This is a genomic window from Serratia montpellierensis (assembly GCF_020858655.1).
GTDB lineage: Bacteria > Pseudomonadota > Gammaproteobacteria > Enterobacterales > Enterobacteriaceae > Serratia > Serratia montpellierensis.
This window is the reverse complement of sequence record NZ_VOSN01000015.1, coordinates 229,329-278,893: the sequence shown is the minus strand read 5'-3', so window position 1 is coordinate 278,893 and position 49,565 is coordinate 229,329. Positions and strand designations below refer to the sequence as shown.

At 59.5% G+C, this 49,565-nt stretch carries 43 protein-coding genes and 1 tRNA gene (1 of these 44 only partly in view); 12 read left to right on the top strand and 32 right to left on the bottom strand.

Going from position 1 to position 49,565, the window contains the following annotated elements; genetic code table 11:
- Positions 1-82 precede the first annotated feature (82 nt).
- Positions 83-159 (top strand) — tRNA-Met (locus FUU19_RS17990).
- A gap of 90 nt (positions 160-249) precedes the next feature.
- On the opposite strand, the gene amiC is transcribed toward FUU19_RS17990, so the two are convergent.
- A complete protein-coding gene (amiC, locus tag FUU19_RS17985) occupies positions 250-1,503 on the bottom strand; it encodes an N-acetylmuramoyl-L-alanine amidase AmiC (protein ID WP_099817548.1) in 1,254 nt (417 codons plus the stop codon).
- A gap of 240 nt (positions 1,504-1,743) precedes the next feature.
- Between amiC and argA the strand changes: the two genes are divergently transcribed.
- Positions 1,744-3,069, top strand: a complete 1,326-nt coding sequence (gene argA / locus FUU19_RS17980; RefSeq protein ID WP_049296158.1) for an amino-acid N-acetyltransferase — start codon at positions 1,744-1,746, stop codon at positions 3,067-3,069.
- A 43-nt stretch (positions 3,070-3,112) separates the two neighbouring features.
- On the opposite strand, the gene recD is transcribed toward argA, so the two are convergent.
- From recD to rppH, 12 genes are all read right to left on the bottom strand, one after another.
- Positions 3,113-4,963: an exodeoxyribonuclease V subunit alpha gene (gene recD, locus FUU19_RS17975; protein ID WP_230491000.1), complete on the bottom strand. Its 1,851-nt coding sequence runs from the start codon at positions 4,961-4,963 to the stop codon at positions 3,113-3,115.
- The gene (gene recB, locus FUU19_RS17970; protein ID WP_230490999.1) at positions 4,960-8,511 is read right to left on the bottom strand and encodes an exodeoxyribonuclease V subunit beta; all 3,552 of its coding nucleotides are present in this window, start codon (positions 8,509-8,511) and stop codon (positions 4,960-4,962) included. The genes recD and recB overlap by 4 nt, the downstream gene beginning before the upstream one ends.
- Positions 8,508-11,396 (bottom strand): pitrilysin, encoded by a 2,889-nt coding sequence (ptrA, locus tag FUU19_RS17965; protein ID WP_141966940.1) that lies wholly within the window; start codon positions 11,394-11,396, stop codon positions 8,508-8,510. Before ptrA ends, recB begins: the two co-directional genes overlap by 4 nt.
- A 231-nt stretch (positions 11,397-11,627) precedes the next feature.
- Positions 11,628-14,999, bottom strand: a complete 3,372-nt coding sequence (recC, locus tag FUU19_RS17960) for an exodeoxyribonuclease V subunit gamma (protein ID WP_230490998.1) — start codon at positions 14,997-14,999, stop codon at positions 11,628-11,630.
- Between the two features lie 32 nt (positions 15,000-15,031).
- Complete coding sequence (locus tag FUU19_RS17955; RefSeq protein WP_038629872.1) at positions 15,032-15,388, bottom strand: prepilin-type N-terminal cleavage/methylation domain-containing protein; 357 nt, start codon at positions 15,386-15,388, stop codon at positions 15,032-15,034.
- Positions 15,378-15,824, bottom strand: coding sequence for a YgdB family protein (locus tag FUU19_RS17950; RefSeq protein ID WP_197834288.1), 447 nt, complete (start codon positions 15,822-15,824; stop codon positions 15,378-15,380). The genes FUU19_RS17955 and FUU19_RS17950 overlap by 11 nt, the downstream gene beginning before the upstream one ends.
- Positions 15,821-16,399, bottom strand: coding sequence for a prepilin peptidase-dependent protein (locus tag FUU19_RS17945; protein ID WP_202670340.1), 579 nt, complete (start codon positions 16,397-16,399; stop codon positions 15,821-15,823). The genes FUU19_RS17950 and FUU19_RS17945 overlap by 4 nt, the downstream gene beginning before the upstream one ends.
- Positions 16,393-16,896: a prepilin peptidase-dependent protein gene (locus tag FUU19_RS17940; RefSeq protein ID WP_197834290.1), complete on the bottom strand. Its 504-nt coding sequence runs from the start codon at positions 16,894-16,896 to the stop codon at positions 16,393-16,395. The genes FUU19_RS17945 and FUU19_RS17940 overlap by 7 nt, the downstream gene beginning before the upstream one ends.
- 174 nt (positions 16,897-17,070) lie before the next feature.
- Entirely contained in the window at positions 17,071-17,865 is a 795-nt protein-coding gene (gene thyA / locus FUU19_RS17935; RefSeq protein WP_197834291.1) for a thymidylate synthase, read from the bottom strand.
- Between the two features lie 7 nt (positions 17,866-17,872).
- Complete coding sequence (gene lgt / locus FUU19_RS17930) at positions 17,873-18,745, bottom strand: prolipoprotein diacylglyceryl transferase (RefSeq protein WP_016929919.1); 873 nt, start codon at positions 18,743-18,745, stop codon at positions 17,873-17,875.
- 222 nt (positions 18,746-18,967) lie between these two features.
- The gene (ptsP, locus tag FUU19_RS17925) at positions 18,968-21,214 is read right to left on the bottom strand and encodes a phosphoenolpyruvate--protein phosphotransferase (protein ID WP_197834292.1); all 2,247 of its coding nucleotides are present in this window, start codon (positions 21,212-21,214) and stop codon (positions 18,968-18,970) included.
- 12 nt (positions 21,215-21,226) lie between these two features.
- On the bottom strand, positions 21,227-21,754 hold the full coding sequence (gene rppH, locus FUU19_RS17920) for an RNA pyrophosphohydrolase (RefSeq protein ID WP_004931849.1): 528 nt from the start codon (positions 21,752-21,754) through the stop codon (positions 21,227-21,229).
- Between the two features lie 696 nt (positions 21,755-22,450).
- Here rppH and mutH point away from each other — a divergent pair.
- From mutH to FUU19_RS17900, 4 genes are all read left to right on the top strand, one after another.
- Positions 22,451-23,137, top strand: coding sequence for a DNA mismatch repair endonuclease MutH (gene mutH, locus FUU19_RS17915; RefSeq protein WP_141966923.1), 687 nt, complete (start codon positions 22,451-22,453; stop codon positions 23,135-23,137).
- A gap of 100 nt (positions 23,138-23,237) precedes the next feature.
- The gene (locus FUU19_RS17910) at positions 23,238-23,954 is read left to right on the top strand and encodes a TerC family protein (protein ID WP_042785275.1); all 717 of its coding nucleotides are present in this window, start codon (positions 23,238-23,240) and stop codon (positions 23,952-23,954) included.
- A 155-nt stretch (positions 23,955-24,109) separates the two neighbouring features.
- Positions 24,110-24,328 (top strand): YgdI/YgdR family lipoprotein, encoded by a 219-nt coding sequence (locus tag FUU19_RS17905; protein ID WP_038878690.1) that lies wholly within the window; start codon positions 24,110-24,112, stop codon positions 24,326-24,328.
- A 206-nt stretch (positions 24,329-24,534) separates the two neighbouring features.
- Positions 24,535-25,575, top strand: coding sequence for an NADP(H)-dependent aldo-keto reductase (locus FUU19_RS17900; protein WP_141966921.1), 1,041 nt, complete (start codon positions 24,535-24,537; stop codon positions 25,573-25,575).
- A gap of 35 nt (positions 25,576-25,610) precedes the next feature.
- Here FUU19_RS17900 and lplT read toward each other — a convergent pair whose 3' ends face one another.
- The 3 genes from lplT to FUU19_RS17885 all read right to left on the bottom strand — a co-directional run bounded on the left by lplT (position 25,611) and on the right by FUU19_RS17885 (position 31,552).
- Positions 25,611-26,795 carry a lysophospholipid transporter LplT gene (gene lplT / locus FUU19_RS17895; protein ID WP_197791397.1) on the bottom strand — a complete coding sequence of 395 codons (1,185 nt, stop codon included), beginning with the start codon at positions 26,793-26,795 and terminating at the stop codon, positions 25,611-25,613.
- Positions 26,795-28,948, bottom strand: coding sequence for a bifunctional acyl-ACP--phospholipid O-acyltransferase/long-chain-fatty-acid--ACP ligase (gene aas, locus FUU19_RS17890; RefSeq protein ID WP_141966917.1), 2,154 nt, complete (start codon positions 28,946-28,948; stop codon positions 26,795-26,797). Before aas ends, lplT begins: the two co-directional genes overlap by 1 nt.
- Before the next feature lie 345 nt (positions 28,949-29,293).
- The gene (locus tag FUU19_RS17885) at positions 29,294-31,552 is read right to left on the bottom strand and encodes a molybdopterin guanine dinucleotide-containing S/N-oxide reductase (protein ID WP_230490997.1); all 2,259 of its coding nucleotides are present in this window, start codon (positions 31,550-31,552) and stop codon (positions 29,294-29,296) included.
- A 220-nt stretch (positions 31,553-31,772) separates the two neighbouring features.
- Here FUU19_RS17885 and galR point away from each other — a divergent pair, with 220 nt between their 5' ends.
- On the top strand, positions 31,773-32,786 hold the full coding sequence (gene galR, locus FUU19_RS17880) for an HTH-type transcriptional regulator GalR (RefSeq protein WP_141966907.1): 1,014 nt from the start codon (positions 31,773-31,775) through the stop codon (positions 32,784-32,786).
- 16 nt (positions 32,787-32,802) lie between these two features.
- Positions 32,803-33,543 carry a 4'-phosphopantetheinyl transferase family protein gene (locus FUU19_RS17875; protein ID WP_230491021.1) on the top strand — a complete coding sequence of 247 codons (741 nt, stop codon included), beginning with the start codon at positions 32,803-32,805 and terminating at the stop codon, positions 33,541-33,543.
- On the opposite strand, the gene FUU19_RS17870 is transcribed toward FUU19_RS17875, so the two are convergent.
- The 14 genes from FUU19_RS17870 to lysA form a co-directional block, all read right to left on the bottom strand.
- On the bottom strand, positions 33,528-33,968 hold the full coding sequence (locus tag FUU19_RS17870; RefSeq protein WP_141960075.1) for a MarR family winged helix-turn-helix transcriptional regulator: 441 nt from the start codon (positions 33,966-33,968) through the stop codon (positions 33,528-33,530). The two genes, FUU19_RS17875 and FUU19_RS17870, sit on opposite strands and share 16 nt — an antisense overlap.
- A gap of 39 nt (positions 33,969-34,007) precedes the next feature.
- A complete protein-coding gene (locus FUU19_RS17865; protein WP_230490996.1) occupies positions 34,008-34,454 on the bottom strand; it encodes an SRPBCC family protein in 447 nt (148 codons plus the stop codon).
- A 35-nt stretch (positions 34,455-34,489) separates the two neighbouring features.
- Positions 34,490-35,662 carry an MFS transporter gene (locus FUU19_RS17860; protein ID WP_230490995.1) on the bottom strand — a complete coding sequence of 391 codons (1,173 nt, stop codon included), beginning with the start codon at positions 35,660-35,662 and terminating at the stop codon, positions 34,490-34,492.
- 9 nt (positions 35,663-35,671) lie between these two features.
- Positions 35,672-36,049: a hypothetical protein gene (locus FUU19_RS17855; RefSeq protein ID WP_185742263.1), complete on the bottom strand. Its 378-nt coding sequence runs from the start codon at positions 36,047-36,049 to the stop codon at positions 35,672-35,674.
- Complete coding sequence (locus FUU19_RS17850) at positions 36,046-36,462, bottom strand: EVE domain-containing protein (protein WP_141960082.1); 417 nt, start codon at positions 36,460-36,462, stop codon at positions 36,046-36,048. Before FUU19_RS17850 ends, FUU19_RS17855 begins: the two co-directional genes overlap by 4 nt.
- Positions 36,459-36,926 (bottom strand): SRPBCC family protein, encoded by a 468-nt coding sequence (locus FUU19_RS17845; RefSeq protein ID WP_141960084.1) that lies wholly within the window; start codon positions 36,924-36,926, stop codon positions 36,459-36,461. Before FUU19_RS17845 ends, FUU19_RS17850 begins: the two co-directional genes overlap by 4 nt.
- A complete protein-coding gene (locus FUU19_RS17840) occupies positions 36,913-37,566 on the bottom strand; it encodes a hypothetical protein (protein ID WP_141966901.1) in 654 nt (217 codons plus the stop codon). The genes FUU19_RS17845 and FUU19_RS17840 overlap by 14 nt, the downstream gene beginning before the upstream one ends.
- Positions 37,559-38,707 carry a beta-ketoacyl-[acyl-carrier-protein] synthase family protein gene (locus tag FUU19_RS17835; RefSeq protein WP_230490993.1) on the bottom strand — a complete coding sequence of 383 codons (1,149 nt, stop codon included), beginning with the start codon at positions 38,705-38,707 and terminating at the stop codon, positions 37,559-37,561. Before FUU19_RS17835 ends, FUU19_RS17840 begins: the two co-directional genes overlap by 8 nt.
- On the bottom strand, positions 38,704-39,441 hold the full coding sequence (locus FUU19_RS17830) for a cyclase family protein (protein ID WP_141960090.1): 738 nt from the start codon (positions 39,439-39,441) through the stop codon (positions 38,704-38,706). The genes FUU19_RS17835 and FUU19_RS17830 overlap by 4 nt, the downstream gene beginning before the upstream one ends.
- Positions 39,438-40,319, bottom strand: coding sequence for a hypothetical protein (locus FUU19_RS17825; protein WP_230490992.1), 882 nt, complete (start codon positions 40,317-40,319; stop codon positions 39,438-39,440). Before FUU19_RS17825 ends, FUU19_RS17830 begins: the two co-directional genes overlap by 4 nt.
- A gap of 29 nt (positions 40,320-40,348) precedes the next feature.
- A complete protein-coding gene (locus tag FUU19_RS17820; RefSeq protein ID WP_141966895.1) occupies positions 40,349-40,789 on the bottom strand; it encodes a hypothetical protein in 441 nt (146 codons plus the stop codon).
- A complete protein-coding gene (locus FUU19_RS17815) occupies positions 40,782-41,507 on the bottom strand; it encodes an SRPBCC family protein (RefSeq protein WP_202670352.1) in 726 nt (241 codons plus the stop codon). The genes FUU19_RS17820 and FUU19_RS17815 overlap by 8 nt, the downstream gene beginning before the upstream one ends.
- Before the next feature lie 25 nt (positions 41,508-41,532).
- Complete coding sequence (locus tag FUU19_RS17810) at positions 41,533-42,933, bottom strand: coproporphyrinogen-III oxidase family protein (RefSeq protein WP_197834303.1); 1,401 nt, start codon at positions 42,931-42,933, stop codon at positions 41,533-41,535.
- Between the two features lie 432 nt (positions 42,934-43,365).
- A complete protein-coding gene (gene lysA / locus FUU19_RS17805; protein ID WP_230490991.1) occupies positions 43,366-44,628 on the bottom strand; it encodes a diaminopimelate decarboxylase in 1,263 nt (420 codons plus the stop codon).
- Positions 44,629-44,761: 133 nt separating this feature from the next.
- On the opposite strand from lysA, the gene FUU19_RS17800 reads away from it, so the two are divergent.
- On the top strand, positions 44,762-45,685 hold the full coding sequence (locus FUU19_RS17800) for a LysR family transcriptional regulator (RefSeq protein ID WP_202670354.1): 924 nt from the start codon (positions 44,762-44,764) through the stop codon (positions 45,683-45,685).
- A gap of 27 nt (positions 45,686-45,712) precedes the next feature.
- On the opposite strand, the gene FUU19_RS17795 is transcribed toward FUU19_RS17800, so the two are convergent.
- Positions 45,713-46,621 carry a LysR family transcriptional regulator gene (locus FUU19_RS17795; RefSeq protein WP_230490990.1) on the bottom strand — a complete coding sequence of 303 codons (909 nt, stop codon included), beginning with the start codon at positions 46,619-46,621 and terminating at the stop codon, positions 45,713-45,715.
- Positions 46,622-46,729: 108 nt separating this feature from the next.
- Between FUU19_RS17795 and FUU19_RS17790 the strand changes: the two genes are divergently transcribed.
- Both FUU19_RS17790 and FUU19_RS17785 read left to right on the top strand, forming a co-directional pair.
- Positions 46,730-47,614 (top strand): MBL fold metallo-hydrolase, encoded by an 885-nt coding sequence (locus tag FUU19_RS17790; protein WP_041036524.1) that lies wholly within the window; start codon positions 46,730-46,732, stop codon positions 47,612-47,614.
- A 68-nt stretch (positions 47,615-47,682) separates the two neighbouring features.
- On the top strand, positions 47,683-48,330 hold the full coding sequence (locus FUU19_RS17785) for a DsbA family protein (protein WP_063990723.1): 648 nt from the start codon (positions 47,683-47,685) through the stop codon (positions 48,328-48,330).
- A gap of 27 nt (positions 48,331-48,357) precedes the next feature.
- Here the strand turns inward: FUU19_RS17785 and FUU19_RS17780 are convergent, their stop codons facing one another.
- The gene (locus FUU19_RS17780) at positions 48,358-49,065 is read right to left on the bottom strand and encodes a tetratricopeptide repeat protein (RefSeq protein ID WP_230490989.1); all 708 of its coding nucleotides are present in this window, start codon (positions 49,063-49,065) and stop codon (positions 48,358-48,360) included.
- Positions 49,066-49,270: 205 nt separating this feature from the next.
- On the opposite strand from FUU19_RS17780, the gene FUU19_RS17775 reads away from it, so the two are divergent.
- A protein-coding gene (locus FUU19_RS17775) for an ABC transporter ATP-binding protein/permease (RefSeq protein WP_141966881.1) crosses the window boundary here: on the top strand, positions 49,271-49,565 show its start. The gene runs 1,433 nt beyond the window's last position; only the first 295 of its 1,728 coding nucleotides appear in the window; its start codon is at positions 49,271-49,273; its stop codon lies beyond the right edge, outside the window.

Genomic DNA, 49,565 nt, shown 5'->3' with positions numbered 1-49,565 from the left:
GGTTCAAATCCGGCCCCCGCAACCAACCGATGCCGCATTGGCGGTATTTGCGTTTGGCTTCGATAACAAAGTATTATACGGACGCGGGGTGGAGCAGCCTGGTAGCTCGTCGGGCTCATAACCCGAAGGTCGTCGGTTCAAATCCGGCCTCCGCAACCAACTCTTGATGACAACAGATAAGCACCCTGACGGGTGTTTTTTTGTATTTGCAATCCGCAAAAATAGCCGGACTCGCGCCCGGCCCTGCTTTTATCGGCTCGCCAGCGCACCACCGTTGGCGAAATAAGCCTTGATCCCCGCCAGAATCGACTCCGCCACCTGCTGCTGGAAATGGCTGGTGCGCAGCTTCCGCTCCTCTTCGATATTGCTGATAAATGCCGTCTCTACCAGGATCGACGGGATATCCGGCGCCTTCAACACCGCAAAACCGGCCTGATCGACGCGATTCTTGTGCAACCGGTTGATTTTCCCCATCCGATTCAACACCTCTTTGCCGAACTTCAGGCTGTCGTTGATGGTCGCGGTCTGAATCAGATCGAACATGGTATGGTCGAGATAGCGGTCGCCGCTCTTGCTGACGCCGCCGATTTGGTCCGACGCGTTCTGCGTCTGCGCCAGGAACTTGGCTGCCGAGCTGGTGGCGCCTTTAGTGGACAACGCGAACACCGATGAACCGCGCGCGGCACGGCTGGTAAAGGCGTCGGCGTGAATCGAAACGAACAGATCGGCGCGCTGCTTGCGGGCCTTGGCGACACGCACCTTGAGCGGGATAAACACGTCTTCGTTGCGCGTCATGAACACCTTCATGTTCGGCTCGCGCTTGATCATAGCGCTCAGCTTGCGGGCAATCTGCAGCACGATGTCTTTCTCGCGCGTCTTGTACTTGCCGATCGCGCCGGGATCTTCGCCGCCGTGGCCAGGATCCAGCATGATGACGATCGGCCGATCGCGCCCCGCTTTGCCGGCCTGCGGCGCTTCCGGTGGCAGCGTGCGCTCCAGATCGCCCTTGTTGTAATCTTCCAGTAACGCCAGTAGCGGATCATACTCCTCACCGCCGCTGCCGCCCTTGGTCGGGTAGAGATCCATCACCAGACGGTTGCGATACTCCGGCACCGGCGCCAGCGTGAAAATATGCGGGCTGACGCTCTGCTTGAGCTCCAGCACCAGCCGCACGGTATTCTGATCGAACTGGCCGACGCGCGCCTGCTTGAGATACGGATCGTCGGCACGCACCTGCCCGGCAATGCCTTTCAGCACGCTGTTGAGGTGTACGCCTTCGATATCCACCACCACGCGATCGGGATTGGTCAGGGCAAACTGCTTGTATTTCAGTTCGACGTTGGATTCGAGCGTGACGCGGGTATAAGTCGAGGATGGCCAGACGCGCACGGCGATCACGTGCGATGACGCGGCGAAGCCCGTGCGACTCACACTCAGCAACCAGCTGGCGGCAACGCCCTGTAATAAACGACGGCGGCCCAGATTGTGATTAGAGTTTGGCATGCGGCTCCGGCAGTAATAGCTGTTTACAACAGATGAAAAAAACACCAATGGAATGGGGATGCCGAAAACTTTAACCAATCATTCCAGCCCTGTCATCAGAAAATCTTTTTATGGTTTTTCAATTTATTAACGATTTAGCACCCTTAGCGCACTCTTCATGACGATTTCCCACTTGCCATTGGCGTCATAAAAGAATAAAAATACAAAAATATCGTATAAATATGCAAAAGAGGTTTAGCCGTGAAGGAACGTAGTACAGAGCTGGTGCAAGGATTCCGTCACTCAGTCCCCTATATCAACGCCCACCGCGGCAAAACGTTTGTCATCATGCTCGGCGGGGAAGCCATCGAACACGAGAATTTCTCCAATATCGTCAACGATATCGGGCTGCTGCATAGTCTGGGCATTCGCCTGGTGGTGGTTTACGGCGCACGGCCGCAGATCGACGCCAATCTGGCGCAACATAACCATGAGCCGATCTACCACAAGCACATCCGCGTGACCGACGCCCATACGCTCGAACTGGTCAAGCAGGCCGCCGGTTTATTGCAGCTCGACATCACCGCCCGGCTGTCGATGAGCCTCAACAACACGCCGCTGCAAGGCGCGCACATTAACGTGGTCAGCGGCAACTTCATCATCGCACAGCCGCTGGGCATCGATGACGGCATCGACTACTGCCACAGCGGCCGTATTCGCCGTATAGATGAAGAAGCGATCCACCGCCAGCTCGACAGCAACGCCATCGTGCTGATCGGCCCGGTCGCAGTTTCGGTCACCGGCGAGAGCTTCAACCTGACTTCGGAAGAAGTGGCTACCCAGCTGGCGATCAAACTGAAAGCGGAAAAAATGATCGGTTTCTGCTCCTCACAAGGCGTGACCGACGCGGAAGGCAACATCCTTTCCGAGCTGTTCCCCAACGACGCGCAAAAGCGCCTTGAAGAGCTGGAGGAAGGCGGCGACTACCATTCCGGCACCGTGCGCTTCCTGCGCGGCGCGGTGAAAGGCTGCCGCAGCGGCGTGCGCCGGAGCCACCTGATCAGCTACCAGGAGGACGGTGCGCTGGTGCAGGAGCTGTTCTCGCGCGACGGCATCGGCACCCAAATCGTGATGGAAAGCGCCGAGCAGGTGCGCCGGGCGACGATCAACGACATCGGCGGCATCCTGGAGCTGATTCGGCCACTCGAGCAGCAGGGTATTCTGGTGCGCCGTTCGCGTGAACAGCTGGAGATGGAGATCGACAAGTTCACCATTATCGAACGCGACAACCTGACCATCGCCTGCGCGGCGCTGTACCCGTTCTTAGAGGAAAAAATCGGTGAGATGGCCTGTGTCGCGGTGCATCCCGATTACCGCAGCTCATCGCGCGGCGAGATGCTGCTGCAACGGGTGGAAAATCAGGCGCGGCAGATGGGGCTGAAGAAGCTGTTCGTGCTGACCACCCGCAGCATCCACTGGTTCCAGGAGCGTGGATTCACCCCGGCGGAAGTCGACGTGCTGCCGATGCAAAAACAGGCGCTGTACAACTACCAGCGCCGTTCCAAAATCCTGCTGGCCGATCTGTAATCCCCGCGGCGCGGCCGTTGCCGCGCCCCTTCAACGCTAACGCTTATTCCGTCGCCTGCAGCCGTTCAGCCAATCCGCTACGACGCTGAGTCGGCATGCGAATGGCCCGCAGCAACACCGCCTCCGTGGCATACAGCGAGAGCTGCTTACGCGCGCGAGTGATCGCGGTATAGACCAGCTCACGCGTCAGCACCGGCAGGAAGTGATTCGGCAACACCAGGACCGTATGGTCAAACTCCGATCCCTGAGATTTGTGCACCGTCATGGCATAGGCGGTTTCATGCGCCGGCAAACGGCTCGGCTGCACCGACTTGATGCTGCCGTCCGGCAGCTGGAAATGCACGCGCAGATCGCCGTGCTCATCCGGCAGCGTAATGCCGATATCCCCATTGCACAGCCCCAGCGCGCTGTCGTTGCGGCCGATCATCACCGGCCGCCCCTGGTACCAGCGGCCGAGCACGCCCGGTTTGCGGTCGATCAGACCGGCGCGCTGTAGCCCAAGCTCAATACGATCATTCAGACCGGCGACGCCGAACGGCCCTTCACGCAGCGCGCACAGCACCTGAAAACGGCCAAAGGCCGCCAGCACCGCCGCCGCGTCCGCGCCTTCGGCGGTCAGCCGCAAATAGTCGCGATAGCCCGCCACGCAGGCATCCAACAGCGCCTGATACTCTTCACTCGTCGCCAGCGCAAAACCCGAAACATCGCCGAAACTGCCGTTTAATGCCGCCAGCGCGCGATCCCCCGCGCCGGCGTTGACCGCCAACGCCAGCTGGCCGATGCCGGAACGGGCATCGAAACGGTAGCTCTTGCGCAGCAGACACAGGCTGTCGCGCACCGCCGCTTCCGCGTCGGCCTGCCGCCCTTCGATCGAACAGCCGGTCAGGCGGCTCAGCTCTGCGGCACGCGCATCGCTGTATCCCTGCTCGGCAAAACGGCAAATATCTCCCAGCACCGCACCGGCCTCCACCGAGGCCAACTGATCGCGGTCGCCGAGGAAAATCACCCGCGCCCGATCGGGCAGCGCGGCAATCAGGCGCGCCATCATCGGCAGATCGACCATCGAGGCCTCATCCACCACCAGCACATCCAAATGCAGCCGGTTGCCACGGTGATAGCGCATGCGCTGACTGTTCGGTTGCGCTCCCAACAGACGGTGCAACGTCGCCGCCTCCGTCGGGAACAACGCCTGCTGCGCCGGGGTCAATGCCAGTTGACGGCTGGCGCTGCCAAGCGACTCCGTCAGGCGCGCCGCCGCCTTGCCGGTCGGCGCCGCCAGCTGGATGCGCAAGCGTTCGCCTTCATCCAGCTGCACCAGCGCCGCCAACAGCTTGGCAACGGTGGTGGTTTTACCGGTACCCGGTCCGCCGGAAATGACCGCGATGCGCCGCGTGGCGGCCACCGCAGCGGCGATCTTCTGCCAATCGGGTTCGTCGCTCGCCGCGCCGAACAAGCGGTCGAGAATGGTGCGAAGCTCAGCCTCCGGCACCGCCAGCGTCTCACCTTCGCCGCCGATAAACGCCGCCACTTCACCTTCGTTTTGCCACATGCGCTGCAGATACAGGCGCGGCCCGCGCAGTACCAGCGGCGTTGCGCCGCTGCCGTCCCCGACCGCCGCACTGGCCGCCAAACGCTGCTGCCAACGCGTGCTATCCGGCCGCCCGGCCGCCTCCCACACCGCCAGCGCCAGCGCCGGTTGGCGCCCTTCAAACAACGTGTCCGCCTGCAGCTGCTCCAGCATCAGGCAGACATGACCGGCCCCCGCCTCTGCGCTCAGGCAGGCGGCGGCCAGCAAAATATCAGGCTCGTCTTCGTTCGCCACCACGCGGGCGAACTGCACGTCCAGCGGGCGCAGCACGCCAAGCGCCACCGCCTGCTCCAGCAGTGCGATCATGATCCTTCCTCCGCCGCCGCAGCCTCACCGCTGAACAAGCGATCCATCCCCTCCACCAACTCAAACTCGGGGAGACAGGTGAAAATGCCATTGCCCGGGTGCGCCGCATCCACGCCGCGCAGGAACAGGTAAATCACCCCACCAAAATGGCGTCGGTAATCGTAATCCGGCAACCGATGACGCAGATAACGATGCAGCGCCAGCGTATACAGCTGGTATTGCAGATCGTAACGATGCTCCGCCATCGCCTGCTCCATCGCCGGCCGGGTATAGGCACCGCTGTCTTCCCCCAGCCAGTTGGACTTGTAGTCCAGCAGGTAGTACTTGCCCTGCCAGCAGAACACCAGGTCGATAAAGCCTTTCAGCATGCCCTGCACCTGATGAAAATCCAGCGCCGGACAGCGGGCGGAAAGCGGATCGTAACGCTTCACCAGGGCATCGAGCGCCTTCGCCTGCAACAGCCGGTTGATCGGCAAATAGAACTGTAGCTCGGCCTGCTTGTGCTGCGGCGTCAGCGCCGCCAGCGTCACGCCGCTGTCGTCGAGCGGCGTGTTGAGCAATACCCGCATCCACGCCAGCAAAATCGGCTGCCAATGTTCGGCGAACCCGTGCTGTTGCAATTGTGCCAGCAGCCACTGTTCGTCCAGCGGCTGGGTGAAGTCCAGCGTTTCAAACAGGCTGTGCAGGAAGGTGCCGGGCGTTGCGCCGCGCGGGAAGGTATGCGGTGTAAGCGCTGGCTCACTCTCATCCCCCCGCTCGCCCGCGGCGTCGACATCCAGACGCGGCAGCAGATCCTGCATCAGGCTCGCGCCGTGCTGCTGCAAGCCGGTATAGCTGGTCACCCGCCAAAAATCCTGGATCCGCCGGGTAAAACTTTTCGCCGCCAGCGCTTCGGCCAGCGCCGCCTGGGGCTGCCAGGGCGCCTCATCCGGCGGTTCCACCAGCGACAGCGCAATGCCGCCGCCCACCAATTGCTGCAGCCGCTCCTGCAGATACACGGCGTCTCCGGGCTGCCCACCCTGCACCAGATAACCCAATGCGCTGCGGTGCAGATCGGTATCGCCCTGCTTCTTGCGCGTGCCCTGGAACAACGGTGCGATGCCGATGCTGCAGTGGTACACCGAGCGGGTCAGCGCCACGTACAGCAGACGCAGGTCTTCCGCTAACCGCTCCTCCTCCGCCCAGGCCTGGCTCTCTTCATTGGCGTCGAGATCCAGCAACGCCTGGAAACTGTGGCGATCGTGATACAGCGCCTGTTGCTGCTGCCGGAAGTTGCCGACGAACGGCAGCCACACCAGATCGAACTCCAGTCCCTTGGACTTGTGAATCGTGATCACCTTCACCAAATGCCGGTCGCTCTCCAGCCTCAGCTGCTGGTTGTCGGACTGGCGATTAGGCTGAGCAATCTGTTGCGCCAGCCAGCGCACCAGCGCATGCTCGCTGTCGAGCTGCGCCGCCGCTTCTTGCAACAGCTCCCCCAGATGCAGCACGTCGGTCAAGCGACGCTCGCCGCCGGCACTGGCCAGCAGGTTCTCCGCCAGCTGGCGCGCTTTCATCACCTCGCTCAGCATCGGCAACACGCCGCGGCGCAGCCAGAGCGTGCGGTAATTGTCGAATTCATTAACCAACGCGTCCCAGGCGCGTTCATCACGGCTCAGGCCGTCCAGCGTCGGCGCGTCCAGCCCCATCAGCCCGGTAGCCATGGCGCTGCGCAGCGTGCGCTCTTGTTCTGGCGCCAACACCGCCTGCAACAACCACAGCAGGTCTTTGGCCTCCGGGGTGTCGAACACGCTATCGCGGTTGGACAGATACACCGACGGAATAGAAAGCGCACTCAGTGCATCACGCACCAACGCCGCCTCATTGCGGCTGCGCACCAGCACCGTGATATCGGAGGCTTGTACCGGCCTTGGCTTCTTGCCGCCCTGCAGCCACGCCTGGCCCTGCTGCCCGGCGCTGAGCCAGTCGCGAATTTGCGTGGCGCACAGGCGCGCCATCAGCTGTTGGTAATCACTTACACCGGCGCCTTCCCCCTGCTGCAGCCAGAACTGCATCGCCGGTTGCGGCTTGCCGTGCAGGTCAAACGCCAGCCCTTGGTTCTTTTCCGCTGCGCTGACCTCGATAAAGGGGATTTGGCCGAACAGGAAAGGCTTTTCTACCTGAGAAAACAGGTGATTAACGCTGGCGACCATCGACGGCGACGAGCGCCAGTTGGTCTCCAGCGTATAGTGGGCGCTCACCTCTGAGCGCGCCCGCATGTAGGTAAAGATGTCGGCGCCGCGGAAGGCGTAAATCGCCTGCTTGGGATCGCCGATCAACAGCAGGCCGCAATCGGGCCGGCCGACGTAAAGTTTTTGGAAAATGCGGTATTGCTGTGGATCGGTATCCTGGAATTCATCGATCATCGCCACCGGGTAACGCTGGCGGATCGCCTGTGCCAGCTGTTCGCCGCCACCGCTTTGCAAGGCGCCGTCCAGCCGGCTGAGCAGGTCGTCAAACCCCAGCTCGGCGCGCTGGCGCTTTTCTTGCTGAATGGAAGTGCGGATCTCGCTGAGCGCGCGCGCCATGATCAGGTCGCGCAGCGTCAAGGGTTCATCAAACAGCTCGTCGATCGCCGTGAACAGCGCATGCCGCGGCGGCTCGCCTTTCTTGGTCTTCTCCAGCAGCACCGACTGGCGAAATTTATCCAGTTCCTTCGGCAGCTGGTAGTCCTGAGTCTCCTGCCCGCTCCATTCGCCGACCTTGTTCAGCCAGTTCGGCAGGTGTTTACTGCTGTAACTGCGCTTATCGACGCCGGACTGGGCGATCAACGCCTCCAGATCGCCCGCCACCGCGCGCCATTGCGCCTTGATGGCATCGATGCGCGCGACGATCTGCTCGTGCCGCATCAGGACGGTTTCTTCGTCCTTTGGCGGCCGACGCAGCGCCGGCGCCTCACCGTGCAGATAGCCGGAAAGATCGGCCAGCAACGCTTCCGGGCCGCTCCACTCCTGGCTGACCGCACGCGCCACGCCCAGCGGCAACGGATAGCAGTGGCGACGCCAGAAATCGGCACAGGCCTGCCGCCGCAGCGGCAGCTCGTCCTGCACCAGCGTTTGTTCAAACAGCATGCCGGACTCAAAGGCGTTGTGCGTCAACATTCGTTGGCAAAAGCCGTGAATGGTGTAGATCGCCGCTTCGTCCATCTGCCGCTCCGCCGCCAGCAGCTGCGATGCGGCGTCGGTCAAATCGTCAATTTCAGCCATCAGCGCCGAAAAAAGCGGGTTGGCGCTGACGCCCCGCACGCAGGCGATACGCAGCCCGTGAATATTGTCGCGGATACGCCCGCGCAGCTCCTCGGTGGCGGCCTCGGTAAAGGTCACTACCAGGATTTCTTCGACCGTCAGCGGGCGGGGAAACGCTGCTTCACCGCCCAACCCCAGCAGCAAACGCAAATACAGCGCGCCGATGGTAAAGGTTTTACCGGTGCCCGCCGACGCCTCGATCAGGCGTTCGCCGAACAGCGGTAACGTCAGCGGCTCCAGCCTCTGCGGGGCAACTTCCGTCATGGCGTCGCCACTTTGCGCGGCAGGATCTGCTGCAATGCAGACGCGTTCGGATAGGTAACCCAATCCTTAGGCGCCGCGTAATCCGCCTTGTCTTGCCCGCTGCCGCTCACCTGCGACAGCACCGCCAGCCCCTGCGGTTGGATCACCGCCTGGTGGAAATAATCCGCCAGCTTGGCCGGCGTCAGCTGTTGCACCTGCGCAATCAGCTTCTGACGGGTATCGAAGGCGAAATTGCCGCGATCGAAATCGTTGGCGAACCGGCTGGCTTCTTCGCTCAGGGTTTGCGGCCGCTGCTTCAGCTCATTGATGAGCGCCTGTTTGTACTGCTCAAAATCGGCCTCGCTCATTTCACGCAGGCGCTTCTCGGTTTTCGGGTAGAAATCCTGATAGCGCTGGTACAGGTAGGCCGGCTGCTTGCTGTTGCTCTGCAGCAGGAAGCCCACGCCCCACTGGCGCCCCACCGACATCGGGAAGGCGAAGACCGCATACCCCAATTGCTCCTGAGTGCGCAGCTGGCTGTAGAACCACGGCTGAATGATCTGCCCCAGCAGCGAGCTGTAGGCCATGCCGGTCACTTCGTCGTAGCCGGTCGGCACATAGACCGCCGCCAGCGCCGAGTCGGTGCTGCTGCCCACCTGTTGCAGGTTGGCCAGCTGATTCTTGTCCACCACCACGTCTTCGCCGTGCCACCATTCGATGCCGGTACAGCCCAGACGATGTTTCAGCGTCGACGCCAACGTGTCGACCTGCTGCTTGCTCATGTTGCCCACCACCAACAGCTCCGGCGTGGCCTCCGCCAACAGGCTGTCGCGATAAGCCAGCACGTCTTTCAGCGTCAGCGTCTTCAGCACTTCACGGCGCTCGCTACGTTCGGAATACGGCACGCGGGAAACCATCTGCACCGGCTGAATGGCCAGTTCAAACGCCTTGCCCTTCTCGGCGGCGTCCAACTGCTCCAGGTACCAGGACTTGGCCTGCGCCAGCTGATCTTCCGTCGGCGTGAAGCTGGAATAGCCCTCGATCAGCGCCGTCAGCAACTGCGGCAGGCGCTGGGTAAAACCGTTGGCGTTAAACATCAGGCCGTTGTTCGGCGACGTCGAGAAGCTCAGCCCACCGACCGATGCCTGATAGCTCAGCTGATCCAGTGCGAGGCCGGCCAGATAATCCGTCAGCGAGAACAGCACCTGGTTGCGCGCGGAATCCATGGTCTTGGCGTTGCGGAAAGCGACGGTGACGTCGGCCTTCGGCTCGTCGGCGAAGTAACGGCTCGGCATGTACAGCACGCGCAGGCCGGGTTTATCCACCACCATTTCCGGCTTTTTGAACTCGTGCGACGGTTTGGTCAGGGTGAAGTCATCCGGAATGTACGGATTGAGCGCCGGCAACGACAGGGCAATGCCGCTGCCCAGCTGCTGCCACTGCGTAAAGCGCTGCGGCGTGATTTTGTCGACCTGGTAAGGCGCGTTGACGAAATAGGCCGTCTTGTTGTGCGGCTCATCGGGGCTGACGAACCAGATGCGCGCATTTTGCGGCGTCATGGCGTCCAGGCGTTCGGCAATCGCCTTAGGATCATAGCGATCGGCCAGGTAAGGCGCATCCAGCGCATGCTCAACCGGCACGCGCAGCATGGTGTCCACCAGCCATTCGATGTAGTCCATATCGCGCGTGATCGACGGATAACGGAAGTCCAGGTTCAGAACATGCGAGATTTCGTCGAAGTAGCTCTGCTTAATACCTTCGCTGCGCAGCATTTTCAGATAGTTGAAAATGGCGGCGACGACCTCGTCGCGTTTGGCCAGACCTTTGTCGGTCAGTGAAACGCTGATGGCGAAGACGCCGCCGTTGCGATCGACCATCGGATCCGCGCCGGCATTGATGGCGTCCGCCAGCCCTTGTTTCTGCAACCAGTCAGACAGGGTGTTTTTGCTGCGGTTGCCGATCAGGTAGCTGATGTAGGTATCGGTTTTGCTGCGAAACGCGGCGCTGTTGTTATCGATGCGGAACTCGACCTTCAGCTGCTTGCGCGGCTGTGCCGGCACATAGTGAATGATGATGCCCTGCTGTTCCGGCGTCACGGCCGGCACGGTGATCGGCGGCACGCTGGCGTCGTGATTCGGCACGCGGCCAAAGGTTTTCGCCGCAATATCAGCCAGCTGCGGCAGCGGCTGATTACCGTACAAAACGCCCATCATCAGGTTGGCGGAGTAGTAGCGTTTATAGAAGCCGGTCAGTTCATCATGCAACTTGCTGTCCGGCTTGTCTTTCAGCGTATCGAGATTACCGCCAGAGAAGCGCGCGCTCGGGTGCGCCGGGTTAAGGGTTTCCGCGCCGACCTGCGCCATGCGCATGCCGTCGCGCGAACGCGCCATCGTCAATTCGGCGTTCACCGCGTTGCGCTCACGATCGGCATTGCCCGGATCCAGCAGCGGCTCGGCAATGGCGTCGGCCATGCGATCGACCGCCGGCTCCAGCGCGTCATTTTCCACTTCCAGATAGAAGGCAGTGCGATAAGAGGCCGTGCTGGCGTTGTGGCTGCCGCCGTGCTTTTTCAGGAATTCGGAGAGGTTCTCCGGCTCTGGGTAACGTTTGGAGCCCATGAGCACCATATGCTCCAGATAGTGCGCCAAGCCCAGTTGGCTGTTCGGATCTTCGAGCGACCCGACCGGTAATGCCAGTGCCGCCAGCGATTTCGGTGCCTGGGCATCGGACACCAGCAACACCGTCATGCCGTTAGCCAACTTGATCGCCTCATACTGACGCGGATCGTGTTCGCTCTTGTTGATCTTCTCCGCCAGCGGTTGCCATCCTTGCGCGGCCCAACTCAACGGTGCCCAACACATAGCCAATAATACCAGCCCGGCGATACGGGCCAACTGTCTGCGCATATCCAAAATAAACCCCTATTCTGACGTCGCTACGCCCACTCCCTGACGTTGGCGACGTGCATCAAAACCACATAACCAAATCGGTACTCGCCGGGTTCTTCGCCAATGTGCGGCCCGAAACACGGCGGGTATATGCCTGTACGTTATGTAAGACCGGGAATTACCCCAATGGTTGAATATAACCTTTGTTATTTTTACCACCTCCCGCCGCACAGCACCACCGGGGGATTGTTACCCCAGGTTATGCCGCGCCACCGGCAACAGATAACGCTCTGTTTCGGCCAGAATTTGCGCCAAATATTCATTATCCAATTGGCGGAACACCCGCTGCACGTAGGGATCTTCCCCTTCTCCGGGAATGCGCTGATCGCCCTGCCAGGCCTGCAGCAATTTGGCGCGTGCCTTAATTTGCGCGTCTTCCTCCCAGTCGATTTGCTGCGTTTCCGGCAGATAACACTGACTCAACCATGCCCAGCCGCTCTTGTTCAGCAACAGCAACGGCTGACTCAGACCGCGCTGATAGCCCGCCAGCAGCTCCGCCAGCTGCGCCAGTGCTTCTTCTGGCGCCAGCGCGGCAAAGCGCCAGGCGGAGTTCTTGCGGCCATACATGCGGCTCTCGCCGGTGCCACCGGCACAGCAATACACCAGGTGCTCCAGCCACAGCAATATGCCGTCCACCGCCGACAGCGTAGCGGGCCGCCAGCGCAGCAGGCCGTCATCCTGCACCTGATGCAGCCAGCCGCTGAGACGTACGCCGGCGATATCGATATCCAGCTCAAGGCTATGGCTCTCTGCACGTTCCGCGCGCACCTGCTCGGCCAAATCGCTCATTTCTTCCTGCTGCTTTTGCCAATAGATTTCGCCGAAGGCGCCATAGGGCAAGCCGCCGGCGGCGCGTACCCGCTGGAACAACCGTTCGGGATCGTCGCCGTCGATTAGGGTATTCAGCAGTTGGCTATTGAACTGGTAGCGGCTGAGGTTATCCAGCGTGAAGGGCTCTTCGTCCGGCAGCTCGGTTTCTTCCAGGATAAAACTGACGCCCAAACGCAGCTGGAAGAAGGCGCGAACCGGATGGCGATAAAACCGCAGCAGCTCATCCAACGATATTTGCTGCAGCGCTTCGACGGGCAGCGGCTGGTTGAACGCCGGATGCGCCGCACCGCGACCATCGGCGGCAGGCAGCCACTCGGCGGCATAGCTTTGCTCCTCCGAGCCCGGCAAGAAATTCTCGGCAGCGAACGGCATGCGCGCATGCCACTTCAGCAAGTGCTCACCAACCCGCCGAGCGCTGTCGTCTGCGCTGAGTTCGTCATCTCCAGGCAGACAATAGCTTTGCTCCAGGTACTCCAGCAGCTCGGTGACCAGCACCGAAGGATAGCGCGGGCTGTTGTCCTGAATGGAACGGCCGATGAAGCTGATATACAGCCGCTGCTGAGCGGACAAAATCGCTTCCAGGAACAGATAGCGGTCGTCATCGCGACGGCTACGGTCGCCACGTTTGACCTGCTGCGCCATCAGATCGAACCCCAGCGGCGGCAGCGTGCGCGGATACACGCCGTCGTTCATGCCCAGCAGGCACACCACCTTGAACGGAATGGAACGCATCGGCATCAGCGTACAGAAGTTGATTTGCCCGGCGAGGAAGCGCTGACTGATGCGTTCCTGATCGAGGCGCGCCGCCAGATCGTCACGCAGAATGGTCAACGGCACCTCGTCGGGATAGCGCGCCGCCAGGCCAAAATTGATGGCCTGCTGCCACTGCTGTTCGATCAGCGCCAGCACGACTTCAGTGTCGCTATCCGCGGCGAAGAAGGCATCCAGCAGTTGCCGGCACAACGGCAGCCAAGCCTCAAGCGGGCGCGCTTCGCTCAAGATTTGCCGCCAGTGGCTGAGCTGCGCCAGCAGGTCTGCCAACTGCCCCGCCAACTCGGCGGCCAACCCGCTCGATTCGTCGTACGGTAAAATGCCCTGCCAATCGCCGGCATTGCTGTCCATCGCGTAGCCGAGCAACATGCGCGTAATGCCGAAGCGCCAGGTATGCTGGCCGGTAGCGGGCAGATCCAGTTCGCGCACGTTATCGTCGTCCAGGCCCCAGCGCACGCCGGATTCACCAACCCAGTGACGCAGCAGGCGCAGCCCCTCTTCGCCAATGGCGAAACGGGCGGCCAGGGCCGGCACTTCAAGCAGCGCCAGCACCTGTTCCGAGGTAAAGCGGCTTTGCGGCAGATCGAGCAGTGAAATGAACGCCTGCAGCGCCGGATGCGCCTGGCGCGCTTTACGGTCAGAAATGGCGAACGGCAGGTAGCGCTCGGCGGGGGCATTGCCGAACACCGCCTGAATGTAAGGCGTGTAGCTGTCGATATCCGCCACCATCACGATGATATCGCGCGGCGTCAACGACGGATCCTGCGCCAGCATGGTCAGCAGTTGATCGTGCAGCACCTCCACTTCCCGCTGCGGGCTGTGACAGGCGTGCAGGCTGAGGGAACGGTCATTCTCATCAAGCGGGCGTTTGCTGACGCTGCTTTCCAGCGTTTCTGCGGTAATACCGATCACCGCATGATCTTCCAACTCCAGCATGTCGCGCTGAACGGCGTGCAGCATGATATCGGCCGGAATATCGACAAAGGCGTCGACCTCTTGCGCCCCTTCCATCTGCGACAGCAGATAGAGGTGATCGCGCCCCAGCTTACCCCAAGAGGCCAGCAGCGGGTTGCTGAGCTGCTGCTGGCCTTCGGCGTCAAACAGGCGCGCCGCGTCATCCGGCTCGCGGAACAGCCCCTGCTCACGAGCCTGGTGGTAGTGACGGCGTTTGCGACTCTGCAAGCGGGCCAGGAAAGCGTAGTCCTGAATGTCGCCCCAGTAATAACGACAGGGGTTGGTGAACATAAGGTGGATATCGATATGCCGTCCCAGCGCCTGCAGCGCCTCCAAATAGACCGGCGGCAACGCCGAGATGCCGCAGATAAACACCCGCGGCGGCAAACCGGACGGGCACGTTTTTGCCTGCTCCAGCGCGTGGATAAAGCGGCTGTACAGATTAGCGCGGTGCCATTCCGGCTGCCCCAGTTCGCGCGTGTACTCTACCAGCCGCGCCCAGAGCGGCGCCTGCCATTGCTGAGCCTCCGCCAGACCGTCGATGCGCTCACCGCGCTGCCAGCTCTCCAGCCACTGCGGGCGATAAACCAAATACTGGTCGAACAGGTCGGCGACCCGGCCGGCCAACTGGTGGATCTTGCGCTTGTCGCCGTCATCGGTCAGATAGTGCTGCAGTGGCGCAAACGCCGGCTGGGTCAGCATCTCCGGCAACAACCACATCAGCTTCCAGGTCATGGCGTCCTTGCTGAAGGCGCTCTCTTTCGGGATATCCGGCAACACTCGGGTGAACATGTCCCAAATAAAGGTCGCCGGCAGCGGAAACGCGACATTGGCGGCGATGCCGAACTGTTCCGCCAGCTGCATCTGCAGCCATTGCGCCATGCCGGGGCTCTGCACCAGCACCACTTCCTGTTGAAAAGGATCGGCCAACGGATCTCTGGCTATCAGCGCGCTGGTCAGCGTTTTCAACAAATCCAGCTGATTGGAATGATAAACCGTGAACATCAAGGCTCCTTTAAAACAAAAGACATACCGGCTTAAAAGCGGGTGCAATACCAGCGGCTCAGCGTTGCCCACTGCCGCTGCGGCGTTTGTACTCTGACCGTCAATCGGCGGCAATCACTCTCCGCATCGTCAAGCGCCGTCTCGCGTCGCCAATCTTCCGGCAGCGGTTCGGCCTCGAGCCGCCCGGTGACGGCAAACGCCTCCAGCTGCTGATGCGCCAGCCCCCACGCTTGCCGGTAGTGCCACTGGCGCTGGAACGACTGCAACAGCACCTGATGATACTGTAACAAGCCAAGCAGCGACACCGAGAACAGCAAGGCCGCCACTAACACTTCCGGCAGGCTGAAGCCGTTGCGGGATAGCCGCCCTGCCCGAGCGTTAGCCGTCACAATCGGCCAGCCTTTTCTCGGGGCAAAAATCTAACCGACCGCCCGGCTGTGCTTGCACTTTGCCAGTAGCCTCCGTGCCGTTAAAGGTGCCCCATTGATACAGCCATAGCGGTTCACCGCCGCGCATCTCACCAAGGCCGCGGACCGTCACAACGCCCGCTCTGGCTGACAGCCGGGCACAGGCAGTCAGTTCCGCGCGTTGCCTGCATAACCAGGCCGCCGCACTCAGCTCGGCGCGCGGCCATCGCTGGCTCATGCCCCAGCTCAGCGCCGAAGCGGCCTGATTGTAAGCCTGAAGATAACGCTGCTGATCGGCGGCCAGTAACAGCGCGTTATCCAACTGCCGATGCTGAGCATTGAGCAACATCAGCCCCAGCGCCAACAGCAACATCACCGCCGCCAGGGTGCTACCACCTCGCTGGGTTCGCCGGTTCATGGCAGCGCCGCCATTTCGACGCTCCCGCTCAGGCTGCGCCTGATACGCGTATCACTGGCGGAGCGCCCCGCCAGCGTCAGGAGAGCCAAGGTCGCACCGTGCTCGCCCCGCTCTATCGCCACATGAAACCGCTCAATGCGTACTTCGTCATGATCGAGTAGCCGCTCCCAGCCACCGCCATCGCATTGGCCCACGCCGCGTTGCCCTTCCAAGCCGCCATTGCGCAGCCGATACCCGAAATAGCCCGCATCCTCACCCGACGTGAGCCATTGCCCGCTGCGAGCGATGTCGTAGGCGACGATAACGCAACTGCCCGCCGCTTCTCCCGATGCCTGGCCGATCAGCAGTGGACGGCCGGCGCACTGCCCGGCGCAAAAACCGGCGCGGCGTAGATCTTTCTCAATGCCGAACGCCAACTGCCGCAGCGTTGACTCCAGCCGAACGTGCTGACCGACGGCCACGCTTTGCTGGCGCAACAACGGGTAAGTCTTCGCCGCGCCGAGTGCGATCACGCTGCCGAACACCAACGCCAACATCACCTCCGGCAAGGTAAAACCGCGTTCTAAAGTCAACATAGCGCCATGCCCCTGAGCCGCTGCCCTTCGCTGCACAAACGCAGCCGCCCACGGGCGGACAGCACCAGCCGCAGGCTGCCTGCGTCGTTGCTGAGAAGAATGTGCCCCGCCTGCGCGGTATTGCGCAAACCGTAAAATCCGATCTCTTTATCGGTATAACCGCTCAGCGCAACGTCGCGATAAAACGGCGAAAAAACGGAGCTTTCGGCTGAACCGCAATCCGGCGGCGGCACGCCACCGCCCAGACACCAGGGCGTGCCGTTCTTGAACCACAGCAGCGTCGTGCGGTTACGCCAGTTGGCGTCCGCCTGCAATCGCAGCAAAAACGCCAGCAGCTGTTGGGCCGTGTGTTCCAACCGCAGCGCTTGCTGATGATAGCGCCATTGCCCGACGCCCCAGCCGGTCAGCATGGCGGCGATCAATATCGCCGCCAACAGCTCAATCAGCGTCATGCCACGCTGGCGGTCATCAATGTTCGAGAGAGTCTTGTCGTTCATGCCGCCAGTGTAAGGGCCGTAACAACGCGGTAAAGGCGCATGCGCAAGCGCTGCGGCAAGTTGCGCAATGTTTTCTTTACGACGACAGGCGACGACAAAAAAATGCGGCGCAGTGCGCAATGAGGATAAAAAAAGGGGCGCAATCGCTGCGCCCCTGGTGTGATGCGGTTAAGGTCAGATCGCGACCGGCGCCTTGATGGCCGGATGCGGATCGTAACCTTCGATCTCGAAGTCTTCGAAACGGTAATCGAACAGCGAAGCCGGCTTGCGTTTGATCACCAGTTTTGGCAACGGACGCGGTTCACGCGTCAGCTGCAGCTGCGTCTGTTCCATGTGGTTGCTGTACAGGTGGGTATCGCCGCCGGTCCAGACGAAATCACCCACTTCCAGATCGCACTGCTGCGCCATCATGTGCACCAACAGCGCATAGCTGGCGATGTTGAACGGCAGGCCGAGGAAGACGTCGCAGGAACGCTGGTACAGCTGGCAAGAGAGCTTGCCGTCCGCCACGTAAAACTGGAAGAACGCGTGGCACGGCGCCAGCGCCATCTGGTCCAGCTCACCGACATTCCAGGCGGAAACGATGATGCGGCGCGAATCCGGATCCTGCTTCAGCTGTTGGAGCACGTTGCTCAGCTGATCGATCTGACGACCGTCCGCCGCGCCCCAGGCACGCCACTGCTTGCCGTATACCGGGCCGAGATCGCCGTTTTCATCGGCCCACTCGTCCCAAATGGTGACCTTGTTGTCACGCAGGTAGGCGGTGTTGGTATCGCCGTTCAGGAACCACAACAGCTCATGAATGATCGAACGCAGGTGACATTTTTTGGTGGTCACCAACGGGAAGCCTTCCTGCAAATTGAAACGCATCTGGTGGCCGAAAATCGACAACGTGCCAGTGCCGGTACGGTCGGCTTTAGGGGTGCCCTCGGCGAGCACCTTGTTCATCAAATCCAGATACTGTTTCATTTGTCCCTCACGACAGTTGTTGCTGCGGGCGACGACGATACGCCCAAATCATCATAATAATACCGGCCACCACCATCGGGATGGACAGGATCTGCCCCATGCTGATCACGCCATCGAACAGGCCAAGCTGGGCATCCGGCTGGCGGAACGCTTCGACGATGATGCGGAATGCGCCATAACCGATCAGGAACAGGCCCGATACGGCCCCCATCGGCCGCGGCTTGCGGATGAACAGGTTCAGAATGATAAACAGCACCACGCCTTCCAGCAGCAGTTCATACAGCTGGGACGGGTGGCGCGGCAGTACACCGTACTGGTTCAGCAGCGGCAGCAGAGAAGGATCGGCGGCGGCGAGGGCCACGTCTTCGCTGCGCGAGCTTGGGAACAGCATCGCCCAAGGGGTGTCGGTGGTCACGCGGCCCCACAGTTCACCGTTGATGAAGTTGCCGAGGCGGCCGGCACCCAAACCAAACGGGATCAATGGCGCGATAAAATCAGAAACCTGGAAGAAGGTGCGTTTGGTGCGGCGAGCGAACCAGAACATCACCAGAATCACCCCCATCAAGCCGCCGTGGAACGACATGCCGCCATCCCAAACCTTGAACAGATAGAGCGGGTTATCCAGGAACAGCGGCAAGTTGTAGAACAGCACATAGCCTACGCGGCCACCGACGAATACGCCCAGGAAACCGGCGTAGAGCAGGTTTTCCACTTCGTCTTTGGTCCAGCCGCTGCCCGGCTTGTTGGCGCGGCGTACCGCCAGCCACATGGCAAAAACGAAGCCGACCAGATACATCAGGCCATACCAATGCAGAGAAACCGGGCCAATGGAGAAAATGACCGGATCAAATTTAGGAAACGCCAGATAGCTATTGCTCATCTATCACCACAACATGTCTGTTATTTTTCCCCATGCGGGGGCGGCAGGTGCCAAGCGGCGACGGACATTACCCCGCGCCTTGCAAACGGCAGCATTGGCCGCTGCGGTGTGCAAGGCGACGAGCATGCGCCGCGCTGAGGTTGCGCATCATAACATAGGCTTAGCGCGGTCCGGTCCGGCAGGGCGGGAAAAGTTCTGTAAAAAAATCACACCGCGCGGCGGCTATCGGCCCCCGCGGATCAGCCCACCCATGCCGCGTCGTTCCATAAACGCCGCCACCAGATGGCGCACTTCGGTGGTCATCTGGGTGTTCAACACCCGCTGCGCCAACGTTTCGGCGTCGGCAAGGTCGATATGCCGCAGCAGGTATTTGATACGTGCCACGCTACGGCCATTCATGCTCAGATTACGATAGCCCATGCCCACCAGCAACAGCGCGCCCATGGGATCGCCGGCCAGTTCACCGCAGAGGCTAAGCTGCAACCCGGCCGCTTTCCCCTGCTCGGCGATCAATCTCAGCACCTGCAACATCGCGGGATGCAAACTGTCATACAGCGAGGCAACCCGGGTGTTGTTGCGATCCACCGCCAGCAGGTACTGGGTCAAGTCGTTAGTGCCAACCGAGATGAAATCAACGCGCTCGGTCAGATGCGGGATCAGGAAAATCATCGACGGCACTTCCAGCATCACGCCGATTTTCGGTTTCGGGATCGCGTAGCCGAGCACCTCTTCCACCTCGCGCCCGGCCCGGTCAATCAGGCGTTTAGCCTCGTCGACCTCTTCGAGGCTGGTGACCATCGGCAGCAGAATGCCCAGGTTGCCGGTGCCGGCGTTGGCGCGCAGCATCGCGCGCACCTGAATCAAAAAGATCTCCGGCTGATCCAGGGTGATGCGGATACCGCGCCAGCCCAGGCAGGGGTTCTCTTCGCTGATCGGCATATAGGGCAGCTGCTTGTCAGCGCCGATGTCCAGGGTGCGCAGCGTGACCGGCTTGCTCGGGTAAAGCTGCAGCATGCCCTGGTACTGCGCGACCTGCTCTTCTTCGGAAGGGAAGCCGCTTTGCAACATGAACGGGATTTCGGTGCGGTATAGCCCCACGCCATCCACCCGGCCGCCCAACAGCTGTTCATGTTCCGGGCTGAGGCCGGCATTCAGCATCACCTGAATGCGCTCGCCGCTTTTCAACTGCGCCGGCTGCTCGACGTCGTCTTCCGCCAGCTTGCTCAGCTCCAGCTCTTCGCTGATCAGCCGTTGATATTCCTGCACCAGTACCGGCTCAGGATCGACCAGCAGTTCACCGCGATAACCGTCGACGATCAGCAGCCGCTGGCTAAGCAGAGAAGGCTGAATGTCGGCGCCCATCACCGTCGGCACCCCCATCGCCCGCACCAAAATCGCCGCATGTGAGTTGGCGGCACCGTCGCGCACCACCACGCCGACCAGGCGATCCTGCGGCACTTCGGCCAGCAATGTCGCGGTCAGCTCATCCGCCACCAGCACAAAACGCGCCGGCCACTGGGTGGCGCCCTGGGTGGTGTCGTCAAGGTGGAACAGCAGGCGCTGGCCCAGCGCGCGCAGGTCGCTGCCGCGCTCGCGCATGTAGGTGTCCTGCAGTTTGGCAAACTGCTCGGCAAAGGCTTCTATCACCTGTTTCACCGCCCATTCCGCCACCGAACCGTTGTCGATTTCGGCGAACAGTTCGCGCTTGAGGCGGGCATCGTTTAACAGGTGAGAATAAAGATCGAAGATCGCCGCGCTCTCTTTTTGCGAACTGGCGGCAAAACGCTTGCTGAAGCGGCGAAATTCAGCGCCGGCCTCTTCCAAGGCCAACGTCAGGCGTTCGCGCTCGCTGGCGGTGTCCAGCGTCGACGCGCGGTAAACCTGATCGAGCGAAGGCTGGCTGCTGTCCTGCCACCCTTCCGCCACCGCCACGCCGGGCGAGGCCGCCAGCGCGCGCACGCGCGTTTGGCGGTACTGGCCGAAAATGGCGTTGAGCTGCGACTGTGACAGGATCCCGGCCATCTGCGTGGCCAGAGTGACCATGAAAGACTCTTCGCTTTCGTCGAACTGGCGCAGCTCGCGCTGCTGCACCACCAGCACGCCCAGCAGCTGGCGCCGATGAATGATCGGCACCCCGAGGAAGGATCGAAAACGATCCTCTTTCACCTGCGGAACGTATTTGAAACTGGGGTGGCTTTGGGCATCGGCCAGGTTGATAGGCTCGGCCCGGCGGCCGACCAACCCGACGACGCCTTCGTCAAACGCCAATGCGATAGTGCGCCCGCGCGGCTTTTTCAGCCCGCGCGTGGCCATCAGGTAGTAACAGCGGCGATCGTTGTCCGCCAGGTAGATGGAACACACTTCGGTATCCATCGCCAGACAGGTTTCATTGACCAGCAGATCCAGCGCATCCGTCAGACTGGCCGCCGCGGCCACCTTCTCTACAATTTCTCGCAAGCGCGTGAGCATAGTCGGCTTAACTTAACCTCTCTTTCGGCGATAAGCGGGGGCCTGCCGAGGTGCCGCCTGCTCTTGCATCGGCATCACGGTCACGGCGAATTCTTTCATCACCCGGCGGTAGACGTCGCGTTTAAACGACACCACCTGGCGCACCGGATACCAGAAGCTCACCCAGCGCCAACCGTCGAACTCCGGCGTGCTGCTGCGCTGCATATTGATATCAGCGTCATTGCACAGTAGCTGCAACAAAAACCATTTTTGCTTTTGGCCGATACAAACCGGCTTTGTGTCCCAACGCACCAAACGTTTCGGCAATTTATAGCGCAACCAGTTGCGGGTCGAAGCCAGGATGCGCACATCCTTTTTACTCAGCCCCACTTCTTCGAACAGCTCACGGTACATCGCCTGCTCCGCAGTTTCGCCAGGGTTAATCCCACCTTGGGGAAACTGCCAGGAGTGCTGACCGTAACGGCGGGCCCATAAGACCTGCCCCTGACGATTACAGATTACGATACCAACATTCGGGCGGTAGCCATCATCATCGATCACCGGACTACCTCGATAAGCTTAAATTCGCATAGATGTCCTGATTGTTTCACACAAGCTACAGGCGGTAAACCACTGCTTTACGGCGCTGCGGGCCGGATAACATTGGGATAACTCACAGATATAGGCAAAGTTATAAACATACCCCAGCCTTTCAGGCCGGTTTTATTCACTTTTTCTGTGGATAGGTGTGTGCAGAACTCGAGGGATAAGCCGGTAAAACTCTTAAACCCCAAAATCCCCCTCCAACCCATAAAATCAACATTAACTTTAAAAACAAACAATTAATTAATACCTCGCCGTTATGTACAGGGTAAAAATGTGATCTATGCACGGTAAGGATCTTTCCCTGGCGAAAGATCCATCAATGCCGTTTTTATCCACAGATTATCCGAGCAAGTTACGCACAAAACGGACAAATTCGTAAAAAACCGCCCGAGTCAAGGCTGTAAATTGAACCAGTGATCGGTAAAAATTTGGGTTATCCCATAAATCTGTGGATAAATAGGTGTAAGATCCTGTTTATTGTCGGTGGCTTCAGGTGAACAAGCCCCGCCAGTGCATTGCCTACCACGCAAGGAAAGGAAAAAAGTCATGTAAAATCATGCTACTATTATTCTTTTCCCCAGGCGATGACGGTTATCGTTCGCCGTGCATAATTGCAGTACGTTTTTCAACCAAATTCGACAGGCTTGATTTATGGCGTTTTTATCCCCTTTGCCGCCACCGCCGGAAAATGAACGGCAGCTGTTCGAGCGCGCTCAGGCGCTGGCCGGCGCCAGCTTTGGCGAGCTGGCCGCCCGCGCGCAGTTGCCGATCCCCAAGGATCTGAAACGCGATAAGGGCTGGGTGGGCATGCTGCTGGAGCTCTACCTCGGCGCCATGGCCGGCAGCAAACCGGAGCAGGACTTTCCCGAACTGGGCATTGAGCTGAAAACCATTCCTGTCGACGCCGCCGGCAAACCGCTGGAAACCACTTTTGTCTGCGTTGCCCCGCTCACCGGCAACAGCGGCGTCACCTGGGTCAGCAGCCACGTTCGCCACAAGTTGGCGCGCGTCTTGTGGATACCGGTAGAAGGCGAGCGGCAGATCCCGCTGGCCGAACGCCGCGTCGGCTCGCCGCTGCTGTGGAGCCCGAGCGCCACAGAAGAAGAGAGTCTGCGCCGCGATTGGGAAGAGTTGATGGATCTGATCGTACTCGGCCACGTAGAACGCATCACCGCGCGCCACGGCGAAGTGCTGCAGCTGCGCCCCAAAGCAGCCAACAGCAAGGCGCTCACCGAAGCCATCGGCGAACAGGGGCAACCTATCATGACGCTGCCGCGCGGTTTCTATCTGAAAAAGGGTTTTACCGGCGCGCTGCTGGCAAGACATTTCTCAATCTAAGCGATTTCGTTTAACTCTGGTTTAGCTAGCCCTGTCAGCGCCGCGATAAACGCGTATAATTCACGCTTTGCATTTATTAAGTATTAAGGTGTACCGGGCAATGTTCGAATGGATTATGGATCCCAATGCCTGGTTAGCGTTAGGTACGCTAACCATTCTTGAGATCGTACTGGGTATTGATAACATCATTTTTCTGTCGCTGGTGGTGGCCAAGCTGCCCAAAGCGCAACAGAACAAAGCTCGCCGGCTCGGTCTGGCCGCCGCCATGATTATGCGTCTGGCGCTGTTGGCCTCCATCGCCTGGGTGATCCGCTTGACGCACCCGCTGTTTACCGTGCTGGATCACGCCATTTCCGCCCGCGATCTGATCCTGCTGCTGGGGGGGCTGTTCCTGATCTGGAAAGCCAGCAAAGAGATCCACGAAACCATCGAAGGCACGGAAGAAGAGCACCACACCAAGGTACACAGCTTCTTTGGCGCGATCGTACAGATCATGCTGCTGGATATTATCTTCAGTCTGGACTCGGTGATTACCGCCGTGGGTCTTTCCGACCATCTGTTCATCATGATGGCGGCAGTGGTGATCGCCGTCGGCGTGATGATGTTCGCCGCCCGGCCGATCGGCGAGTTCGTCAATCGCCATCCGTCGGTGAAAATGCTGGCGCTGGCGTTCCTGATCCTGGTGGGCTTCACGCTGATGTTGGAAAGTTTCCAGGTGCACGTGCCGAAAGGCTACATCTACTTCGCCATGTTCTTCTCCATGTCGGTAGAAGCGCTCAATCTGATGCGCAGCAAGAAAAACCGCTCGCCGGAATAACCCTACCTGGAAGCCGCCATCGGCGGCTTCCATCGCTTCGTTGACCTCTCATTTCCCTTTTTCTTATCAGATAAAGACTTATCTGAGCCCCCCCTCGCCGAGAGTTTGCTAATCTTGAAATAACAACGTTTTCTGCATAATCGAGGATCCGCAGGATGAAAAAGTGGGTAATGGCAGTGTCTGCGCTGGTGATGGTGGCCGGCCTGGCGGGATGTTCCAGCGACTACGTGATGGCGACCAAAGACGGCAACATGATCCTGACGCAAGGCAAACCGGAAATCGACAAAGACACCGGCCTCATCAGCTATAAAGACGAGAAAGGCAACCACCGCCAGATCAACGGCGATCAGGTTTCCCAGGTTATCGAACGCTAATCACCGCCCGCCGGCTATCGCCCGCTCGAGCGCGGTAGCCCTCATTCGTGTCCGCACGGAATCCGCTTCCCCCATCTTCACCGCTTGGTTATAGTCAGGAAAGGCGACATCGCCGCCCGACGGACTTTGCGCCGTCTTCTGACATTGGGCTCCTGTTTCACCGGGCCGCACGGCCCGTCAGCGCTAACAAGAAAGGAAGGCCGTTAATGCAATACCACCGTATTCCCCACAGTTCTTTAGAAGTGAGCGTGCTGGGACTGGGCACCATGACCTTTGGCGAACAGAACAGCGAAGCCGACGCCCATGCGCAACTGGACTATGCATTGGCCGCAGGCGTGAACCTGATAGACACCGCAGAACTGTACCCGGTGCCGCCCCGCCCGGAAACCCAGGGCCTGACCGAAAGCTATATCGGCAGCTGGATCAAGGCGCGCGGCAATCGCGAAAAAATCGTCCTGGCCAGCAAAGTCTCGGGCCCGGTGCGCGGTACCGACAGCAGTATCCGCCCGCAGCAGGCGCTCGATCGCAAAAACATCCGCGCCGCGCTGGACGCCAGCCTCAAGCGTCTGAACACCGATTACCTCGATCTTTACCAACTGCACTGGCCGCAGCGCGCCACCAACTGCTTTGGCAAACTCAACTATCAATACACCGATGACAAAGCCACGGTCACGCTGTTGGAAACGCTGGAGGCGCTGACCGAGCAGGTGCGCGCCGGCAAGATTCGCTATATCGGGGTTTCCAATGAAACGCCCTGGGGCGTGATGCGCTACCTGCAGCTGGCGGAGAAACACGAGCTGCCGCGCATCGTGTCGATTCAAAACCCGTACAGCCTGCTGAACCGCAGCTTTGAGATTGGCCTGGCCGAGATCAGCCAGCACGAAGGGGTGGAACTGCTGGCCTATTCCAGTCTGGCGTTCGGTACTCTGAGCGGTAAATACCTCAACGGCGCTAAACCGGCCGGTGCGCGCAATACGCTATTCACCCGCTTCAACCGTTATTCAGGGCAGCAAACCCAGCTGGCGATCGCCGAGTACGTGGCGCTGGCCAAAAAACACGGGCTGGATCCTTCGCAGATGGCGTTGGCCTTCGTGCGTCAACAGCCGTTCGTCGCCAGCACTCTGCTGGGCGCCACCACGGTGGAGCAGTTGAAAATCAACCTCGACAGCCTCAATGTGGTATTGGATGAGGACGTGCTGCAGGCGCTGGAAGAGATCCATACCCGGTTTACCATTCCGGCACCTTAATACAGGCGGGGCGCAGCCAGGCTGCGCCCCGTTTTTTACCGCCGCTGCGACCACCACAGCGCGCTAATCGCCAGCGCAAACACCACGCCAAACCCTACGCCGACACCCACTACCGGCACGCCCAGTTTCACCACCAGCGAATACAGCGCCAGCATCAGCAACATGGCGGCGTTTTCACCCAGGTTTTGCACCGCGATCGCATTGCCGGCGCCGACCGAATGCTTGCCCCGCTCCTGCAGCAACGCATTGAGCGGCACCACGAAGAAGCCCCCCAGCATGCCGATGATTGCCAACAAGACATAGGCATTGAGCATGGTGGTTTGCAGCGCGAACACCGCGACCGCGACGCCGATCAGGATCCCGGCCGGCATGCAGCGTTTTACCGTCTTCAGCGTGACGAAGCGCGCGGCGGCACCGGCCCCCACCACGATACCGACGGCCACCATGGCATTCAGCAGCGTCGGCGTGGCGTTATCGGCGATGCCGAGCGCCACCGGCACCCACAGCACCAGCAGAAAACGCAGCGTCACGCCGGCCCCCCAGAACAGGCTGGTGCCGATCAAGGAGAAACGCGTCTGCCCATCGCGCCATAACGTGACGCAGGCGGTAAAGAAGCTGTTCGTCATGGCCCGCGGGCGCCAGGAGGCCCCCGGGCGCGCCGCCGCCAAACGCGGTATATACAGGTTGGCGACCACCGCCCCCGCGTAAACCAAAGCGCAGGCCGCCAGCGCCGCCACTACATGCCAGTCTGCCAGAATACCGCCGGCCACCGAACCGGTCAGAATGGCGGCGATGGTCGAGGCCTCGATCAGGCCGTTAGCCTTGACCAGCTTCTCGCCGCTGGTGATCTCGCCCAGAATGCCGTATTTGGCCGGTGAATACGCGGCGGCCCCGACGCCGACCAGGCTGTAACCGAGAAACGGGTTGAACCCAAAGCAGATCACCAACGCCCCCGCCAGCTTCAGGACGTTGGCGAACATCATCACCCGCCCTTTGGCAAAGCTGTCGGCCACCTGGCCGACGAACGGTGCCAGAATGATGTAGGTGGCGACAAAGGCCATCTGCAGGATCGGCTGGCTCCAGTCCGGATACAGCTGCTGCTTGATCAACGCCAGCGTGGCGAACAGCAACGCATTGTCGCCGAACGCCGAGAGGAACTGCGCGCTGATGACGGCGATCATGCCGCGTGACAACAAAGGGGATTCGGTCGAAGGATTCATCAGGCACTCTCCGGCTGTTCGGCCATTTGACGCAGGGTGACGAAATCGGGTTTACCGCTGCCGAGCACCGGCAGCGTTTTCAACAGGCGAATATCGCGCGGCACCGCCAGCTCCGGGCTGCCCAGCTCACGCGCCACCCGCAGCAATGCTTCGCGGGTGATGGCAGGATCGGTGGTAAACAGCACCAGCGCCTCGCCTTTACTGCTGTCGCTTTTGGCGGTGGCGGCATGCAGTTTTTCCGGCGACAGCCGCTGCGCCAGCAATTCGACGCTCTCCAGCGACACCATCTCGCCCGCCAGCTTGGCGAAGCGCTTCACGCGCCCGCGAATGGTGCAGTAGCCCTGTTCATCCAGGCTGACGATATCGCCGGTGTCATACCAGCCCGGCTGCAGCACGCCGTTCGCATCTTCCGCCGCCGGCGGCTCCAGTTCGCCGGGGCGCTCAACCCGCAGATAGCCTTTCATGATATTCGGCCCCTTCAGCTGCAGGCGGCCGCCGTTATCGATGCCCGGCACCGCGATCAGGCGCGCCTCCATCTGCGGCATGATGCGGCCGACGGTGCCCACCTTGGTCGCCAGCGGCACATTAATGGAAACCACCGGCGCGCACTCGGTCACGCCATAGCCTTCCAGAATGCGGATGCCGTATTTATCCTGATAGATCTGTTTGGTGCTGTCCGCCAGTTTCTCTGCGCCCGCCACCACGTAGCGCAGGCGGGCAAAATCATATGGATGCGCGAAGCGCGCATAGTTGTTGAGGAAGGTCGCCGTGCCGAACAGCACCGTGCAGTTGCGGTCATACACCAGCTCCGGCACCACGCGATAGTGCAGTGGGCTGGGGTAGAGGAAAATGCGGCTACCGGTGATCAGCGGCGTAAGCAGCCCCACCGTCAGGCCGAACGAGTGGAACAGCGGCAGCGACGACATGAAGCGGTCGCGCGGCGTGAAATCGGCGATGGTACGAATTTGTTCTACGTTGGCCAGCAGGCTGGCGTGCGAATGCACCACGCCCTTGGGGTGGCCTTCAGAACCGGAAGTAAACAGGATCAGCGCCGCGTCCTCCGGGCGTTGCGGCAACGCCGCACGCTGCGGCTGCAGCAAGTGCCGTAAAATCCACAGCTTATCCGCCAGCGTGACGGTATCTTTCAAATCTTCCAGATACACCCAGTTGGCCTGCGTCACCTGCTCCGGCAGGTGGGTCAGCTTGCCCTTTTCCAGGAACTGGCGCGAAGTGACGATGGTCTTGATGCCGGCGGCAGTCATCGCGCTGTTCAGGCCATTGGCGCCGGCGGTGTAGTTGAGCATCGCCGGGATGCGGTTACGCAGCGAAGCGCCGAAGATCGCCGCCGCGGTGATGGTGGCGTTCGGCAACAGCAGCCCGACGTGTTCCCCTTCGGCGGTAAAGCGCTGCAGAATGCGGCTGACGCCCAGCGATTTCTTGATCAGCGTCTGGTAACTGTCTTCTTTGAAAGCGATGTCTTCGATACAGGGCTTGCGGCGCCCGTAGCGGTGCTGCGCCGCCAGCAAGGCATGGAACAGGGTCTGCGGTTCACGCGTATCCATCCGCGCCCGCATCATGATCTGCATCAGCCGATCGCCCGCCAACGCCCGACGATCGCGCGCGCGCGGCGCTTCCGGCATCGGCAGCGTGGTCGGCGGCAAGATGCGAATGCTGATTCGCGGGAACCAGCGGATTTTGAATATCCCGGCCATACGCCCGAACGGGCTGAATTCAGGCCCGTCGATCCGCACCGGTACCACGGTAGCGCCCGATTTGGCGGCGATAAACGCCGCGCCGTCGTAGATTTTCATCAGCGCGCCGGTCACGGTGATGCGCCCTTCAGGGAACACCACGATCGGCCGCCCCTGTTCGACCATCCGCACCAGCTGCTTGATGGCCATCGGCTTGGTAGGATCGAGCGAGACAAAATCGATGTAAGGCCGCAGCCAGCGCATAAACCAGCTCTCGCCGATGCTGGCGTAAACCGCAAACACCGGTTTTATCGGCAGGAACAGCGCCAACAGCACGCCGTCGAGGAAAGAGACGTGGTTCGGCGTAATAAGCAGTTTTTGCCGTTCGAAGTGCTGGACGTCCCCTTCGACCCGAACCCGAAACAGCAGGCGAAACAGCGTGCGCAGCAGTGAAAAGATCATGCCCTTCTCCCTTGGCCATGGAGGCGTAAATCGTTGTAGGGAAAAGAATACTATATGGCAGGCAAAAAAAAACCTACGCATCCGCGTAGGTTGGTGCAATTGAAAATGGCTTCAACATACAGAGTATGCTGATTTCTCACCAATCAATACCTCTGGGATCACCTACTCTAGAGAGATGCCGTGCAGGAAACTACCGACGAATCGCAAGAGTTCTGCTCCAAATGCAACCAGCTGTAAATTTCCCGCGATCTGCTGTAATAACTCAATGAAACTTAAACCTTCCCGCAGCGGCGAAAAAATAAATATAACAACGGAGAGACAGTCACCCAGACGTGAAATCTTCACTCATCGCGCGCTGACCTCGACCAGGCAACTCATGGCGTTCGGCCCCTGCGTCAGCGGCGAGGTGCCGATATCCAACGTCAGCACATTCGGGTTGCCCGCCTGCTCGACCGGCCGGCGCTGCGCGTCGTAACCCGGCTCGAACCAGGCGCCGGTCGCCATCAGCACCACGCCGCGCGTCACGCCGTCGGTGAGGGACGCCCCCGCCAGGCAGCTGCCGCGCGCATTGCTGACCAGCACTTCGGCGCCGTCCGCCACGCCGCGCTGCGCCGCGTCTTCCGGATGCATATACAGGGTTTCGCGGCCGGCAGTCTTATTGCCCTGCGCCAGCGGCGCCGGATCCATCTGGCTGTGCAGGCGATCGCTCGGTTGGATGGAGATCAGATGCAGCGGCCAGGTTTTGGCCTGCGGCGCGCCCAGCCACTCCACCGGCGGCCGCCACTGCGGATGCGGCGCGAAATCCTCGTAGCGATAACCGGCGATCCGCTCGCTGAACAGCTCGATCTTGCCGCTGGGCGTCTGCAGCGGATTAGCCTGCGGATCGGCGCGGAACGCGTCAAAAAAGACGAACGCCTTGGCCGGCGCGGGCAGCTCGACATAGCCCCGGCGCCAAAAATCCTCAAACTCGGGCCAGGCGACGCCGGCGCGCTGCTGCGCTGCGCCGCATTGCCGATAGATCTCTTCGATCCAGGCTCGCTCGTCGCGGTTTTCGGTAAAGCGTTCGCGATAGCCCAGGCGTTCCGCCAGATCGGCGAAGATATCGAAATCGTTGCGCGCCTGATGCTGCGGCGCAATCGCCTGATGCATCGCCAGCACATAGCGATCGCGCGAGGAGCCGCCGATGTCGTTGCGCTCCAGCGAACTGGTGACCGGCAACACGATATCCGCCATTTTGGCCGCCGCCGTCCACCAGATATCTTGGACGATCACCGTATCCGGCTTCTGCCAGCCTTCTACCAGCCGGTTCAGCTGCTGATGGTGATGGAATGGGTTGCCGCCGGCCCAGTGCACCAGATGGATATCCGGGTATTGCCGCGTCTCGCCGCAAAACTGATAGGCTTCGCCGGGGTGCAGCAGCATGTCGCAGATGCGCGCCACCGGAATAGCCAGCCCGGCCGGGTTTTCCCCTACCGGCATGGTCGGCGCGGGGGTGTCCACGCGCGGGTTGCCGACGCCGTTCATCGAGCCGTGGCCGAACGAGAAGCCGCCGCCCGGCAGCCCCACCTGGCCCAGCATCGCCGACAGCGCGATCATCATCCAATACGGTTGTTCCCCCCGATGTGCGCGCTGCACGGAGTAAGAACAGGTGATGAAACTGCGCACGCCGATCAGTTGCCGCGCCAGCAGCGCAATGCGCGCCGCTGGAATACCGGTAATGGCGCTGGCCCAGCCGGGGGTTTTCGCCACGCCGTCGCTCACGCCGTTCAGGTAATCCGCCAGCGGTTGATAGCCCACGCAGTGGCTGTGCAGGAAGGCTTCATCCTGCGCGCCAAGCCGCTGGATTTCGTAAGCCAACGCCAGCATCAGCGCCACGTCGGTATTCGGCCGGATCGGGATCCATTCCGCGTTGACGAACTCGGGGCAGTCGTCGCGCATCGGGCTGATGTTGACAACCGGCGTGCCCTTGCGCGCCAACTTTTGCAGCCAGGGCTTGAGCGCATGTTCCGCCGCGCCGCCGGAAGAGACCTGGGCGTTTTTCAGCGCCAGCCCGCCAAACGCCACAAACAGCTCGCAATGCTCCACCACGCTCGGCCAGCTGGTAACGCGCCCGGTCAACGGCGAGAAAGTGCCGATCACATACGGCAGGAAAAACTGCGCCGCGCCCCAGCTGTAGTTGCCCTGCTGGTCGACCCCGCCGCCGCCGCTGAAATAGAACCGCCGCACCAGCGAGCGCGCATGATGCAAACGCCCGGCCGACGACCAGCCATAAGAGCCGGTAAACAGCCCGGAGGGACCGTAGCGATCGCGCACCCGGCGATTCTCTTGCGCCACCAAATCGAGCGCCAGCTCCCAGTCCACCTCGACGAAATCTTCCCTGCCGCGCAGCGTACGGTCGCTGCCCTCGCGCTTTTGCAGCCACGAGCGGCGCACCGCCGGCTTGCGGATGCGTTTGTCGGAGTAAACCATCGGGACGATGGAATCGAGCAGCGGCGAAGGATCGGGATCGTCGGCGAAGGGTTCACAGCGGATAAGCCGGCCGTCTTCAACCACGGCGGTATAAGCGCCCCAATGGGCGAGCTGCGGATAGCGTTTAATGGACATGGCATTCTCGGCGCAAATCGGAGTGCACAGACGTTACCTCAGCCCGTCGCCAGTGCCAACGTACAAATTGCGCTATCGTTCGGCAGCCGGTGGTTATGCGCGCAGACTCGAAGAGATTCTGCAACGGCCACCACAAGTTGCGCACGAGACCGCTTGCAGCCCCGGTGGTTTTCCGCAAAACTGGGGGATGTAAGCGATTACCCAGGATGTGTTGACTGATATGGCTACGATAAAGGATGTTGCCAGGCTGGCGGGTGTTTCCGTGGCCACGGTATCCCGCGTGATAAACCATTCCCCCAAGGCCAGCGAAGGGTCGCGCACCGCGGTGCTGGCCGCCATGGAACAACTGCAGTATCACCCTAACGCCAACGCTCGGGCGCTGGCGCAGCAATCCACCGAGACGCTGGGCCTGATCGTCTCCGACGTTTCCGATCCCTTCTTCGGCGCGATGGTCAAAGCGGTCGAGCAGGTAGCCTACGCCACCCACAATTTTCTGCTGATTGGCAACGGTTACCACGACGCGGAAAAAGAGCGCCAGGCGATTGAACAACTGGTGCGGCATCGCTGCGAAGCGCTGGTGGTGCACGCCAAAAGGCTGAGCGATCAGGAGCTTTGCGGCTGGATGCAACAGATCCCGGGCATGGTGCTGATCAACCGCACGCTGCCGGGTTTTGAAACGCGCTGCGTGGCGCTCGACGATCGCTACGGCGCCTGGCTGGCGACCCGTCATCTGATCCAGCAAGGGCATCAGCGCATCGCCATCATCTGCTCCACCCACCAGATTTCCGACGCCACCGACCGGCTGCAAGGCTATCTCGACGCGCTGCAGGAGCACGGCATTGCGGTGGATGAAAAGCTGATCGCCTACGGCGAACCGGACGAGATCGGCGGCGAACAGGCGATGACCGAATTGCTCGGCCGCGGCCGTTCGTTCTCCGCCATTACCTGCTACAACGATCCAATGGCCGCCGGCGCGCTGTCGGTGCTGAGCGACAACAGCGTCGATGTGCCGGGGGAAATTTCGCTGATCGGTTTCGACGATGTGCTGATTTCGCGCTACCTGCGGCCGCGCCTGACCACTATTCGCTACCCTATTGTAGCGATGGCAACCCAGGCGGCAGAGCTGGCCCTGGCGCTGGCCAACCGGCAGCCGCTGCCGGAAATCACCAACATGTTCAGCCCGACGCTGGTGCGCCGCCACTCGGTCGCCACCCTCAACAACGCGCACGACTAGCAGGCGATTAAACGTGATGGAAACCGACGGCCGTTCCTCCGCAGAAACGCTGTTTTGGTTCGAAACACCGCTTCAGGACGGTTCGATCCTCCGCACGGTTCGATACGCCGAACCGGCACCTGAGCTCGTCATGTGGCATGCGCGGTATGATCCGCGACGCTTTTCCTTTCGCCCGGCTCAAACGCAAGAGGCGTTGCGTCTCGCCGGATTAGAAAAGAGGCCGATCAAGCGCCAGGCAGAATATTGGGCTGGGCGAAACCTGATGATGCTGGCATTCGGCCTACAGACACCGCCAGGCCGAATGCCATCCGGCGCACCGCACTTGCCGAGCGGCGTCAGCGGCTCACTCTCGCATTCGTCAGACAATATTTTACTGCTGGCGGGGCCGGAAGGGGCATACACGGGGGTGGATATCGAACGCCGGTTAACACCGATCGCTCTGCAATCGGTCATCAACCGGGTGGCGACACAGGCAGAGCAACGCTGGCTGCATGACCTGGCGGCTTCGCAGCAACAGCTCGGCGCAACCGTGCTGTTCTCCGCGAAGGAAACGCTGTTCAAAGCCCTTTGCAGTAAAATGAACGTCAACCCAGGCTATGCTGCCGCAGAAGCCCCGGCCCCACCGCAGCACGGCGTTCTGTCTCTCAAGCTGACCCGAAATTTAGGCCCCGGTTTGGACAGCGGCCAATGTTTCGAACTCAGCTATGCTCAGATGAACGATTTCATGCTGACCTGGTTATGTCAGTCTTCAATATGAACTTTGGCTAAAAACCGCTTGTCTTCCTTTTCCACCAACGGCACAGCCTCTTTCAACGTTCGCAATCCGTGCGGCGTCAAGGTTATCAACCGCTCTCGCCGATCCAGTAAAAAAGGCTGCACCGTGATCAGCTGCCCCTGTTCCAACTTGCGTAATAACAGAGAGATCTGCATCTTCTGCACACCGGATTTTTCAACGATCATTTTTTGCCTGACCGTGCCATCCTGCGTCGCCTGATAATTCTGCTTTGACAACCAGCCAATCACCGCCAGAATGCTGAAGCTCTGCTGCGTCAGATGATAGGGAGCCAGGGCAATATCAATCTGCCTTTGCCACTGCAAGAACGTTTGCCAGAATCTGAAACCAGGGCTTTCCATCGGCGAACGGTGTGAGAATGTCGGCCTTGCATCATCTTCGGTCATCATGTCTTATCTCCCTTTAAATCTTAAAATTAGAGGGAGAGTTTACCTCAATGTCTTATCCTCGGTTAACGCCCGCTGACTCAGTTCCTGCATCGCCTGCCGCAAATGGGTTTTTATCTTCCCGCCAATCAGACGCCCAAACACGGGAGCCAACAGGCCCGACATGGTCACCGAGTGGCAGATTTGCGCTGTCTCGTCCTTCCCCTGAGGGGAAATATACTCATGATCGAACGCCAGGCGCGTCAGGGGTAACTGCGCCACATCAGAGAAAGATCGCAGAGGCACAATATCGCTGAGGAGGAATTTCACCTCCGGGCCGCTGGTGGGTTTCATCCGGCCAACGGTGCCAACAATGAACTCTCCTTCCAACCTCACCCACTCCAACTCACTGTCCCAACAGGGCCAAGAGGCGGCGTCTTGCCACATCGCCCAGATCTGCTCCGGCGTTGCCCGGGTTGCCACTTTTTCGCTGTAAGTCCATGTGAACATATCCATACTCCTTGCTGTTAAACGTTAAAAAAGCCTCATTTCGCCGGCACGCCGCGCGTACGGAGAAAACAGAATGGCAGCGCCAATGCAACCATCAGCGCAGCCGTCACCGGTAGATATGCCATGCCGTTCAGCGCCACCTGGCGTGTGGCGATAAAAGAACTGAGAGCGAGCCCAAGATTAAACGCCGAAACATTAAAGCTAGCCGATAAACGCGCATTGGCTTGCTCCGCCTCGACAATCGCCCAGGTCTGCACCATTGGTGCCGTCGCGAACGCGCCAAAACTCCAGGGCAATAAGAAAACGATGGGGTTGAATGAGCCGGCGCTCCAAAAGAGCCCGGCCAACCCGACACACTGCAGCAACACGGCGATAATCAGCGCCCTCTGCAAACCGAGCTGACCCGGCAGTATGCCCCCAAGGATGTTGCCCACTAAAGAGCCGCCTCCGACCATCGCCAGAACGAGCGCGACCGAGCCGACATCCAATGCGGCCACATGAGCAAGCCAAGGTTCGACATACGAGAAAAAGACAAAACCGCCGCCAAATGCCAATACGGTGAAACAGTACGGTCGGATTAACGCCGGATTGAACAGCGTGCTTCGCAGCAGCGCGCTACCTCGGGGTACCGGCAGCGCCGGCCCAAAACTTTCCGGCAAAACGAACTGCAACAAACCGCCGCTTACACATGCCACCACCGCTATCGCCTGGAACGGCGCCTGCCAACCATAATCCGCCGTCGCCAGCATCCCTAAGGGGACGCCCAGCACCATCGCCAGCGTCAGACCGGAAAACATCAAAGCGATGGCTATCGGCGCACGCCGCTCGTCGAAGATCATCGATAAACTGGCGGAGGCGATGCTGAAATAGACCCCATGTATCGCACCGGCGACAATACGTAACGCCAACAAAGAAGCCAGGCTGGACGCCATCGCCGAAGCGGCGCTCACGACGGCAAAAAGCAACATCAAGCCAACGGCCAGAGAACGCGCGTGTAAAGATAGCGTCATTCGCGTCAGCAACGGTGCGCCAAGCGCAATTCCTGCCGCATAGGCGGTGACCAGCAATCCCATCTGCGACAGTGGCGCATCCAGCTCACCGGCCATTTGTCCCAACAGACCAATGACGATAAATTCGGACAGGCCTGCAGAAAATGCCGTGGCGGCAAGCACCGTCATCATCACGGCTGAAATGGCGTTTTTTGACATCGGACGTTCTCACTTCATAAAGGTTGCACACACAAAATCAGCCAGGCGCTCCCGCAAGACCGTGACCAGTTCAGGCCGATAAACGCGGCGATAGCACACGCACAACCCGCTTTCGCGCTCATATTCCCAAACGCCGGATTGCAGCAGCACGCCCTTACTGTCGCGCGCACCGATGAAAATGCGATCGCCACGCCGCCGACGGGTAATCGTCAGGCGATCAATGCCGTCCAGTCCGGCCAACTCCAGCAGCACTTTGTGAGCGGAGAGGGGATGCCAGGCGATGGTTTTTGACCAAGCACGCACTAAAGCCGGCCACTCCAGACGGCGAAAAAAATCCTCCCGAGTGAGCTGATCGAACACCACAACGATGGATGAAGAAGCCGTCATTTGTCCCCCTGCATCGCCTTTCTCAGCAAGGCGGCATCATGAGGGCCGATCTCGAAAAATCCGCGACGCGCCAACATTCCCCAGTGAGAATCTGCGGTGAATTCCAGTCCCGCGACCTCTTTCAGCACCACTGGCTGAAAGTGTCTATTGAAAACAACGTCTTTACGGTGTGGGGTGAAACCGGGAAACTGTTCCACCTGATACACGTCGTCGTTTTGGAAAACACAGTGAAACTCGACGGTTTTCAACACGTCCCCGCCCCCCATCTCGCTGCGGGGGCAATAAATAAACACCTCGTCGCCGGAGCGGGTTTTCCGCAGCGGCCCGGCCTTGCCATGGCAGACTTGCAGAAATCCCGACTCAGCGGCAATACGAGCGTGAGCCTGCGATATAACGGCAATCCAATGTTTCATGCCAGCGGCTCCTCCTGGACGGCGAAAGCAGCGAGACGCTGCACGCTGTCAATGACATCGGCGCGCAATTTTTGCAACAGGGGTGGCGGCAATGCGCTCCCGTTCTCCCCCGGAATAGCGCAGATTGAATGGAGCAACTGAACGCTTTGCCGATCCTCACTCAGGGTCAGCGTATGGCCGAAAGAGAGCAATCCCATCGGGCTATTGGCCGTCGTAGTGAAATGCGAACCCTCAACCAATGCGGTCACATTAACCGCGATCGCGCCAGGGCCCCCGTTCGGTAGCACCGCGAAGCGTTTTCCTAAAACCAGGCCATTCTCCGCCGCATCAGTCCCCCGCAATGAAGCATCCCAGCGGTGCCAATTCGCCAATTCGTTCCAGGCGGCCCACACATGGGGGGCTGCGGTTACGGGAATTTCGACGGAGTGGTTGAAAATGAATGCGTTGCCGTTAGCGGTTGTCATGATGATAAAGCTCCTGATGAGTGGTTAAGGCCGCGACAATCGCGGTTTCACTGTCTTGGGAAGAGAAAATGCTGAACGCGCCGAAAACGGCCGGTTTGCCCTGGACAATGTCATGACGACCGACTTTTTCAGGTATCGCTTCAAAAGTCCCCACCACGACCGCTCCGATCTTGTTGTTCTGCAAGTCACGCAGGAACAGACCATCAATCGCGGCGGCCTGCATATCGATGTCTTTAGTCGCCAACGTGAGTGCTTCGGCGCGATTGCCATGTTCTATCGTCAGATACCCCTGCAGGCTCGCGGGGAACCACGCGGTGGCGACATAGCTGTTAACGCTTTCCAGCGTGACGGCTACGTCGTCGCACATCATGTCGGCCACATAGTCCCAATTGGCGTAGCGGTTGAGGATCAACAGCGGCGTCTCTTTCGGATCGGCATCCAACCTAGCCAAACGCTGGTCAAGGCGATAGTGTTGCCAAACCCCGCCGGCCATGCGCGTCGCGGCGGGCAGCTTACCCCGCTGCCGCCGAGGGATCAGGGCCTCGAAATCCTTTCGCGCAACATGCGTTACCGTTCCAGTGGCGCTCTCGCTCAGTTCGACAACATCGTGATGCAGCACACAGCTAAAAGTCTCAGACATTGCCGTTCTCCATAATCATTGCGGCGTGAATACCCGAAAAGCCGCTGGCCGTTTTCAGCAGCGAGGCCATCGTGGCGGAAACCGCCTGCTCACGCGGAGGAACGGCTTCGTAGGCATCAACCGGCAGCGATTCCGCCGTGGGAGGCAATAGGCCGGTGGTCATCATCTTCCAGGCCAAAGCGATCTCGATCATATTGGCGCCACCTAACGCATGGCCATGATTCCCTTTAAAAGCGGTGATCGGCGGCAGATTTGGGCCAATGACATCGACAAGGGCTTGGTATTCAGCCTGATCGTTTTGCTGGGTTCCTGAAGCGTGCAGATTCACATGGTCGAGCGCCGCGCCCGTGATGTCGGCGTCCCATATCGCCCGTTCAATGCTCTGACGAATGGAACTGCCGTCGGTTGCAATATCGGTCATATGGTATGCGCTTGATACGCAGCCATAGCCGGCAATATGCGGTACAGACGGCGTCGGTTCCTCTGTCGTCACCAAGATCGCGCCGCCGCCATCGGCAAATAAAAAACCGTCCCTGTCATGGCAGAATGGGCGTGACGGGCTACCCGACATGGCGGAGTCATAAGTGCGCGTCGCATTGATTTTGTTGAACGCCTCCAGTGCCAGTGGCGTCAAGCCGAAATCCAGTGACATGATGAGGGCCCGCTTCAGACCAAGACGAGGCATGGTGGTTTTCGCCAAGCCGATCGCCTGCAATCCCGCGCAGCATCCGGTAGGAACGCAGACGAACTTTGTCCCGGCACCATAGGCTGCCGTTTCCGCAAATACCGTCTCCATCGAGGAAAAATCCAACTGCTCAAGAGAAACCGGCCGGTCGGCGTAAATATCGTTTTCCACCTCAGCCAGATTGCCAACTGCGCTGGCGAAGAAGATGGCATCAACAGGCGCGTCAATTTCCAGTTGCTCGACGAGGCGGCGGATCGCCTCTTTAAACAACGAAGCGTAGGCGACGATGTCAGAACCACTGCCTGGCACCGTTTCGGCGACAAAAAAATCGCGCCGGCCGGGTAAGCGCGCATGGCCGTAGGCGACGGTACCTTGCAAGATCTGCCGCCAAATCTCATTTAAACTGCCGCCGAGCGGGCTTAGCGCGGCCGCATTGGTGATGTACAGCTTGCTCATTCTATAATCCTTGCAACGGCGCGCGCCCAAGCGGCGCCGCAGTGCAGTTTGATGGGTAATGCGATAAATTCGACCAACCGGGCCGCCTCAAAATCCTTGAGGTTTGCCAGCCGCTCAATCTGGAAATACGGGCGTTGGCGGCCCAGCACATGCGCAGGCCATAAGACCGAACGATCCCGAGTCGCGACAAATTCGCGCGACATCACCGCGAAAGGGGGATCGAGACTGAACGCATCGGTGCCAATCAGGGTGTATCCCCGATCCAATGCCGCCTCGACATAGGGGGCCGGCACACCTTTGAACTCGGTGAAATAACTTGATTCGCCATAGCGTTCGTAAGCGCCGGTAATGAAAAAGACCGCACGCGCCTGCCCTGCGTACCGGTCGAGACGCGCCAGATACTCTCGCCAGTCGAGCTCAACTTCATGCCCCGAAGAGATGCGATCGGTGAAAATAACGGCCTGGCCCATAAAGTTATCAATATCTGCCGCCGCGATGTCGAAGCCATCTGGCGAGTAATGCAGTGGCGCATCAATATGCGTGCCCTGATGGGTCGAAAGCGTGACGATCTCATTAGAAATACCGTAGCCATCCGGCCAATCTTCCGGTGTGATGTCGAAGCCACGGCACAGATGAGCTACGCCGGCAACGTGATCCAACGTATCAACCTGAATCGAGATAGGTTCACCGTTACCGGGATAGAGCGCCGTGGAAATACAGGTGAAAGGTTTCATGAAAACAGCTCCTGCGGTAAATGCGGATCGACTTCTTCATTCGGGGTACGGCGCAGCGCAGCCTCCGGCAGCGACTCGCCGCCGGCCAAAGCCATAATCTGCGAAAACGCTTTCAACACGCCATATTCAGTCAACGGACACGGGGTTGCGCCGGCGTCGCCCAACGGGGTGACATGCGGAATGCGGCAATGCATGACGAGTGGTTGTGGAACAGCAGCGCCGCTAAACAGCACGGCCTCAGGTGACACCCTTGCGCCTTCTTGCTGTTCTAACGCCGCATGCAGTTCGTCATCGGACAGCAAGTCATCCGGGAAACAAGAGCACCCCAACGATACACGCCCTTTACCCACCGGCACCCGAAAGAAAGTGCGCCTGTTGCCACCAGGCGCCGTTTCCGCCCAAAACCTCATGACGCCGTCATGATCTTTAGGTGAGACAGAAACGACGAGATAACGGCAAGCCGTGCGCGCGGGATGAACCACCTGATGCTGATAAGCTGGATCGTTTTTCACCGCTCTGGCTCCGCGACAATCGAAGACCCGGTCAAACCCCTGCAATTCGGCGATCTCACCGACCTCTCCGGTTATCCGGCGCGCCACCGATGCGCCATCAAGCAGTAACCTCGCCAATCGCGTTTTGTCGTAAACCAAGAAATCCTCGGTAGAGGCCAACCGAACTGTGCGCACGCGGGCTCCCTTACGCCAACTCACCTCGGTGAGAGACGGTGCCATTGCGGCAACCCATTCATCTTCCCCGCGTTCCCCCAGCGCGCTGAAAAATGGCCGACGCGGCACAATTTCAGGCATGCCGCTCGCGTGAGGGGTTCCCGGCTGAATCAACGTCGTTTCGCCCAAAGGGGCGAGCAAGCGCGCGGCCATGCCGGCAGTCACTCCGCCCCCTACAATTGCTATTCGCTGTCGCATGACGGGCGCTCCATCAATTTGCCGACATTTTCCCGCAGCAAACCAAACATCTTGCGCGCCATCGTGGGGGTATACGCCGCTTCATCTATCAGCATGCGCCGGCAGACGAACAAAATCCCCGGGTGCTCCGCTTCCGTCCACCAATCGGCCGACAGCGCCTGAATACCCGGTGGTGGAATGAGGTGAATCACGGATATCCGAGAATCCGTACGTGTTCGTTCCACCTCGACCCGGTCCGCCTCAGGTCTGTCAGCATCGAAATGCAGGATAAAGCGCTGCCTGACAGCGCTTTCTTCAATCCGTTGAATGCCGCAAACCCGCTCCAGGCTGCCGAGCCAATGATCCAGCGACCAGATGAGCGCCAGCGGTTCAACGCCGTGCCGCACCCGCTGTTTGGTCAGCAGATTGAGACAAAGCTCAGACATTGCACTCACCGTTGCCAAGGCGCGCCCACGTGCTCAGCGCGGCATGAATGTGCTTTCTAATCAAAATAATGGCTTCATCCGCCTGAGTATCGTCATGCAGTGAGAAACCGTGATAACTGATTAAACGGGTACGTCCATCGGCAAGTGGTTGGAAGCGCCAGCCGCCCTTGTGGCTGCGGAATCCTTTGGGCGGCAACGGTTGGGAAAAATCGATGATCCGATGCTCGTCATTGACATAACGCCAGGACTTAACAAAGTAATCTTGTTTGGTGCCCAGCTCCTCAATATGCATAATGAAACTTTGCAGCCGCCCATCATCCATATCTTCTTCAATTTTAGTGACGTGCGCCAACATCTCCGGCCACTTCCGATAATCCCGAATATAAGAAAAAACCGTCTCTATATCCTGGGATATAATCGTGCTGCCTTGCAATACGAATGGAACATCGGTATGCAGCCAGCGATCCCGATGTGCGGCAAGATAGTTAACCAAGTCGGCAAGCGTTGTGACATTATCCTCATCCAACGGAGCCGCGGAAAGCCCTAACGAAGAAACAATCTCCACCAGGGTCATTAACTCTTGGCTATCCAAACCAAGCCCCTGACGAATATCCTGTTCCATTTCCACACTGTCATTATTAGAGTCTATAACGCCTAATTCAAATAATGTATTAGTAACGTCCAAAGCGGCACGCCGAACACCACAATCATGCAACATGATAAGTTAATCCCTGAGCAGTTAATTATATTTTGTCTAACCAGAAACTTTTCTTTGCAGCACTAATATCGATCATGTGATTATTCATAGCCCAAGAGCTTTGCTGTTGCCTCAAGGCCTGAGAATTTTCCCACATGCTATCGTCGAAGAATTCCAACATGATATTTTGCAACCATGACTTCCCTTTTAGCGTAAGCAAGAGCTCCGCCCCATTATCCTGCATGAAGCCATCCAGAATAAGGCCGTTAATAATCGCGTTGAAATCCTCCCGGCATTCCGTTCCCCACGCCTTGCGGTAATGCGCCTTATCAATTCGATAGTACAGCAGATTGAAAATCATATAACGCTGACGACTTAGCTGTGGCGTAAGCTGAATGCTGGCAGTAGTGAAGGTGCTGTCCCCATTCTGCACGGCGTCGATATAGCGATCCACGCTCTTCGAAATCCCAGTACGCCGCTGGTTTATAAAGCTGTATGCCCCTGGGCCGATTCCCAACGCGTCGACACACTCCTTCATCGTCCAGTGATTGTATTTGGATTCAAAACCCGGCAGCGCGTAGTGTTCGTGCATATAGTTGCGCATACCCGCCTCCGCGGCGAACTGGCCGATCATCGCTTGCATATCCTTGACCAACACGCTTTCCGCATCGGCGACAGGCGCCACCTTGCCGGATTTAATCAACGCTTCTTGCCGCGTGCCCGGAGTAATGCGATACAAATAGGTCGTCAGATGTTTAATACCCAATTCATGGAGTACTTTAAAATCTTTTTCCCAATGCGCTAGCGTATGCCCCGGCATGTTATACATCATATCGAGTTGGATATGTTCTAATCCGGCATCTTGCAACATGCGGATGGAGTCAATCGTCTGCTGCGCTTTATGCGGTGAACCGACGGTGCGTAATACTTCAGGTTGGAAAGATTGAGCCCCCAGAGAAATCCGATTAATAATCGAATCAGCAATATAAACCGCTTTCTCTTTGGTGAAATCCTTAGCATTCCCTTCCAGGGTAATTTCACAGTCCTTCGCCAAATTAAAGTATCGAGTTAACGTTGTGAGAATTTTATCGAGATGGGTAATTTCCAACAGAGAACCAGTTCCGCCTCCGATGTATACCCCTCTCAACCGCGCATTGCCCCAGCGACGTGTTGCGGCATGGCGCTTCAAATCCAGAACCAAAGCGTCAACATAGCGGTCCAATAAATCTTGCGACTTTCCTTTATTCATCGGCAGCAGGTCAACAAAGTATGGGCACGCTTTACAACACACTCGGCAATAAGGGACTGAAAGATACATAACAAAATCAGTCCCATCGCTTTCAAGCGACAGCGATTTAATAAGATTATTCTCAGACTCGCCATCTGAGACATCATACATATCGGGTGGGTACAGAATGAATGGCATATAGCAGCGATTTTTGTACATTGCTCTTACTCCATATTGTTTTAGGCTAACTTTTTTGTGGTATGAAGAATATATCCGCCAAAACAAAAATCAAGTAAATTCTTTTACCATTTCGATACCAATTTAACGTTTTATTAATCTCATCACTCAACAAAAACCAAGGAGTTCGAAAAACAAACAGATTGATTGCATTTGTTAATGATAAAAAAACATAAAGAAAGCCAAAGTTTAATCGGTATGAAATAATTAACCAATGCTTAACGAAGCATTGGTTAATATATAGATAGCGAAATATATTTATCTATGCCAAGAAGGCGTCGATGAAGAGAGATAACTCTATGATGAAACCTGGCAATCCCGTAGGCGACACGCTGTCGCTAAAGGTGCAATTACCTAACCGACCAGCACCGCCGCATGACGTTGTAAAGCGGGCGCAGCACGCCCGCCCGATTCTCAGATAAGCTCCAGCGCGATCAGTTCTTCGATGGTTTGGCGGCGGCGGATCAGGCGAGGTTCGCCGTTTTCGAACAGCACCTCCGGCAACAGCGGACGGCTGTTGTAGTTGGAGGACATCGACGCGCCGTAGGCGCCGGTGTCGTGGAACACCAGATAATCGCCGATCTGGACCGGCGGCAGTTCGCGGGTTTCCACGCCGCCGCCCGCCTGCTGGGTGAACACGTCGCCGGATTCACACAGCGGCCCGGCGATCACCGTTTCGCGCAGCGCTTGCCCCGAAGTATCTCGCCCATCGGCCGGCAACAGCGAAATATGATGATAGCTGCCATACATTGCCGGACGCATCAGATCGTTAAAACCGGCATCCACCAGCACAAAGTGGCGGCTGCCCATGTCTTTTACCGCTCGCACCTCGGCCACCAAGACGCCCGCTTCCGCCATCAGGAAACGCCCGGGTTCGATCTCCAGCGGTACCGGATGCCCCAGATGCGCGGCGATGCGTTCACGCGCCCGGTTCCACAAACCGAAATAGTGTTCGGTATCGATCGCCTCTTCGCCGTACTGATAGGGAATAGACAGGCCACCGCCGGCGGAAATGGCGCTGATGTCATGACCGAGATCGATCACCTGCTGCACCATCGCATCGCAGACCCGCTCCAGATGCTGATAATCGACGCCGGAACCGATATGCATGTGTACGCCGATCAGTTTTAGGCCGTAGCGGCGGATCTTCTCCACCGCCTGCGGCAGGTCGGCATACCAGATGCCGTGCTTGCTGTTCTCGCCGCCGGTGTTGGTTTTCTGGCTGTGGCCGTGGCCAAACCCCGGGTTAATGCGCAGCCACACCGGATGCCCTGCGGAAACCTGGCCGAGCTGATCCAGCATGTCGATGGAACCGGCGTTGACCGGGATCTTCAATTCGCTGACGCGCGCCAGCGTGGCATGATCCAACACGTCTGCGGTAAACACGATCTCACTCGGCTCGCCGCCCGGTTGAAAACCGGCCTGCAGCGCCCGCTCGATCTCACCCAGCGACACCGAATCCACCTTTACGCCCTGCTCGCGCATCAAACGCAAAATATGAATATTCGAACAGGCCTTCTGTGCGAAACGGATAGTGTCGAAGTGGCGCAGTTGAGCGATGCGCTGGCTGATGATGTTCGCATCATAGGCCCAGACCGGGCAACCGAAACGCTGCGGCAAGGCCAGCAGGTTAGCGGCATTCAACGCGGTGGAGGTGTCGTGCAACGAGCGAGGCATGGCGATATTCCCAATTCGAAAATGACGGCAGATAGAGCCATAGTGCCGTACGCTAAATCGGGTGAAAAATATCTATTTAGCCGTAGTCTATTCATTTATGATATGGCTTTCTTTCCAGTCGAGCAGCCTTGCCATGCACAGCATCTCTTTGCGGCAGATCGAAATCTTTCGGGCGGTGATGACCACCGGCAACCTGACCGAGGCGGCAGCCCTGCTGCAAACCTCGCAACCGACCGTCAGCCGTGAGCTGGCGCGCTTCGAGAAGCTGATCCGGCTGCAGCTGTTCGACCGGGTGCGCGGTCGCTTGTCCCCCACGGTGCAAGGCCTGCGGTTGTTCGAAGAGGTGCAGCGTTCCTATTACGGCCTCGATCGCATCGTCAACGCCGCCGCCGGTATCCGCCAGTTTCAGCAGGCGCAGCTGTCGATCGTGTGCCTGCCGGTATTTTCCCAATCGCTGCTGCCGGCGGTGTGCCGGCCCTTTATCGAACGTTACCCGGAAGTCAGCTTCAGCGTCATCCCGCAAGAGTCGCCGCTGCTGGAAGAGTGGCTGTCTGCCCAGCGCCACGATCTCGGGCTGACGGAAACCACCCTGACGCCGGCGGGCACCGAGCGGGTGACGCTGATGACGTTGAACGAAGTGTGCGTGCTGCCGACGGGCCACCCGCTGCTGGTGAAAGATCGGCTGACGCCGCAGGACTTCGCCGGGCAGAACTTTATCAGCCTGTCGAGCACCGACAGCTATCGCCACCTGCTGGATGCGCTGTTCGGCGAACAGGGCGTCGAGCGCCGCATGGTGATGGAAACGCACAGCGCGGCGTCGGTGTGCGCCATGGTGAGAGCCGGCGTGGGGGTGTCGATCGTTAACCCGCTGACCGCGCTCGACTATGCCGGCAGCGGCGTACAGGTGCGGCCATTCAGCATCGACGTGCCGTTCACCGTCAGCCTTATCCGGCCGCTGCACCGCCCTTCGTCGGCGCTGGTGACGGCCTTTATCGACCATTTGCATCAACAAGCTGCACTCTTCTCCGCTCGCCTGGCCGCCGCCGTCAAGCGGTGAAAACGGCGTGGGAATGTTGCCGAAGCCTCAGCGCAGCGTCGCCTGCCACAGCGGATCGCTGGCGAACCACTCCACCAGAAAGTCCAGCATGGTGCGCAAGGTGGCGGGCATCTGGCGACGCGAGGTATAGATGCCGTAGATGCCCATCGACTGCGGCCGATAACCCGGCAGCAACTCAACCAGTTCGCCGCTGGCCAGCAGCGGCGCCGCCGAATAATAGGGTTGCATGGAAATGCCCGCCCCCTGCACCGTGCCGGCCATCAGCACCACCGACTCGTTGGCGCTCAGGTTGCCGCTGACCGCCACCGCCGATTTCACCCCCTGAGCGTCAAAGTGCCACAGGCTTTTGCCGAAATAGGAATAAGTCAGGCAGTTGTGCAACGCCAGATCCTGCGGCTGGCGCGGCGTGCCGTGCGCCGCCAGATACGCCGGCGCGGCACACACCACCGATGCGCAGGTGGACAGCGGCCGGGCGATCAGGTTGGGATCCAGCTCGTTGGTGATGCGCAGCGCCAGATCGATGCGCTCTTCCACCAGATTCACCGCCCGGTTGTTCATCTGCAGATCGACCGCCACCTGCGGGTGACGCTTCAGATACTGAGCGACGGCCCCCACCAGCGCCGTTTGCCCGAGCGACTGCGAACAGGTGATGCGCAGCAGGCCGCGCAGCTCGTCGCTCTGCCCTTCCTCCACCAGATCGATCTCCCCCGCCAGCGCCAGCATTTGTCGGCAGCGCTCCAAAGTACGCTCACCGGCGTCGGTCAGACTAAGCTTACGGGTAGTGCGATGCAGTAAACGTGCCCCGGCCCATTGCTCCATCTGCGCCAGATAGCGCGTCACCATCGCACGCGACATCTCCAGCGTTTCCGCGGCGGCGATCATGCTGCCGCGATCGACGATGGTGACAAAAACCTCAGCGGCGGTAATGCGATCCATGATTAGTCCGATTTATGCAACGAATAATTGCTTATTATCCGGTTTTTCTATCGCTTTATGCAACCTAACATCATTACAACATTAACTGATACCTAAGGACCTCTGCCCATGTTTAAAAAATCACTGTTAACTCTGGCCTTCACCGGCGTCGCCACTCTGAGCACCTACGCCACCGCAGCCGACACTCTGACCATGGAGGTGTATAACCCGGGCGAGAAAAGCGTGTTCCCGGTGTCTTCCGAAATCATCAGCGGCAAACACGAAGTGGCACTGATCGACGCTCAGTTCCAGCGTAACGATGCTGAAGAGTTGGTGAAAAAGATCAAGGCGACCGGCAAGAAGCTGACCACCGTTTATATCAGCCACTCAGACCCGGATTTCTATTTCGGTCTGGACGTGATCAAGGCGGCCTTCCCGGAGGCGAAAATCATCGCTTCGCCTGGCACCATCAAAGACATCAATGCGACCAAAGACGGTAAAGTTGCCTACTGGGGCCCGATCCTGAAAGACAACGCGCCGAAAACCGTGATCGTGCCGCAGCCGCTGCAGGGCGACAGCTTCACCATCGACGGCCAGAAAGTGGAAGTGAAAGGCCTGAACGGCCCGACCCCGGATCGCACCTTCGTATGGATCCCGGCGCTGAAAGCGGTCGTGGGCGGTGTCGCGGTCGCCGGTGACAACATCCATCCGTGGATCGCCGACAACCAGAGCGTAGAATCGCGCCAGCACTGGCAGCAGACGCTGAAAAACATCGAAGCACTGAAGCCACAGGTCGTCGTGCCGGGCCACTTCCTGCCGGGCGCAGCGCAAACGCTGGCATCGGTGCACTTTACCCAAAAATACCTGACCACGCTGGAAGCCGAGCTGCCGAAAGCCAAGGATTCCGCCGCGCTGATTGAAGCGATGAAAAAACACTACCCGACGCTGAAAGACGAGTCGAGCCTGGAACTGAGCGCGAAAGTGCTGAAAGGCGAGATGAAGTGGCCGCAATAAGCGCCCGTGCGTGATTGAACCAGCCCTGGCGCCGCGGTGAACTGCCGCGCGCCAAGCGAGGAGTAAAAATGACCGAAACCACTCTGCATTATATTTTCGATCCGCTGTGCGGCTGGTGCTACGGCGCCGCGCCGCTGGTGAAAGCGGCTCAGAGCCTCCCCGGGCTGAAGGTGGTGCCGCACGCCGGCGGCATGATGACCGGTAACAACCGCCGCCAAATCACCGACGAATGGCGCAACTACGTCATTCCGCACGACAAACGCATCGCCGAGATGACGGGCCAGCCTTTCGGCGAAGCCTATTTCAACGGACTGCTGCGCGACACCACGGCAGTGATGGATTCCGAACCGCCGATCACCGCTATCCTGGCGGCGGAGAAACTGGCGGGACGCGGGCTGGACATGCTGCACCGCATTCAGCAGGCACACTATCAAGAAGGCCGGCGCATCGCCGACACGCCGGTGCTGGAAGCGTTGGCGAAAGAGTTGGGGTTGCCTTCGGCGGCGTTTATCGCCGAAATGCGCTTCAACAGCGGCGCGCCGACCGCGCAACACATCGCGGAAAGCCGGGCGCTGCTGGCCAAAGTGCAAGGCCAGGGGTTCCCGACCTTTGCGCTGCAGGACAGCGAAGGCCGCCTGCATCTGCTGCCGGCCGGCAACTATCTGGGTAACGTGGAAGCCTGGAAAAACCTGCTGGGCGCCGCCGCGCTGGCGTAACCCCCTCGCCCCGGCTGTCGGGGCGGGTCATTCGACCCGTACGAACCGCCCTTCCGCCCGCACGTTGTGACCGAACCCACAATCCCCCCGCGTGTGCATCTCCAGCGCTTGCTCGCCAAACTCCAGCGTAACGTCGCAGACCTGCGCGCTTTCCGAGTCATGCTGATGGTAGACGGCCTTGCCGTGCTCAATTGGCAGCTCGGCGGAGAAGTCGCCCATGTTCGGGCCGTAATACAGCCCCATCTGCGGCATGGCGTAGCCGGAGAAATCGATCAGCCAGCGCTCGCCCTGCGGCTTCACCACCACTTCGCTCCACACGCCGCGCCCGGCGTATTGCCAGTACACGCCGCCCGGCCCCTGCGGCTGTGGCCACTGCGCCAGCCGTTGGCGCAACAGGCTCATGTTGTGCTGCGATTTGTCATCGTGCGGCGCCAGCGCCAGATAGGCCTGCGCCTTGAGCAATTCGCCGGCGTGCATCAACGACAGCGCCACGTTGTTGTAGGCCGTAGCAACGGCCTGTTCACTCAGGCCGCAAAACTCGCTCCAGGCCGCCTGATCGCGAAAGATGTCGGCAGCTTTGGCGTAATCCTGCCGCTGATAGGCCTTTTTTCCCAGTTCGGCGTAGCTCGCCACCTTTTGGCAGTCGGCGGCGATGTCCGGCTCGTCAATGTGCGCCCAGGCCCGGGCGCTGGCGAAGACGCCGCAGGTCAGCAACAGAGGAAACCAAGCCTTCATCGTTTATCCTTTCTGCAAAAATTCGGCGCCAGTATAACCGCCCGCGGGCGGAGTGTATGCCGCAATTGCGCCCAGCTGCACGCTGTCGGCGATTCAGCCGCTTTATTTCAAATGGTTAGCGGAGTTAAAACTGCTTACAGTCACGGTTTGTTTGTTACCGGCCCGCAGCCCATGCTGAACGAAATACCGCAATTATCGAGCCGTTATGAACGCAACCCCCTTGCAGAAACACGCCGTGTGGCAGCTGATCAAACCCTTTTGGGTGTCGGAGGAACGATGGCGCGCCTGGATGATGCTGATCGCCATCGTCATCCTGTCACTCGGCCTGGTCTATATCAGCGTGCTGATCAACCAGTGGAACCAGGTGTTCTACGATGCGTTGCAGAACAAAAATTACCCGGTATTCAAGGCGCAGCTGTGGCGTTTTACCTATCTGGCGCTGATTTTCATCGTGCTGGCGGTCTACAAGATCTACCTCACCCAGGGGCTGCAGATGCGCT

Bases quoted from the DNA above. Each gene is read 5' to 3' on its own strand.
- FUU19_RS17950 (WP_197834288.1), bottom strand. From the start codon at position 15,824: ATGAACCGGCGAACCCAGCGAGGTGGTAGCACCCTGGCGGCGGTGATG.
- FUU19_RS17815 (WP_202670352.1), bottom strand. From the start codon at position 41,507: ATGTTGCATGATTGTGGTGTTCGGCGTGCCGCTTTGGACGTTACTAAT.
- FUU19_RS17845 (WP_141960084.1), bottom strand. From the start codon at position 36,926: ATGACAACCGCTAACGGCAACGCATTCATTTTCAACCACTCCGTCGAA.
- FUU19_RS17865 (WP_230490996.1), bottom strand. From the start codon at position 34,454: ATGTTCACATGGACTTACAGCGAAAAAGTGGCAACCCGGGCAACGCCG.
- amiC (WP_099817548.1), bottom strand. From the start codon at position 1,503: ATGCCAAACTCTAATCACAATCTGGGCCGCCGTCGTTTATTACAGGGC.
- FUU19_RS17835 (WP_230490993.1), bottom strand. From the start codon at position 38,707: ATGAGCAAGCTGTACATCACCAATGCGGCCGCGCTAAGCCCGCTCGGC.
- recB (WP_230490999.1), bottom strand. From the start codon at position 8,511: ATGACGGAAGTTGCCCCGCAGAGGCTGGAGCCGCTGACGTTACCGCTG.
- FUU19_RS17785 (WP_063990723.1), top strand. From the start codon at position 47,683: ATGACCGAAACCACTCTGCATTATATTTTCGATCCGCTGTGCGGCTGG.
- FUU19_RS17885 (WP_230490997.1), bottom strand. From the start codon at position 31,552: ATGTCCATTAAACGCTATCCGCAGCTCGCCCATTGGGGCGCTTATACC.
- FUU19_RS17940 (WP_197834290.1), bottom strand. From the start codon at position 16,896: ATGAACGACAAGACTCTCTCGAACATTGATGACCGCCAGCGTGGCATG.
- FUU19_RS17855 (WP_185742263.1), bottom strand. From the start codon at position 36,049: ATGACGGCTTCTTCATCCATCGTTGTGGTGTTCGATCAGCTCACTCGG.
- FUU19_RS17790 (WP_041036524.1), top strand. From the start codon at position 46,730: ATGTTTAAAAAATCACTGTTAACTCTGGCCTTCACCGGCGTCGCCACT.
- FUU19_RS17820 (WP_141966895.1), bottom strand. From the start codon at position 40,789: ATGTCTGAGCTTTGTCTCAATCTGCTGACCAAACAGCGGGTGCGGCAC.
- lplT (WP_197791397.1), bottom strand. From the start codon at position 26,795: ATGAATCCTTCGACCGAATCCCCTTTGTTGTCACGCGGCATGATCGCC.
- recC (WP_230490998.1), bottom strand. From the start codon at position 14,999: ATGTTCACGGTTTATCATTCCAATCAGCTGGATTTGTTGAAAACGCTG.
- FUU19_RS17860 (WP_230490995.1), bottom strand. From the start codon at position 35,662: ATGTCAAAAAACGCCATTTCAGCCGTGATGATGACGGTGCTTGCCGCC.
- FUU19_RS17945 (WP_202670340.1), bottom strand. From the start codon at position 16,399: ATGTTGACTTTAGAACGCGGTTTTACCTTGCCGGAGGTGATGTTGGCG.
- FUU19_RS17800 (WP_202670354.1), top strand. From the start codon at position 44,762: ATGCACAGCATCTCTTTGCGGCAGATCGAAATCTTTCGGGCGGTGATG.
- FUU19_RS17810 (WP_197834303.1), bottom strand. From the start codon at position 42,933: ATGTACAAAAATCGCTGCTATATGCCATTCATTCTGTACCCACCCGAT.
- FUU19_RS17795 (WP_230490990.1), bottom strand. From the start codon at position 46,621: ATGGATCGCATTACCGCCGCTGAGGTTTTTGTCACCATCGTCGATCGC.
- FUU19_RS17780 (WP_230490989.1), bottom strand. From the start codon at position 49,065: ATGAAGGCTTGGTTTCCTCTGTTGCTGACCTGCGGCGTCTTCGCCAGC.
- lysA (WP_230490991.1), bottom strand. From the start codon at position 44,628: ATGCCTCGCTCGTTGCACGACACCTCCACCGCGTTGAATGCCGCTAAC.
- FUU19_RS17875 (WP_230491021.1), top strand. From the start codon at position 32,803: ATGGAAACCGACGGCCGTTCCTCCGCAGAAACGCTGTTTTGGTTCGAA.
- aas (WP_141966917.1), bottom strand. From the start codon at position 28,948: ATGATCTTTTCACTGCTGCGCACGCTGTTTCGCCTGCTGTTTCGGGTT.
- FUU19_RS17900 (WP_141966921.1), top strand. From the start codon at position 24,535: ATGCAATACCACCGTATTCCCCACAGTTCTTTAGAAGTGAGCGTGCTG.
- mutH (WP_141966923.1), top strand. From the start codon at position 22,451: ATGGCGTTTTTATCCCCTTTGCCGCCACCGCCGGAAAATGAACGGCAG.
- FUU19_RS17830 (WP_141960090.1), bottom strand. From the start codon at position 39,441: ATGAAACCTTTCACCTGTATTTCCACGGCGCTCTATCCCGGTAACGGT.
- ptrA (WP_141966940.1), bottom strand. From the start codon at position 11,396: ATGCGCAGACAGTTGGCCCGTATCGCCGGGCTGGTATTATTGGCTATG.
- FUU19_RS17910 (WP_042785275.1), top strand. From the start codon at position 23,238: ATGTTCGAATGGATTATGGATCCCAATGCCTGGTTAGCGTTAGGTACG.
- recD (WP_230491000.1), bottom strand. From the start codon at position 4,963: ATGATCGCACTGCTGGAGCAGGCGGTGGCGCTTGGCGTGCTGCGCCCG.
- thyA (WP_197834291.1), bottom strand. From the start codon at position 17,865: ATGAAACAGTATCTGGATTTGATGAACAAGGTGCTCGCCGAGGGCACC.
- FUU19_RS17825 (WP_230490992.1), bottom strand. From the start codon at position 40,319: ATGGCCGCGCGCTTGCTCGCCCCTTTGGGCGAAACGACGTTGATTCAG.
- lgt (WP_016929919.1), bottom strand. From the start codon at position 18,745: ATGAGCAATAGCTATCTGGCGTTTCCTAAATTTGATCCGGTCATTTTC.
- FUU19_RS17840 (WP_141966901.1), bottom strand. From the start codon at position 37,566: ATGTCTGAGACTTTTAGCTGTGTGCTGCATCACGATGTTGTCGAACTG.
- galR (WP_141966907.1), top strand. From the start codon at position 31,773: ATGGCTACGATAAAGGATGTTGCCAGGCTGGCGGGTGTTTCCGTGGCC.
- FUU19_RS17905 (WP_038878690.1), top strand. From the start codon at position 24,110: ATGAAAAAGTGGGTAATGGCAGTGTCTGCGCTGGTGATGGTGGCCGGC.
- FUU19_RS17850 (WP_141960082.1), bottom strand. From the start codon at position 36,462: ATGAAACATTGGATTGCCGTTATATCGCAGGCTCACGCTCGTATTGCC.
- FUU19_RS17870 (WP_141960075.1), bottom strand. From the start codon at position 33,968: ATGATGACCGAAGATGATGCAAGGCCGACATTCTCACACCGTTCGCCG.
- ptsP (WP_197834292.1), bottom strand. From the start codon at position 21,214: ATGCTCACGCGCTTGCGAGAAATTGTAGAGAAGGTGGCCGCGGCGGCC.